This is a genomic window from Pseudobutyrivibrio sp. YE44 (assembly GCF_900104335.1).
Classification (GTDB): Bacteria; Bacillota; Clostridia; order Lachnospirales; family Lachnospiraceae; genus Pseudobutyrivibrio.
Genome location: NZ_FMXT01000015.1, coordinates 1 through 52,782 on the forward strand (window position 1 = coordinate 1; position 52,782 = coordinate 52,782).

Consider the following 52,782-nt stretch of genomic DNA (forward strand, 5'->3'; position numbering starts at 1 on the left):
AGAGGACTGAGCCGGGAGGGGCCGAGGCAGGGAATACTATAAACATGTAGTGGAGCAGGGGTGTCAGCCGCAAGTATCGATGGGGACAGGGAATCCGAAAGTGTGAAAAAGCTCCTAGGTGGCAGGAGTCCACGCTAGGAGCTTTTGTGTGTCGGTTTTGTTGTGTTTTATTGTACTTTATCGGCTTTACGAGTAAGTGTTACCTGAAGGGTCTCTTCCTCGTAGTTGTTGTCTGCGCGGGCAACTGTAATGTCTACAGTGGTTCCAGCAGGAATGTACTTCATGATGTTGTTAAGTGTGTTGACGTTTGTAACTTTACGTCCGTTGAAGCTTGTGATAACGTCCTCTACCTTGATACCGGCCTGGTCTGCACCTGAGCCTTCAACTACCTGTGCAACGTATACACCAACTGGCACGTTGTACTGCTCAGACATCTCTGCTGTGATATCCTTACCTGCAATACCAATGTATGATGCATCAAGCTCAGAAACTACATCGTTGTCGATCATCTGCTGGATGATAGACCATGCATAAGAGATAGGAATAGCATATCCCATACCTTCTGCTGTTGTATCAACAAGCTTTGCAGATACAACTCCGATAACCTCACCCTTTGCATTTAAAAGAGCACCACCTGAGTTACCAGGGTTAACTGCTGCATTTGTCTGAAGAAGTGAGTTTGTAACTACGTTGCCATCATCATCCTGAAGAGTAACCTCACGGTCCTTTGCAGAGATGATACCGTTTGTAACCGAGATACCATAACCCATTGCGTTTCCGATAACGATTGCTGGCTCACCAACAACTGTAGCATCTGAATCACCAAGTGTAGCTACCTTGATAGCTGACATTGTGTCTTCCTTGATATCCTTAACTGCTACGCTTACTACTGCAAGGTCACAAGAAGAGTCAGTTCCCTTGATTGTTCCCTCTACAGCTTCACCATCGTTAAAGGTAATTGTAAGAGTTTCTGCTCCGCTGACAACGTGGTTGTTAGTAGCGATGTAGATGAATTCCTCATCTTGTGAAACGATGATACCTGAACCTGCTGACTGTGTCTCCTGCTCCATTGTTCCAAAGAAGGTCTTGTATTCCTTGATACCTACATTTGAAACCTGTACCACTGCAGGAAGAACGCTGTCTGCAATTTCTGAAACGTCTGTTGTAATCTTTGTAGCTGTGGTGCTAACCTCAGCGTTTTCTGTCTTAGAAAGCTTGCCTTCCTCTTTTTCAGCATCCTTTTTAGTCTCAACTACAGCTGATGCTGTGTTTGAACCGATAAGGTGGTCTGAAACAATAACTACAGACTCAAATGCTAAGCCTGCAATCAAACCAAATACAAGTCCGATAATTGCAGCACGTCCAATCTTCTTTCCGAAAGATGGTTGCTTTTTCTGTCTTGCTCTATTGCCATCATCATAAGGTGACCACTGATAGTAAGACTCCCCTTGATTGATATCTTCCTTTTTGTACGAATAAGTACCGGCGTTCTGCTGGCCGGTAAAGTCTGAACCATTGCCATTATGATCGTTGTTGTAAAAATCACTCATAAAATCGCCTCCGTTAATTCATTGTGGCTATATAGTAAATCTGTTATGTGATGCCTAAGTGAAGATTTACTCAACAGTAACTGATTTTGCCAAATTTCTTGGATGATCTACGTCGAAGCCCTTGCCAACTGATACATAGTAACCAAACAACTGCAATGGAATAATTGCAAGTGAGTTGGTGAAGTATTTGTTGGTCTGTGGGATGTACATAACGTAGTCTGCCACTTCCTCGATGTCCTCGTGTCCAACTGTTGTAACTGCAAGGATAAATGCACCACGAGTCTTACACTCTACCACGTTTGAAACTGTCTTTGGATAGATGTTTTCCTGTGTTGCAACTGCTGCTACAAGTGTGCCCTCTTCAATAAGAGAGATTGTACCATGCTTAAGCTCGCCTGCTGCGTATGCCTCAGAGTGGATGTATGAAATCTCCTTAAGCTTAAGTGAACCTTCCATAGAAATAGCATAATCAATGCCACGTCCAATGAAGAATACATCCTTAGCTGCAACAAATCTGTTTGCAAACTTCTGGATACGCTCTTTGTTTCCAAGAAGCATTTCAATCTGCTCTGGAAGCTTCTTAAGGTCACAGATAAGTTCCTTCATCTCTTCAGCTGAAAGGTGTCCTCTAACATCTGCAAACTTCATAGCAAGAAGGTAAAGAGCAATAAGCTGAGCTGAGTATGCCTTTGTGGTGGCAACTGAAATCTCAGGACCTGCCCATGTGTACATAACCTTTTCTGCCTCACGAGCAATAGAAGAACCTACTACGTTTACGATAGCAAGTGTCATGTTGCCCATTGCGCGAGCCATACGAACCGCTTCCTTTGTATCTGCTGTCTCGCCAGACTGGCTGATAGCGATAACAAGCTCATTGTCCTGAAGGATAGGATTACGATATCTGAACTCAGATGCAATATCCACCTCAACTGGGATACGTGCCATCTCTTCGAAGACATACTTTGCTGTAACACCTGTGTGATATGCTGAACCACAAGCTACAATACGAATACGAGAAATGTTCTTGATTTCCTCGTCTGTCATACCAAGCTCTTCAATATCTACAGTGTCATTCTTGATACGAGGATTAAGAGTATCGCGAACAGTCTTTGGCTCCTCGTGAATTTCCTTAATCATGAAGTGGTCGTAGCCACCCTTTTCTGCTGCATCAACATCCCAATCGATTGTCTTTGATTCCTTCTCGATTGGCTGTCCATCAACATCGAAGAACTCGATGCTAGACTCTGTAAGCTTTGCAATTTCCTCGTTCTCAATGAAGTAAACCTGACGTGTGTACTTAAGAACTGCAGGAACATCTGAAGCAATAAGATTTCCGTCTTTGCCCATACCAACAATAAGTGGGCTGTCCTTACGAACTGAATATATCTCGTCTGGGAAATCTGCAAAAATAATACCAAGGGCATAAGCACCCTCAACACGGTGCATAACCTTTGTTACGCATGTAAGAGGATCATTTCCCTGCTTGTAGTAGTAATCAAGAAGATGCGCAACAACCTCTGTATCTGTCTCAGACTTAAAGTTGTAGCCACGCTTTGTAAGCTTATCCTTAAGCTTTGCATAGTTCTCAATAATACCATTGTGAACTACAGCGATTGTCTCTTCCTCATTAAGATGTGGATGAGCGTTTACCTCACTAGGCTCACCATGTGTAGCCCAGCGAGTATGACCGATACCGATTGTACCCTTCATGCTCTCTCCATCATGAGTCTTTTCAGAAAGAAGACGAAGACGTCCCTTTGCTTTTTCAAACTCAATTTTATTTCCATCATAAACAGCCATACCAGCTGAATCATAACCTCTGTATTCAAGTTTGCTAAGTCCATCAAGCAAAATAGGTGCTGCCTGTGACTTTCCTACATAACCAACTATTCCACACATAAAATTTAATCCTTTCAATAATCAATAAAAATTTATGCAAGCCATAGTATTTTACTACGAAATCAATAAAAAGTAAAACGAGGACTGACCTTATTGCCAATCCTCGTCGATTTTAACAATTTAATTATTTATCAATTAGTCTACTTCCTGATTTATCTCAGCACTTGATTCGCTCAAGCCTGTCTCAGACTGGATGTGCTCGCTGATAACATCAACGCCATCGTCTGTAGGATCATAATCATCCTGATCATATAAGAACTTGTGAAGCTTCACAACATTTGATGTAAGTGTACATGGTACAACTACACTACCTGTCTTCTTGCTAATTGTCTTTGTCTTAAGTGAGAATGGGAAACCAGATGACTCTGCCATGTTGTATTTTCCAACGTCCTTTGCCATTCCTAAGCACTGTGAAAGTGAAAGGCTTGTAGAAATCTTAGGGAATACATCATCAGCAATATCGTTCAACTGAGATACGTTTGCATGCTTTGCCTTTTCAACAATAAGCTTAACAACCATACGCTGATTTTCTGCACGACCATAGTCGTTGTTAACAGCATATCTGTTTCGACAGAAACCAACAACCTGTGCACCATTAAGGTGATATGTACCTGGCTTGTCGAAGTAGCAATCGCTCATCTTCCAGCCTTCCTTCTCCTTTGGATAGTAGTTGAGGACGTTTTCTACCTCAGCAATGTATCCTGCAAGAGCGTTCTGACCTGTCTCTGGATTGTTTGTATCAATCATCTTCTGTGTGATTTCAAGATCAAGACCACCAAGGTCATCTACGATTTTGGCAAGTGCGTAGAAGTCTACTGAAACATAGCCATCAATCTTAATATCTAAGTTGGTGTTAAGCATCTCAAGTGCCTGCTCTACACCACCGTGATTGTATGCGTAATTACACTTTCTATATACATCCTTTTCAACCTGAAGATAAGTATCACGCTGAACTGAAAGCATCTTTACATCGTTTGTGTCGTTGTTAATTGATACAAGGATAATTGCATCTGAGTTACCGCTATCAAGATTTCCGTTTGAACGGTTATCAACACCGAAAAGTGCGATAGTCTTGTAGTTGCTAAGTACCTCTTCTGTTGCCTCATCCAAATCGTTTGATGAAATCTCTTCCATCTTGATGTTGTCCCAATTAACCTTGCCAAACTTGCTCCAAAGGAAGAAACCGAAAAGTAAGACTAAGATTAATACAACCTCAACAACAATGATTGTTGTACGTGTCTTTTTCTTTTTAGCTGCCTTTGAAGGCTTGCCCTTGCGGCTAGGTGCTGGACGCTGCTGAGCAGGACGTCTGCCTGCATCGCGAGAATTGCGAGGTGCTGGACCTCTGCTGCTAGCACTTCTTGCACGATTAGGATTTCCCTCTGGACGTCTTCTTGGCTGTCCACCTGAAGGTCTAGCACCTGCTGGTCTACCACCTGCTGGTCTGCCGCCTGCTGGACGTCTTCCACCAGAAGGTCTGTAATCGTACATATCTACATCATCCTCTAAATCGTAATCAAAATTATATCTGTCATCTTCCTCGTAAAAATCTACATCTAACTCAGAACCACGACGACTTCTTTCATAACCATAACCATCATCTCGAACCGGTCTGCGGCCGTTAGAAGGTGCTCTTCTAGGCGCTCTGCGCTGACGGTCGAAATCGTAATCATCATAATTACTCATTGAAAATATGTCTCCATTCTTATAGTGTAACCATTCTGATTAAGTCTACTCTAAGCCAACTTCCATTGTCAAGAATGGAACAACATTTCTGTAATATTTTAATAAAATTTTAGATTTGTGATACAGGCTCAGATTCAGCTTCTTCAGACAAGGAATTCCCTGAAGTTTCTATTTTAGAAGGGATGTCTAAAGCTCCTGTTTCCATACCTGGAAGGATATAATTTTCCATCCCCATAGGAAGATTACTATTATAAAAACCATCTCCCTTGGCAAACAATTCACCATGCTTTTCTATGAGACGAAGCTGTGATGCTGTAGGCTCCTCGCCTGCAGAAACTATTCCGTAAGTTCTTTCTCCAGGTCGCTTGTATCTTCCGATACAATTTGGAATCACAACCGTTCTAAAGCCTCTGGCTCTAGCGCGAATACAAAAATCTGTAAGAGCATCCTGACCAGAAAGACTGGTATCAAAGCCCCTAAGCATTCTATAAACCTTTGCATCAATCATGAAGCAGCCACCATCCACGGTGAAAACATCTCGTGGCATGCTGCCCCATCCTTCATAGGTATCACCAAAAATTCTCTGACCATGGAAGGCAGGATAGGCCGTTCCATCCTGTGAAAGAATGTAGCCTGCATTGTCATAGGTAAAGCCCCTGCCCCAAAATCTTATACCAACCACAGCAACATCCGGCTGGCAAAGATAGCCATACATTTTCTTAGCATTGTTTCTTGTGAAGAGTGTTACCTTCTCTTCCTTAATAAATTTATAATCTCCACCAAAGCGTCTAAAGCTACTGTCGTCATAATCAATGTGCCATTTCTTTAAAGATGCATCCACTCGGCCATCGCACAGCACACCACTTTGTCTTAAATAGGAAAGGGCCAGTGCCAAATGCTCCTTGCAAGAATAGTTTGCCTGTGCTCTCTCTTCCTTATTAAGAGGCTTGTCTGTTGTTCGCTTGTGATATAAAAGACCTGGCACATGGGCAATCCTCTGATTCTTAAAGCAGGCTCTTAAAATATATTCATATATATAGGCACACTTTGCCTTTTCATTAAAGGACCCTAGCTTTTTATACAGTTCCTTTGAAATGCAAACAAACTCACCAATATAGTTTGTTTGCAAAAATATTTCCTTATTAAAATCAGGTTTAAAATGAGGATTTCGTCTATCCAGATTTATAAGCTCATCATGATCTGTGTAGATAAGATAGCTGTTGTCATTTAGAGTGTCCTTCATGGCGTTGACGATTCCATCCTCTTCGTGACCACAAAGCTCATCCACTTTTTCCTTTAGGCTGCTTAAGGTCTTACCGCTAAGGCGGTCGTGCTGCCCCACAAAAACAAGATGGTCGCCCTCTGCAAAATGGGCCCCCACATTGTAGGCATAGGCTCCCCCTGCTTTTTTCTTTAATCGTCGATAATGAACCTTGTCCACAATATCCGGGAAAAATTCTTTAATGACAATCTCTATGGCATTTGTAGGATTATCATCCAAAATATAAAGCTCGAATTCACGATAATCCTGTTCATCAATAGACTCTAGCATGTCCTTGAACTGGTCCATGTTAGTGTCGCTTGTCCATACAATCAGGGAAAAATAAGCACCCGCCATTACTTAGACCCCTTTCCGCCAAGTACAACAGCTACTGTTTTAAATAGAATTCTAATATCAAGTCCTAGTGACCAATTTGCAATATAGGTAGTATCCAAGGCAACAACGTCCTCGAAATCCTTAATATCACTTCTACCACTAACTTGCCACATGCCGGTTAATCCTGGCTTAATAGAAAGACGCGCCTTGTGGTGAAGAGCATAATTTTCATATTCATCCTCAAGAGGTGGTCTGGTGCCAACCAGGGACATATCTCCCTTTAGCACGTTCCAAAACTGTGGCAATTCGTCAATTGAAAACTTTCTCATAAAATGACCAACAGGAATAACCCGAGGGTCATTTTCCATCTTAAACATATTGCCCTGGATTTCGTTTTGCTCCATCAATTCCTTCTTCCGTTCCTCTGCATCTATGTACATGGTTCGGAATTTATAGAATTTAAACTTTCTTCCGTTCTTACCAATTCGAGTCTGGGTGAAGAACACAGGCCCCTTAGACTGAAGCTTGATGATTGGTGCAAAAATGATAAAGGCAAGCAAAGCAAACACTAAGCCAATAATTGAGCCGAGAATGTCCATCACTCTCTTCACAAAGGCCTGACGGTTGTTTGCAATATGCATACTTGTGGTAAGCACCACGTATCTGCCGTAGGTTTCCATTATTCTGTTTGGCATAAGATTGTCGGTGTGAATAAGGGACACATGAACTGTAAGCCCCTGCTCCACTAAACGTCCTGCCAAGGATTCCTCGCTGGTTCTTGTGTTGCCATCCAAGAAAACCTCATCCACTACGTTAGTTCTAAGATATTCAAACAAGGTGTCTGCCGTAGCCACCACTGGAACACCAAGGATTCGCTGACCTGTCATATCTTTATCTACAACAGCCACGCCCTTCACCTTGAATTCCATATATGGTCCTGTAATTTCAGCAAGACATGCTTCCACTGTGGAAGATTCAGCCACCACAATAAGGGATGTCTTGTTAACATCCAAAAGCATTCTGCGGCGGATAACTCGTTTCCATCCACATCTGAAAGAATAAGAAATAACAATCATGGCCAACCCAAAGATACCAAGGGCAAGTCGTGAATACAAAAATGAAATACGCATAGCGTACATGTACAGCAAAATCCCAAGGAAGTTTACAAGGGTATGCCAGATTGTTGCCATTAATTCCTGATATTTAGTTCGTCGTAAAATCCCCGTGTAGGTCTCAGTAAAAAGCACACATGTCAAATCGATAAGTGGCAGGATCATACCAAGATTCCTGTATAGTGGATAGTTTTCATATCGACTAATAAAAAGAATAGCACCGTCGTATCTAATGAAGACACCCACAAACAGAGCAAGCTCTGCAGCTAGCATATCAATTAAAATAAAATCAAGATGCTTGACCCACGAGCGTTTCTTTTTCTTGTACAAAAGAATTCTCCCCAATAATTACAAGATTACCAACCCCATTCTTTTGGTAATCTTTTTCTTTAATTATATATGAACTGCTACTTATTTTCTAGTTCACGTTCTGCAAGCTTAACACCGTCATAATCAAGCTTTCTGGTGTGATATTCAATATCCTCAAGAAGCTTTCTGTTCTTTGCCATAAGGTCGCCCATCATACCAATCATAATAGCAATAAAGCCCATCAAAAGAAGGGTGCAACCAAGGATAAGGGACTGAACATGTCCTGCCCCACCATCTGTAAAGAAATACACCAAGAATCTGATGATAACGCCAATTCCAACCACCGATGGAAGAATTGCAAAAAGACTAAAAGTCTTAAGTGGCTGATACATAAGATATGCTCTAAGGATTGTCACCATAGACTTCTTTACATAGCCCATCATGCTGTTGAAAAGTCGTGATGGTCTAAGCTCTCCGTTGGTGCGAATAGGCACTGAAGTCTGAGCAATTCTATTACGCCCTGCCTGAACGATTGTCTCAAGAGTGTAAGTGTAGTCGTTTGTAACATTAAGACGCATAGCAGCATCTCTAGAATATGCTCTAAAACCTGATGGTGCATCTGGGATTGTGGAATTGCTGGCCTTCTGAACCACCCAGCTACCAAAATGCTGAAGCTTTTTCTTAGTAGGAGAAAAATGCTCTGTCTTGTCGATTGGACGCTCTCCAATAACAATGTCAGACTTGCCCTCTAAAATAGGCTTCACCAAAAGCTCAATGTCATCTGCCACATACTGGTTATCTGCATCCGTATTTACGATAATGTCTGCACCGTTTCTAAGGCAGGCATCAAGACCTGCCATAAAGCCATATGCCAAGCCCTTGTTTCTGCGGAAGTTTACCACATAGTTGACGCCCCACTTGCGAGCCACCTCAACAGTGTTGTCGCTACTTCCATCATTTATAATCAAATATTCTATTTCATCAATTCCATCAATGTGCTTTGGCAAATCATTGAGAGCAATCTCAAGTGTATCAGCCTCGTTAAAGCATGGGATTTGGATAATTAATTTCATTTTATTCCTCTCTACCAAATGAATAATCAAATTTTGTAAGGGAAAGGTTTGGATTGTAATAAGGATCCCCTTTTTCGTATACATCCTTCCACTTACTCATAAAGTATTCTGTCTCTGAATCCATGCGAGCCTTTTTCTCAGGGTCCTGATGGTCTAAGCCACGGCTAACAGATTCAAGATGATACCACTCTGAAAATGGAGTATAAACACAAAGCTTATTCTTTACTCTAAGCTTCAAACAATAATCCACATCGTTGAAGGCAACAGCAAGCTTTTCATCAAAGCCCCCTACCTCCTGCCAAAGGCTCTTCTTTGTAAGAAGACATGCCCCTGTCACTGCAGATAAATCCTGAACGCAGGTGCTTCTGTAGAAATATCCCACCTGCTCTCTGCCACTCATCAAGAACTGAGAGTTGGCAACTCCGCCAAGCCCAAGGATAAGTCCTGCGTGCTGAACAGTGTTGTTTCCATAATATAGTCTTGCACCAACAACGCCAACATCCTCACGTCTAATGAAGCCCATCATTTCCTTGATAGCATCTTCATTAATCATACGAGTGTCGTTGTTAAGAAGGAGGATATATTCTCCACTTGCATGTTCCACACCAAAGTTTACTAGCTTTGAAAAATTAAACTGGCCCTTTGTCTCTGGATGAGCTGCTGTGTAATCCACCACCTTTGCGTTAAGCGGACCGCTAAGCTCCACCTCATGATAATACTCCTTGAGTCTGGCCTCTGTAGAGTTGTTCTCCACAATGATAAACTCAATATTTTTATAAGTATTTCGACCTGCAATGCTGTCGATACAATCCTGCAAATCCTTGCAGTGATTCATGTTTGGAATCACAATTGAAAGAAGTGGAGTGTCTGGCCAATCATAAACTGTGCGATAGTATCCCAGATGAGTATCAAGCTCCACATGAGCTGGCACACCAATTCTCTTGTAGTGCTCCTCCACTGCCCTGCGACCATTTTCATAGGCATACATCTTTGCCTCTGGATGATCTGCAGTTGATGCAGGATGTGTACGCCAGTGATAAAGCACTCTTGGGATATGATAAATATTGGTGCACTTCTCAAGGATTCGAAGATCAAAATCGTGATCCTGGGCACCATCAAACTCAGACTTGATTCCGCCGCTTTCCTTTACCAAATCTGCTCTTGCCACAAAAAGATGTGTAATGTAATTGTGTGAACAAAGCAAATCGATATTGAAATCTGACTTGAAGTGAGGCAGGAAATATTCCTTGGAATCCATATCGATTTTATCCTCATCAGAATAAATCGCCTCAATGGTAGGATCTTCATTTATAGCCTTTGCAATATAAAACATTGCATCAGCTGTAATTAAATCATCATGATCGGTAAAGCCAATAAAATCACCTGTAGCAAGCTCCATTGCAGCATTTGTGTTTCCTGCAATACCTGTGTTGCCCTCCAGCTTCTTGTAAACAATTCGCTCATCCCACTGGCCACCTGTTGCCTTTAAAATAATATCCTTCAAGCCTTCCTTTGGGCTGCCGTCACCAAGACAAAGCTGCCAATGAGGATAGGTCTGAGCTGTAAAGGATTGAATCAGCTCCACCAAAAATCTCTCTGGTGTGTTGTATAAAGGAATTACGATACTGATAACTGGATTATTCGTAAATACGGTATGCCTTTGCTTATCAAGCTCAGCCTCCGTAGTAGGATGTTCCTTAAGAAACTGTCGATAGCTATAGTGCTCCTGGTCGTGGCCCATAGCCTTTCTGATGGTCTTTGTCAAAGTCTTCTTAACGCCATAATGCTGAAGATACAAAAGACCTTTCTCGATTTTATTTGTAGGTTCTTTATATTGCTTTATTTCGCTCATATTCGTCCTATTCTAATTTTTTAGTTGCGATAACCTTCTGTGATTTTTTGAATTTTACACAGTTAGTTACATCCTATTATAATTTCTTTGCACATTAGTAGCAACCCTACAGTTACCTGTAAATGTTTTGTTTTCTATTGTGCCTGGGCTGTGCCTCATCCTTGCACTGAATATATTTATAATTTAAAATATGAAATTGTAGATTTCTGTTTTTAGTAAATTGAATGTTTCTATATTATTTTAGGAAGCTGCTGCTTTCTTAACTGACAGCAGAAAGTCACCAAATCTTATTTCTGAAAGGATTATATATGAGCTTAAAAGCTACTATCGCCATCATTTTGATGCTTTTATATCTCGCCCTAATGAGATTTTCTTTTGTTGCAGCAATTCACAAGCGAGGTCGTAAGATTTTCATCGCAGGTCTGTATATTCTTGGATTTCTTTATATAGCAGGTCAAGGAATCTTTTATGCCACCGACCTTCCTGATTCATCCCCTGATGAAGTTGCCCACATAAGCTACATTTATTATGTGGATACCACAAATGAATTAATTCCTCACTTCGAAGATATGCATCTTTTCAACACTGCTCCAATCAACGGTCTGGGTGAAGGAATCGACGACTATTACATCTACAATTATGGAATGATTAACTATCTTTGCCACCCATCCCTTTACTATCAAATCATGCGTGCGGCTGGCGGCTTCAACGACATCGAGCAATATGTAGTTGAAGTAGATAAAATGCGACTTAGATATTTCAGCTTTGGCATTTCACTTTTGGGCGTTGCCATGCTATTATATATTGGCTGGTCTCGCATTAATAAATCCAAGCCTTGGCTTCATTTGATTTATATCACTTCAGCCACCTGTATTCCTATTATGTGCTTGGAAATGTGCGCCGTCACAAACGATTCCCTTGCCCTTCTCACCACCAGCCTTTGTGCTCTTGGTCTAATTCGTTTTTGCGAAGAGAAGAGAAACTTTGCTACCTATCTTATGATAAGCGGCGGCATCACCTTCAGCTTTTTAAATAAGATGACTGCAGCAATGCTTTGCGTTGTAATGTCCCTCATTGTTTTGGTTGTTACAATAATAAAAGAAAAGAGTTTTGCCAAATCTCTCAAAAAAGAGTTTTGGTTTACCACTCCTCTTTTCATCTTACCTATTATATATATCATCGTAATTTACCAAAGATACGGAGTGCTTCAGCCAACACTGAAGGTCATCGCTCCACAGGGCTACTTCGAGCATTCCTTCTTCTTTGTTCCAGAAGAAGATCGCCCACCTGCAACCTTGTTAGGATACATTCTTGTTTATTTCAACAATTTCTTCCTTTCATGGGCAGGACTTGTTACCCAGGATTTAGCACTTAGGAAGACCTCTCCTTTTGCTATTTCAACCTTACCTATGGAATTGCTTTGGATTGCCCCTGCCTTCGCTTTCACAAAGAAGTTTAAAAAGGCAGCAGGCGCCCTTACTCTTCCAATTATTGCAGGCTGGTTTTCAATTCTTATCACCTTCCTGCTTCAGTTGAAAAAGGCCTACGGCAACTTCATAAACAACGGCTACACCGGCGGCTCCCAGGCCCGCTACTACGTGCCACTTATTTTCTGCCTGGCACTGGCTGTTGTATTTGTTTTTGAAAGTCTCATAAAAGACAATGGCTTCGATCCTCAAACCGAAACCACCACTGTTTCAAGCATCAAGGATTTTGGAATTAGAACCATCCTAAACCAATCCACCTACTTAGTCGGATTGATTTACAGCTTACTGCTGTTCTATGGAAATCTTCCATTTTTCTTGCTACACAACTAGTTTTTGAAACTCCTAGGACCTTCTCTGCATGTAGATTCTTCTGCTGAGAGTTGTTTCTCTGGAGGATGCTTCTCTTGAGAATCTCTTTTACTGAGGGTTTTTCTCTCTGGAATTTCTTATTTTGAGAATCCTTTCTACTGGGAGAGCTATTCTACTTAGAATTTCCTCTCTTGAGGAGCTTTTATCTTGGAGATTTATCGCGGCTGGATGGAAGTATGCGGGTTTGCATGGTTGTCATTGATAAAATATCACTAAATTGGGTTACTTTTTATCGCGGCTAAACGAAAACATGAGAGTTTGCAGAGGTACCATTGATAAAAAGCTGAAGTTTTTTCCATTTTTTTATCAATAGAAAGCCATTATATGCGGCCTGGCAGGTGGTACCGCGATAAAATTAAGAGAAAAATAAGGCTTTTTTATCAACCAGTCAATGAAAAATAAGGCCTCCCGAGATTTGCCGCGATAAAAATAATATATTTGATTACAGCTAAGGAGATACTAGAAATGATTAATATTAATTGGATTACAATTTTATGGACACTTGGAAATCTTGCACTTTGGGCACTTATTATTGTGATGATTATAAAGTTGATTAAAAGAGGAAAATAGATTTCCGAAGGAATGTTATGAAAAAAATTAAGTTTAAACTACTCCCACTTTTCCTATTAACAGTAGCACTGGCGACTTGTGGACATCACAATAAGGATGCATCTAATTCAGCTGTCAAACAGCATGAAAGCACACAACAAAAACCGAAAAATCCAATGGATAAAAACCAGAAAAATTCTTCTTCAATAGAACATGATATTTCTATTTCATCAAACAATCATAGTTCTAATGAAACTTCAAGAGCTACTTCAAAATCAACCAGTAAGGGAAAAAAACACAAGAGGTATACTCAATCTAAAAAGAATGAGTCTCTCTCAAAAGAGAAAGAACCCCAGGAAGGGACAGATACTCAAGAGAAGCTAGATACTAAAGAAAAATCTAACCCACAGCAAGGCTCAAACACACAAGAAAAAGATACCACCCCTACAAAGGATAAAGTTATGACTACCACAAAGGTTAAAGACACAAAGAATTTCTACGGCATAGAATTCACAGAAGACAGTGAGATTTTTACAAAAATCAAAGGTAAATCCTATAAGGATAATTGCACCGTTCCAGTATCAGATTTAAGATACCTCCACGTGCTTCACACAGGTTTTGATGGACAGACCCACGAAGGTGAAATCATCTGCAACAAGTATATCGCAGAAGACTTACTGGAAATCTTCGAGGCCCTTTATGAAGCACAGTATCCTATAGAAAAGATTCGCCTTGTAGATGAATATAATGCAGAGGATGAAGCCTCTATGGCTGACAACAATTCCTCAAGCTTCAACTTTAGATTCATCAGCTATACAAAAAAGATTTCAAAACACGGCTATGGACTTGCTATGGACATTAACACTCTTTACAATCCATACGTCAAAACTGTAAATGGAAATCTTAGCATCGAGCCAGCCAACGCAGCAGACTACGTAGACCGAACCAAGGATTTTCCACATAAAATTGACGAAAACGACTTAGCCTACAAGCTTTTCACAGCCCACGGTTTTGAATGGGGAGGTGCTTGGAAAAACTCCAAGGACTATCAGCATTTTGAAGTACCAGACTCAGTTTTGAAAAAGCTCTATTAAAGTTTTCATATTAAACTTAAAAAAATCTCCTAGGAATTTCTTCTTAGGAGATTTTTTATTACCTATTTTATTTTTGAACTTATTTTATTCTTGAACTTCTTTATTTTTAAATACATGTCTCTTTCCAGTGACATAGTTTACTGCGATTACAAATACCGTCATAATTACCTTACCAATAAGCTCTGGCATCTTCACTATTTCCACCAAAAAGATAAGTCCGAAATAGTCTAACAGCATTGTGGCGCCACGCCAAAATACGAAGCGGGCAAATTCTTTTGTCAGCTCCCACAGATTGGCACAATGACTTTTAAAAACAAAGTTTTTATTACACAAGTAGGCTGTAAGCTTTACTGTAATAAGAGTGATTATGTTTGCGACTTTGTAAGCCATTCCAAGCTTAAGCAAGATGGCAAACATCGCTATATTTTGAAGGCTTGTAAGCACCCCAAAAATTGTATAAAGCATAGTCTCGCGATTAACAAGCTTCTTTAAAATCTTTTCTTTCATTAAATCTATTCCTATTTCAATTTTAATAATTGTTTTTCAAAACAATGCCAGCTAATGTATGCCAGTGGTAAAACGATGACAGTGGAGATGGCAAGGTTTACATATGGATCCATACGAAGATATGCATATCCATCTGGGCTTACACCAATCCACTCAATAACCAACTGCTGCACCAAAAATGACAGCACATAAACACCGTAGGATAAGTCTCCCACCTTGTCATACCAGCGGGAAATCTTCCAATCTGAAAATCCAATATACAATACAATATATGTACCAAAGATGGCAAATACGATTTCATAATCAAAGAAATAGCTTCCTGCTATCAAGCCAACAACAGCAATCAGGAAATATTTAAACTTCATTGGGATTTCGTTTCGATTGAGATAGAACAAAATTCCCATTTCAAACTGCATTGTAAGTCGACCAAGATTTACAAGAATAGAAGTTGGAAGCATGTAAAAGTGGTCTCCCACAAATACATAGGTGAAGTATAAGTATACTGCTGCGGAAGCGGCTAAAAAGACACCAACCAAATTCTTCTTTCTGCTAAATATAGGTAGGAAGAATAGCACCAGTAAATAGCAAATCACTTCGTATCGCAAGGTCCAAATGCTTCCGTTAACACTGAACTCAATATGGGTGAAGAACACCTCAGGTAATCTTGTATAAGAAGATGCAAACACAAGGTTTAAAAGATAATCCTTAAGGCCTGCTGCGAAGTATTCCTCTCTAGAAAGAGTGGTAAGCATGGGTCCAATAATAAAAGCTGTGGACAAAATAAACAGTGCCAAAAGAGGCCATATTCTAAGGAATCTCGCCTTTAAAAATTTCCAAATATTCCTACTCCTATCGTAGCTTTGATAAATCAAAAAGCCACTTATTATAAAGAAGATATCCACTGCAACCTGACCAGACAGCGCTTTGTGAAAGGTCAAGGTGTACATTATATCCTTTTGCTGGGCTGCAATAGACAGCGCCAGGGAATGCATGTACATAACCATAAAGGATGCAACCAATCTCACAAGATTTAAATTGTTATTTCTGCCTTGAGATAATGCCCCAAGGGTATATTTATCATTCATGCTTTATCGCCTTGTTAAAAATAGTAAAAACGCCGCAAAAATTAGTAGCGACTGACATATTTTAGCATATACTTGCAAACTCTACAAACCTACAACCTCTTAATTCTGAGGTAAAATCCCCATTTTTCCTATACGTAATAGACAAAAATCCCGCAAATACACTTCCGTTATTTTGTATAACAATTCTACTTGCATATATTATTTTCAGGCGTTATAATGTGTAACGAATTGGCAATATCATAATTCAGGAAAAGGCAGTACCACTAGTTTAATATGCACGTAATTTATCAAAGCCATTTACCAGGATTTTTGGGACAATGGCTTTTTTTATTTGACTTTTTACCGGCAGTTAAGGTAGGCGCCAATAGACAAATATAACTATTTTTTATACGAGGAGAGTAATGTAATGAAAAAGAAAATTGTTATCGCTTTGGCACTTACACTTGCTGTGTCTGCAGCAACTGCTGGTACAGTTTCATTTGTATCAAACGCATCAGCTTTCAGACAGGCAAGAACACCTGATGAAGTAAACTACGGTACACTTACAGATGAGCAGCTTGAGATCATCAACAAGAAATTTGATTATGGTTTCTATGCAGCAAAGTACGCTGATGTAAAGAAAGTTTTTGGAATGGATAAGGACATGCTCCTTCTTCACTTCGTAAAATGTGGTGTTTTCGAAGGAAGAATGGGATGGCCTACATACGATCCAGATGAGCTTGGTCTTGACCTTTCTTACATCGCAATGGTAGACGTAAACATCTTTGCAGCATCAAACCTTATGGATACTACAGATTACAACACTGTTGAGGCAGCTGTTGCATCTGCACAGGAAAACGGAGTTTCAATCATCAGCACACCATCAGGTGATTACATCGTTGCTACAGAGGAAAACCAGGAAGCTATCGAGAACGCATCAGTTGAGTACGAGAAGCTTACTGTTATCTCTAGAGACGGTGATCAAGAATGTGTTGTAATCGTATACAAGACAACAGAAGGCTTCGCTACAAAGGTTGAGACTGATATGCACAACGGTGCAAGAGACATCGAGGGTGTTATCGGATTCGTACCAGTAGTTGTTATGGGCGTTGAAGATGGAAATGCTCTTATCGACAGCGAAGAATACAAGATTGAGAAGTTCGAGACAGAAACAGGTATGATAATTGGTACTGAGGCTGTAACATACTCAGACACAAATGATATCATTTACTACGAGCCAGACAACTTCGAGACACCTCACAAGAGAATGATGACTAACTACGTTGGTACAGATTACAGCGAGTCTGGTTACATCGATAACGCACCAATCGGTATCGATGAGAACGGAACAGCTGATTCCAACTACGATGTTTCAGCAAAGGCTGAGGCTGACGAGAATGGTAACGCCGTAGTTACAACAGTTATCTCAAATGACGAGACAGGTTACGTTTACAAGGTTACTTACACCTTCGACGGCACAATTAAGTCTGAGAAGGCTGAGGCAGCTAGAAACGAAGAATCAAACTCTGAGTCTACAAACGAGGATGCTACAGAGTCTACAGAGTCTACAGACGCTGAGTAATTAAAACACAAAGGCCCTACACAAATGTGTAGGGCCTTTTTCTTACCTCCTATAAATACGAAAGAGACGCCAGCGGAGCGTCTCTTTCAAAAGGGAGAATAATGTTATGAAAAAATTGTATCTCTTTCGAGATGAGTATATATTAACTGATATTTATGTTCAAGTTGTGTGAAGATTGTGAAAAATTTATGAATTGTCTGAGTATTCAGAAAACGATTAAGTGTGGCTAATTCACTAACTTTCTCAAACCATCCCATAAAAACTTAGTTATTTTAATACTTCACAATTTCAATATCAAGCATGTGAGCCAATTTTTCCAATTCATTACCTATTCTCTTATAAATTACTACGTAGTGTGGTTCCCAACCATTTTTGATAGTATCTTCTACTACCTTATCTGCAGGATAATCTGTCTTAACCACAATGGATGTACCATTAAACTGCTTTGGTTTATCTAAAACCTCTCCCTCTGCAATCATAAATCTAAAGGTTCCATCTGGCTTGCGACCGATTCTAAAAATTGTAGCATCCTTGCAAGCTTCACAACCAAAGTCCATAACAGGACCAATCTTTCTGTTTGGATGAACTCCAACCTGAGCGCCTGTGTCACAGCGAGCCAAATCACATGATGCCATTCCACAATGCCAATAGGTTATTGTTCCTTCTTTTTCATCCATTGCTACCGGATCTCCAAAGAAGGTAGAGTGTCCTGTAAACTTTGAACCTACAAACATTGAAAGTGCTCCATATACATCAGCCTCACAACTTGCAGGAACATCCATAGAATTTAGAAGTGATAAAACCATGCACACTGGAGTTCCAAAGCTTACAAAGAAATCTGGCCAGCATCTAGATGAAACAGCACCAATGCCACCTTCTGTAATATAGGTTTTGTAGGCCTTATACAGTCTTGCAAAATCCTTTACATTTTTCTCTGGCATAGCCTCAAGACCGACAACTTTAGACTTTGCCTCTTCAAGGTCTGCCTGGCACTCTTCATCTGTGTATGCCTTTGCCTTATCAATTAGTTCTCTAGCTTCAATAGCCTCTAGAGTCACGCCAAACTTCTGTAAAATTTCTGCATCCAAAGCTCTGCCAAAACCAAAGCCCTGTGGAGTATGTCCAATAGCAGAAAGCTTTAAGGATTTCAAAGAAACCAAAACTGAGCATGCATCAATTGCTGCCTTAAGCTCTGTTACCACATGGTCCTCTTCTGGTGAGCCAAACATAAACTCAAAATTTCCTGCACCTCTAAAGGCTGCAATTGTGTTGGCTGCAGAATATGCTCCTGTAAGGGAGTTGCTGCGAAGTCTTCCTCCATCAATTACTGGCTCTCTAAGTGTCCAAAGCACGATTGGACACTTAAATCTTCTGAGAACCTCGCTGGCATAAGCCGCATTAGCAAAAGTGATATTTTGTAAAATCACAAGGTCTGGATTCTTTCCATCAAGATATTTTGCTACCTCATCAACTGTTAAAAGTACCTTTTCAGGAGTAACAACCTCTTCTGAAATTTTCTTTAACGTATTTACGGATCTGTTAAACAAATCCTCTGCTGTTTCCATATGATATGTTCCAACACCGATTGGAACGTAAACTACCTGTATTCCCATTTTTGTCATCCTTTATCTGTAATTTGTTATGCTCCCATTTCCATGCTGTCCACATTTTCTGCCTGATCAAGCTTCTCATGCTCAGCCTCAATAGCTTCAATATTTGCCTGATTGAGAGCTTCAATCTTCTTGTTCATCTTCATAAGAGACACGAGAAGAAGAATTGTAAGACCTAAAATTACAAGTGAAATAGGACGTCTAAAGAATATTGTGTAATCTCTGTCATAAGCCATAGATGCTGTGACAAAGTTTTTCTCCATGATGCTTTCAAGAATCATACCAAGCATCAATGGTGTGTTATCAATATCAAGTATTGTAAGTAAGTAACTGAAGATCAAAATTGCTGCACAGATAACAAGCTCTTTTGTATTTCCTGTTGCTGCAAATGAACCAGCAAAACAGAACATGATAATAAGTGGAGCAAGATATGTGTATCTAACCTGTACAATCTTAGCAACTGTTCTTGTCATACCAAGACCAATTGGGAAAAGAAGAATGTTTGCAATAAGACAACCAAGGATGATTGTGTATGCCATCACGCCCTGCTTTGTAAACATTGTTGGGCCAGGGGTAATTCCATGAAGGACAAAAGCACCAAGAAGAAGTGCTGTTACACCATCACCAGGAATACCAAGTGTCAAAAGTGGAATCATGGCAGAACCAACTACTGCATTGTTAGAAGACTCTGCTGCTGCAATACCTTCAAGAGAACCCTTACCAAAATTCTCAGGGTGCTTTGAGGTACGTCTTGCCTCTGAATAGCAAAGGAACTGTGCAACACCACCACCTACACCAGGCATAGCGCCAAGGATAGATGCAACTGCAGATGATCTAAGTACTGCAGGAATAATTCCTTTTCTTTCAGTTCTTGTAAGACCTTCACGGTCAATCTTGTTTGCATCGTCAAGTTTTCCACCAGAAAGCTTGAAATCTCTAAGCTTCTGCACAACCTGTGTAAGAGCAATAAGTGCAATACATGCAGGAAGTAAATCGATACCGTACTTTAAAGTGCTTGTACCAAGAGAGAATCTTGTTACACCAGTAACTGCGTCCATACCGATACAAGCCATAAACAAACCAAGCATACCTGAGATAATACTCTTTGGAAGTGAGTTTCCAGATACACCAGCAATAAGTGAAATACCAAGGATACCCATTGAGAAGTACTCAACAGATGTAAAGTTAGCTACAAGCTTTGTGATAAATGAAGCACATACCAAAAGCAATACTGCTGAGAATAATCCACCAAATACAGAAGAGAAAAGTGAAGTATCAAGAGCCTTCTTAACCTTACCTTTTCTAGCAAGTGGATATCCATCAAAGGTTGTAGCAATAGCTGAGTTTGTACCAGGTGTATTCAAAGTGATAGCACTGATAGAGCCACCGTACATACCGCCAACGTATACTGCCAAAAGAAGAATGATAGCTGTTGCTGGATCTTCAATTGTGTAAGTGATTGGCAACATAAGAATGATACCAAGCATTACGCTAAGTCCAGGTATACAACCTACAATCATTCCTATCACAAGACCAACTAAAATCATAAGCATATTGGTTGGTGTAAACACCTGACCAGTAGCCTGTAAAATCATTTGTAAATCTCCCATAATTCAGTCCCTCTCTAGAAAAATATTCCTGTAGGCAGTGATACGTTAAATACCTTCATAAACAGGAAGTAAATTCCTATTGATGCTGCCAAAATAAAAATATAGATAAACGGTTTTCTTTCACCGCAATAAGCCAAAATAAGTGCAAATGTTACAGCTGACGCTGGAATAAATCCAATTAATAAAATAAGTGCCACATAGAGGCAAAGCAGTCCGATAAGCAAAATTGCTGGTTTCTCCTTCTGCCAATCAAACTCCACAATCTTTTCTTTTTTTAGCACAAGGCTTTGAATTATAAGAACTATTGAAAAAATAAGCATGATAACCAGGCAAATACCTGGAATGATTCTTGGGCTTGGTGCACCTGAATCAAAAGCTGGAACTCTAACCTGATATGGCATAAGAAGCAACAGAATCAGGCTTAATCCCCCCATTATTATTCCTGACCATAGATTGGTTTTAATTTTAAATTTCATGTCGGTTTCCTTCTCTTTTTAATATGAGTGGAGCATTTTATTGCTCCACTCAATTTTTTCTAATTATTATTTGCTAAGATTTCCATATGCCTTGATTGCCTTTGAGCAAGCATCGTCCATAAACTTCTGAGCGTCATCGCCATATACCTGGAAGTTGTTAAGCATAACTGACTCAATCCATCCATAGTAATCTTCTGACTCCCAAACCTTCTTCATGATATCTGTCATATCATTGTAGAACTTCTCATCTGCACCAGCGTGAACTGCAAGTGTTCCACCTGCTGGAAGGATGCAGCTTGAGAAATCGATAGAAGCATCAAGCTCTTTAGCCTTTGCATCACCAACGATTGTAGGAACTGTGATAGCACCGTCTGGAGTTGTGAAACCTTCGAATGCCTTGTCTGAGAATGCAAGGATTGGAATAAGTGTACCAGCTTCAACCTCATCCTTAGCTGCCTGTGTTGTTCCAACAAATACATCAACTTCGCCATTTACAAGGCCCTGCTTCTGCTCAGCGCCTCCGTCATAACCAGAAACAACAGTAAGCTTTCCGCCCTCAAGAGCTATAAGAGAACCTAACTCTAAGTGACAGTCTGAAAGTGGATTTCCACCTGACATCTTGATACCTTCTGACTTTGCCTTTGCAAGAATAGATTCAAGTGTCTGATCTGGTGTTGTGTAAAGAATCCAAGTTCTGTCATCAACTGTTCCGATAGGCTTCATAGCAGTTCTGTCGAAATCAACTTCCTCTGTTCCATACTGCTTACCAAGGTCATGTCTGTAGCAAAGACCATAACCAAATACTAAAAGGTCCTTTGTGTTTGCATCTTCATCAGCAAAGAAGGTTGCTGCTGCAAATCCGTCACCGCCAGTCATGTTTTCAACTACAAAGTTGTAATCACTCTGAAGACCATTTGCTGTCTTAGCATATGTACGTGCTACAAGGTCAGCTGTTCCACCAGCACCATAGCCGCAGATAATCTTTACGGTTTCACCACCGTTAGATACCTCTTCCTCTGCGCCAGCCTCGATGGTATCAGCCCCCTCTGATACTGCTGACTCTGTGCCGCCACATCCTACTAACATGGATGCAGACATAATTGTTGCAAGTGCTAAGCTTAAAAATCTTTTCTTCATTTAAAAACCCTCCCATTGTGTTTTTAATTATTTTTAAAAAATTTTCATTTTTTAATTTCCATAAGTACTTCTTACTTCTTCAAAAAGCTTACTTACTTCTGAATTTTTCTTGTAGAAGACTGGTGTATCCCCAAACTTTGCTTCTACTGTGCAGATGCCCTTCTTATATTCTTTTCCTGTCCAAAGATGAATGAAGCCATCCTCAGGTAGGAATACCTCTCGCTCTGTAACTCCTCCTTCGTATACAGGAGCGACAAGTACATCTGGGCCAAGTAAGTATTCAAATTGTTCTGTAAAGCATCTATCATCCCCTTGATAGTGCATGAACAATGGTCGCTGTACCGGTGTACCCTTATCAGCATTTTCCTTAACAAGCTTTTTCATAAGTGGCGAAATCATTGTATAAATATCAGTAAGTCTTGCTACCTGCTTCATACAATCCTCATCGTCGTAATACTGGAAGCTTGTATCTGGTCTATTTCCTTCGTGGGTTCTCATAACAGGTGTAAAAGCTGCCATTTCTGCCCATCTAAGGAACACTTCCTTTGTTCTACAATTGTCATACAAGGATGTGTATCCACCAATATCACTGTGTGTAATACCAACACCACTCATACCTGCGCTAAGTGCCGCGCAGATTACAGTACAAAGACCATCATGTCTGGTAAAATCTACTGACTGGTCACCAGCCCAAAGCAAAGTGCAATACTTCTGTGAACCGATTCCTCCAGCTCTCATAAAGTAAACTACATCCCCAAGCTTGCCACTTTCTTTGACAGCATCGTAGTTACATTTAGCCCAAAGTGCTGGCCAATGATTGTGCTCAATCATTGCAGGCTTTCCACTGTGAAGCACAATATCATCTGTTGGAAGATATTCTCCAAAGTCTGCCATCCAGCCATCGATTCCTATATCGATTGAATACTTTTTGATTACCTCATCCTTAAACCACTCATAAGCCTCTGGCTTTGTAAGGTCTATCACTCCGCAATCAAATTCACCGAAATCTACAAGATACACAGAGCCATCACTTTTCTTTGCGAAAACATCCTTTTCAAGACCTTCCTTAAAAAGCATTCCGTCTTTTACCAAATATGGATTAATATATCCAAGATATTTAATTCCTCTCTTGTGAAGGTCTTTTATTTTCTCTGGAAGATTTGGATACATCTCCTGATGGAAATGCCAATCCCACTGAAGTCTCTTTCCAAAGCTTGTGACTCTCTTACCACACCAATCCTGGCACCAAAGACCAGCTACCTTGATTCCACTTTCAAGGGAACGCTCTAATATATCAAAGGATCTTTCGTTTCCGCCCTGAGCACCGATAATCAAACCGTTGTAAATCCAATCTGGAAGTTCAATCTGTCGTCCCAGGAAAGCCGTTTCCTTTTCAAGCAGTGATACATAATCCTCTGCAGCTTCCACTCTGATATATTCCGGAACCTCCCAAAGCTGAAGCTCGTGGAAGTTGTCATTTCTAAAATCAAAGTCTGCATAAGCTGTACTTTGAACGTGCATGTAATATTTTCTGCTGGATACAAAAGTTGTCTGTGGGAAATTGGTGTTGTAATAATCGCCACCGCTCATTCCATCCACATCACCCTTCCAAGTAATATAGGTAGTTTTATCTCTTCCTACCCCAGGCTCCCCTGTCCAAAGAGGGAAGTGTCGTCCCTTCATATCGAAGTAGGACATCTGCTCTCCGCAGCCATATACATGCTCATTGGCGTTAGATTTTACTCTAATCCAAAATCTGTTAATCTTATCACTCTTTTCGCTAAATCTTATTGTTGCAAGATCCCCATCAACAGCGATGTTAACTGTTAGGTCTTCACCAAACTCCAGCATCACACCATCATCTCTTTTCTTTGCAGCTGTCACGAAAAGAGGTCTTCGTTCTATTACATAGTCTTCAATTTTAAAATTTCCCCTATACATCAGGACGTCTTCCTTGCCCTGTCCAACGTATATCATGGGATGAGTTTGGCTGCTTTCAAAAATGGTTTCTTTGCCATTCTTTAATTTGAAATCAAGCCCTGATAAACATATCTCCATAGCAACTACCAACCTTTTCCTAATAGTGAAGTTCTTTGTTCTCTCCTAGAAGCCCAGGAAAGGCCCCCTGCTTAATCAGGGGCTCTCTCTCTGGATGGGCTATCACCCATTTGTTTCTTTGAAGAAGAAGTCTTTCCTCTCCACTCTCAGCCTTTGGCTTCCTATCAAGTGGAGTATTGGTAGCTCTTGGTAATATTACAATCCCTTTGAATCCTTCATCATTAACTCTCACCGGTGAAAGATGTAGGGTTGTTTGAAACATTTCAATTGCCGTTCCCTTTGGTACAAAGAAAACCTTGGCATCTTCAACCTTGTAGGTATTATCCTCAGCTATTTCCCAAGTATGACCTAGCACCAACATAAAGTCTGTGATTGCTACGTTTATTTCACTGCCCTTGTGATACTCAAAGCCATTGTAGGTTGTGTTTCTTCCATTACAATAGCCAACCTGAATCGGCATATCTCCATAGAAGATTTCCTTTATGTCCTTTACCACTGGATACTTTTCCATTTCTGAATCAGAAGCCACATAAACATTTCCATTCTCAGGAATATCTGTGTGCTCTTCCATATAATGAATCAGCTCTGAAAAATCCTTATCTTTTATTACATTTCCATAGGTCTTAAAGGAATCATCAAACACTGAAGTAATAGCCACATCGTTTACTGCATTTAGTCTTTCTAACATGTCGGCCACCTACTTCTTATCTGTCTCTTACAACCTTGATTGTGGCTCTGAAATCTTCCTTTGCCATACCTCTATCAAGCGCTGTCTGATATACATTAAGTGCATTTTCCTCTCCTGGCATCTGAACCCCACACTCATTTGCAAGGTTCACACATATTTTTACATCCTTAGCCATATTCTCAATTGAAAATGCTGTTGTGTAGTCCTCTGCCTCAAGCTTCTTTGCCTGACCGTCTAAGTACCAGTTTGAAGCTCCGCCATATGAAACTGCTGTTGAAAAATCTGGAATTGTGATTCCGTTTGCCTTAGCAAGAGTGATTGTCTCGTTTACACCGTTCTGAATCTGTGAAACAAGAGCGTTGTGACAAATCTTCATAACCAAACCTTTTCCATTGTCACCCATTCTGATAACGTTGCATCCCATATACAATAGGATAGGTTTCATTAATTCGAAGATTTTCTCATCGCCACCAACGTATATACCAAGTGTTCCGTCAATTGCTGCTGGCTTTGACTTTACAACTGGCGCATCAATAAACTGTGCACCTGTCTTTTTAACCATTTCAGAAATCTCCACTGAAACGCTTGGATCAATTGTGCTCATGTCGATACAGATCTTTGAAGAATCAAGCACTCCCACAATTGACTGATAAACTGACTTTGAATGTTCACTCTTTGGAACCATAGAAATGATAACGTCAGATTTCTGTGCCAACTCTACTGAATCCTTGCAAGGTACTGCACCCTTTGAGGCAAGCAAATCAACCTTTTCCTTTATAAAGTCGAAACAGTAAACTGTGTCATCATGTTTTTTTACGATATTCTCACACATGGACTCACCCATGATGCCGAGTCCGATAAATCCTATTTTCATTGTATCCCCCCTGATAATCAATGTTTTATTAACTCATCTACTGTGCTGTGTTGTCCCATGCTTCACAGAAGGTTTTAAGTCCCTGTGTTGTGTATGCATGCTTCATGCAATCCTGATATACTGCAAGTCCACAAGTAACAATGTCTGCACCTGCTACTGCACAATCAGCAATCTGCTTTGGTGTACGAAGTGCTGCACAGATAATTTGTGTCTTTCCGTGATATCCATAGTTCTTATAAATCTCTACGATATTCTTAATGTATTCCTTGCAATCCTCTCCGTTCTGCTCTTTCCATCCAATGAATGGTGAAACGAAAAGTGAACCATTCTTTGCTGGAAGAATTGCCTGAGCTGGCGAAAAGATAAGAGTTACGTTTGTTCTGATACCTTCCTTTTCAAGAATTCTAGCTGCTGCAATACCTGACTCGATTGCAGGAATCTTAATAACGAAGTTTGGACTAAGCTTAGCAACCTCTCTTGCCATCTTTATCATATCTTCTGTGTTATCAAAGTGTGGATTAATCTCTACTGATACTGGGAACTTATCAACCCCCTCAAGTCCCTCTTCTTTAATCCAGTTAGCAATATCTGTGATTGCTGTCATAAAAGGTTTTTCGCTCAGCATTATATGTCTTGGATTGGTAGTAACACCATCAATACCAAAAGTGTTGTATGCGAGTTTAATTTCATCTAATTTTGCACTGTCTAAAAAGAACTTCATTTGTGTGCCTCCTCCTTTAATTAAATCTCTTAATTAATTATCATTATCATCATCTACTTGGTCTATGTCAATCATTTTGATACCATTTTCAAGTTTTCGTAAATTTTAATTAAATCTTTTAATTATTTTTTATAAAACTTTACTAATTGATTCTGACTTATCCTATAAAACCCCAAATCCTGACCAAATAAGCATTGTCAGGTAGCCTACTGCCACTGCTGCAACCATTCTTGCACCGCAAACAACTAGGCCATTCTTTAATAATTTTTCTGGATCCAATCCATATCCCACTGAAATAGCTCTGACACTAACTGGTAGTAACGATTCGAAATTCATGCCCATAGCTGTAGTGAAAATATATGGTATTGGATTCAACCCCATTTGTGTTGTAACCCCTATCACTATAGGTAGTGTAACAGCTGCAGACACTGTACTGTTTGTCATTTCGGAGATAAAACATGCAAAAACGGTGAAAATGAAAATTGTGCCTAAACCACCGCTTAAATTGGCCTTTGAAATAAGTGTTGCAATAGATTCATTAGCCCCTGAACCAACAAGAATTTGCCCTAATGCAAGGCCTCCTGCGAAGAGTAGAAGCATGCCCCACATAACTTCTTTTTGAGCCTTATCCCAGGTAAGAAGCATCTCTTTTTTCTCAGCAGAAACAATAACGAAATTTAAAAATCCTAGAATCAAAAACAAATATGCTGGAACAAGTCCTGGAAGAAGCTCTGCATATAAAGGTCTGATAAAAGAACCTAACATTGCTGCAATAAACAATACAAGACTAATCTTTTCATCCTTTTTCATTGGGCCTAGCTCTTCATAGCACTTTTCAAAATACTCCTTGGTGCCTGATAAAGAGTTAGTTTCCAGTGGCTTCAAAAGCATCACTACAAGCACCACTGCAGTGGCAATAATTGTATATGGCAACATTCTGGTAATCCAGTCCACGTACATAAACTCTTTTCCTGTATAGTCCTCTATGAAAGAAATTGCAGTTATGTTCATGGCTCCACCTAAAGGTGTTCCTGCTCCTCCCACCTGAGAGCCCCAGGCAATGGCACAAAGAATTGGTGTAGCCACCTCACATTTTTTAATATCCTTATATCCTGCTGCTGCAAGCATCGATACCGCAATAGGAGTAAAAATAGCTACCACTACAACGTTTGGCATCATGTTAGACATTACTACTGCTGCCAAAAGCCATACGGTTATTTGAGACTTCATGGATGGGCCTATAAGAGAAAGTGCCTTTAAGGATATTCTCTTATCCAATCCTATCTCCGACCAAGGTGCTGTAAGTAAGCATGATCCAAAAATCAGTATGATACTTCCAGAAGCATATTGGGAAATCACACTATCCATTGGCACCATATTAAAGAGTGCATTTAAGGCTACTGGTAGCAATGCTGTAACCGTAATGTCCACCGGTCTTGTGACCCACCAATATATCATCCAGGTGCCTACACCTATTCCCTTTGCAGCATTAAGTTCGGTGACGCCAGAACTTCCCAAGGCAAAAACAATCAACGCAAATAGCCCCGGCCCCATTAATAAATTAATAATTCTTTTCTTGTTGTCCATGATAAAAACCTTCCCCTTTGATTAAGACTTTTAATTAATTATTCCGAAAAAATAGGAGAGATTTACTTCTCCCCTACTATTCCTTCAGGTATTAATTCTATGCATAAAACCATTCGTTAAGCGCTGTAGCTAAAGGCTCAATGTGATTCTCACGAATGCTGTTTTCCGACTTGATAAACACACCTTCCTTCAGGCTACTGTCATATTCTTTATATTTCTGTATGAATCTCTTATAGATGCCTTCTACATCAAACATGTACCCCATCAGTATGACCTTTCCTGGATCTAACAGGGTTCTATAATTCCTCATAGAGAAAGCTAACATCTCTATTTTAGAATCAAAGATATCCAGAATCTTTTCGTCTGATATCTCCGCCCACTCATCAACGTTTTTGTAGGTCATTTCGTTGCCTTCATTAAACCACTGTTCCAGGCCTGGCATCTTCTTTGGAGCCTTTTCATACTCCGCCTGAATGTCGTCCATAATTGCATGGGTGGAAATCTCTGTCTCAAGGCAACCCTTCATTCCGCAGTTGCATGGCTTTCCATCTTTATTAACAGAAACATGTCCGATTTCTGCTGACATGCCATTGGCACCACCATAGATACAATGGTCTGTAATAATGGCAGAGCCAACACCCGGGCCCCATTTCAAAATAATGAAGTTGGCATCCTCTTTTCCGTCTCCAAAAAGAATCTCGTTTTCAGCAGATGTCTTAAGGTTGTTTTCCACAACAACTCTAATGCCAAGCTTTTCTGACAAAATCTTGCCCACAGGAACTGGCTTGGTCCAGATACTAAAGGAATTTACACTGATACCTTTTTCCCTGTCCACAAGACCTGGAACAGATACTGCTGCACCTAAAACATCATTCTTTGATATGCCCTTTCCCCACATTATCTTGGCACTTTCTACCGCGATTTTTTCTAGGAAGATTTCAGGCTTTCCTTTCTTTTCAGTTAAGATTGTGATGCTGTCTAGAACCAATCCCTTCAGGTTGGTTATAGAAATGTACGTCTCATCCGTTTCAATGCAAATGCACAAAATATATTTGTACAACGGGTTGATATCCACAAGAATCTTCTTGCGCCCGGCTCGTTTTTCCTCTACAGCCTCTCCAAGCTCGTTAATTATGCCCTCATCAATTAACTCATTGCAGATAAGTGTTACGCTGGCTGCAGTTAACCCAGCTTTTTTCGCTATATCCTTTCTGGACATAGCCCCCTCATTATTTAGGATGTGAAGTATCGCAGATCTGTTATTATTTTTTACATTTTCCAGATTAATTCCTTGATATTTCATATTCCCCTCTCTGATATTTATTTAAAGCTTTTAATTAATTACTATTATGGTGTCTACAATCCCTGATGTCAACAATATTTTTAATTATTTCTGATTAACTTTTAATTCATTATATAAAAAAAACGCCTCTCTTTCGAGAGGCATTTTATTATGTCATATTCTATTACTGAATAGTCTCAACCTTGATTGTGTTTGTGTTACCAACGTTACCGTCGATAGGACCACCTGTAAGAACAACCATGTCGCCCTGCTTTAAGTTAAACATCTGCTGAACACGGTTTGTTGCATGGTAGAACATAACATCAAGAGACTTGAATCTGTCTACGAGAACTGGTGTAACACCCCAGCTAAGAGCAAGTCTTCTCCAAACCTTCTTGTCTGTAGTCATAGCTACAACATCTACTGGGCAACGGAAACGGCTAACACGCTTTGCTGTGTAACCAGACATTGTGCAAGCAACGATTGCCTTTGCTTCAACATCGATAGCCATTGAACATGTTGAATGGCAAACAGCATCTGCTGTGTTGATAACAGCGATATCTTCCTTGTGGAAACGACCTTCGTAGTTGATGTCGTTCTCTGTAGTCTCAGCGATTTCTGCCATTGTTGCAACAGCCTGAACTGGGTATTTACCCTGAGCTGACTCGCCTGAAAGCATGATAGCTGATGTACCATCATAAACAGCGTTAGCAACGTCAGAAATCTCAGCACGTGTAGGACGTGGATTTGTAATCATAGACTCAAGCATTTCTGTTGCTGTAACAACGCTCTTACCAAGAGCACGAGCCTTTGCGATAAGCTCCTTCTGAACAGCTGGAAGCTTAACGAATGGAATCTCAACACCAAGATCACCACGGGCTACCATGATACCATTTGCAATCTCAAGGATTTCCTCAACATTGTCAACACCTGGCTGATTCTCAATCTTTGCGATAACGACGATATCCTTACCACCGTTTTCATCAAGGAAAGTTCTAAGCTCTTCCATATCCTTCTTTGTAGAAACGAAAGAAGCTGCAACGAAATCAACTTCGTTCTCGATACCGAAAAGGATATCCTTCTTGTCCTGCTCTGAAAGATAAGGACCAGACATAACCTTGTTAGGGAAGCTCATAGACTTCTTGTTTGACATTGTTCCGCCTGTTGTACACTTTGTGATAACGTCATGTCCCTGGATGTCTGTAACCTCGAAGAACACGATACCATTACATACTGAAAGTGTGTCACCAACTGCAAGATCCTTGTGAAGGTTCTTGTGTGTAACTGAAACACGTGTCTCATCACCTTCAACATCATCTGTTGTGAAGATGAATGTGTCGCCTTCTTTAACAGTAACTGAACCGTCTTTGAAGGTCTTAATACGATACTCTGGGCCCTTTGTATCAAGCAAAATAGCGATTGGAAGGTTAAGCTTCTTGCGAACCTTTTTAACCAAATCCATCTTCATGCCCTGCTCCTCATGATCTCCATGGGAGAAGTTCATTCTTGCTACGTTCATACCGGCTTTTGCCATCTCTGTAAGAGTTTCCTCATTCATGCTGGCTGGACCGATTGTACAAATAATTTTTGTTTTTCTCATTCAAAAAACCTCTCTATCTTTATCTTTAAACAACACACGTTTAAAAAATCGAAATCCGTTCTATGATAACACCAAATGGCATTTCAGTAAACAACAGATTTCTATTATTTGTCCGTAAAGCCCCCTAATATCTCCCAACATTATTACTTTTCTATTTTATCATAAAGAATAACATATGTCCTTGTACGAAGTGTGAAAATAACGGTTCATTTTTGTACTATTTGCCAACTACAAAACATCGTTACGTCTTACATAGGCAGGAGTAACTGATTCAGACACAATCTTCTTCACATTCTTCACCTTTACCCACTTATCAATAACGGCATTTTCAATATAAGTTCCGTCAGAAATATCTGTGTATGATAGAATTATTGAATTCTTTATGATTGCTCCCTTTCCAATGTGCACATTACGTCCGATGATTGAATTCTCAACAGTTCCTTCGATAAGAGCCGCGTTACAAACCATAGAGTTGGTAACCTTTGCTCCCTGGAAGTACTGAGTTGGACAGGCATCAGTGGTCTTTGTGTAGAATGGCCAATCCTGCTTAAAGAAATCCATGGCAGTTTCATAATCAAGAAGTTCCATATTTGCTCTGTAGAAATCATCCAAACTGGTGATTGCTGCAAAAAATCCCTTGTGCTGATAGCCTCTTACATCAAGTGTTTCGCAAGAAAGACCAATCATATCTGCCAAAGAATATGCGCTTGATTCTCTTCTAGCCTTTCTAATCAAATCTACAAAAAGCTTCTTAGACATAACATAGGTGTCCATGCTGATGTTCTTCTCCTTGGCAGTACCCATGTTTCTCTCTAGACTTTGAACACCCTTTTGCTTGTTGAGATTTACCACGTTACAAGCTCTGTAATATTCCTTTGCCTGATCCACCTTGTGATAAAGGACAGTAATATCATTTCCTGCCTCTACATGAGCATCCAAAAGTTCCTGATAGTCCTGCTTGTATACCATGTAGCTAGGAGCAATAATAACGTAATCCTGAGGCATACGCTCTATCTGCTCGCAATTCTCTATATATGCGTTTATATCTGTGTTATAGATAGAATTTGCGCCATTCTGCTGAGTAAACAACAACTGAAGGTTACCACGCTTTGAGTTGATGTTGTAATGACGGCCAGATCCAATATGCTCCACCAAGGAACGAGGACGGCTGTTAAGATAAACGTGAATTCTGTTAATGCCACTGTTACTCATATTTGAAAGGGCAAAGTCTATGACTCTGAATCTTCCAAGGAAAGAAAAGGCTCCAATAGGTCTGTAGTCGTGAAGACCTTCAACTCTAATATAGTTTGCTGCGGAATTAATCACGCCAAAAGCTTTATTTGCCATAGTTTAATCCTCCCCCTTTACATTTTTTGCCACGAGAAGGATTTCCTCGCTTTTCTTTTCGCCAACCTTTGCATTTTTGCCAATGCGGACATTCTCGGCCACCAGGGCACGGGTAACCACTGCACCCTCTTCAACAATAGCACCTGGCATAAGCACTGAATCAATAACCTTTGCTCCCGGAGCAATCTTGCAGTTTGTGAATATTACTGAGCGGGTTACAGCACCTCCTACTGCTGCACCCTGATTAATATATGCACCATCAATCTTTGCTGAGGCTGCTATATACTGAGGAACGATTCCTGAATCCTCGGTGTAAATCTTCCAAGAAGTATCATCCAAGTTAAGCTCGTTGTCGCTATCTAAAAGATCCATGTTTGCTTCCCAAAGAGAATCGATGGTTCCAACATCCTTCCAATAGCCTGAGAACTCGTAGGCACAAAGCTTCTTATCATCATTAAGCATCACTGGAATTATGTCATTTCCAAAGTCATGGCTAGAATCAGGATTTTTCATATCCTCAATCAAAAGCTTTCTAAGAGTCTTCCATGTGAAGATGTAGATTCCCATAGATGCCAGATTGCTCTTTGGCTTAGCTGGCTTTTCTTCAAACTCAACGATTCTGCCATCGCCATCAGTGTTCATGATTCCGAAGCGGCTAGCCTCTCTCATAGGCACACTTCTAACTGCAATAGTCGCGTCAGCCTTTTGTTCCTTGTGGAATCTAAGCATCTTGTCATAATTCATTTTGTAAATGTGGTCCCCAGAAAGCACCAACAAATATTCTGGATCATACGCATCGATGAAATCGATATTCTGAGAAATAGCATCAGCTGTGCCCCTGTAAACATCAAGACCTGAATCAGCCTTTTCACGAGGTGTTAAAACAAACACACCACTATCCTTGGTATCAAGTCCCCATCTACCGCCAGCGGCAACATAGCTATTAAGCAATACTGATTCGTACTGGGTAAGAACACCCACGATATCAATACCCGAGTTTGCACAGTTACTAAGAGGAAAATCGATGATACGATATTTACCTCCATAAGAAACTGCCGGCTTTGCAACCTTGTTAGTCAAATCATGCAGACGACTTCCACGTCCACCAGCTAAAATCATAGCCAGCATATTGGTTTGAGCCATATAATTACCTCCCTTTCAAAAATACTTCCCTTCAATAATCCTTCAAATTTAATCTCTCTCCGCCCAATTAAATCTGATATATACTTTTATTCTAATGGTTTTGCACAAATATCGCAATTAATTCCGGGATTTATTGTATATTTTCTATAAAGAATTGCATCAAAAAAGCACTTCAAACTTTTTCCAAGTTTTAAAGTGCTTTTTCTTAATATAATCCTGTTTTAAAATCTCATATAAACAAAAAAGCATCGCGAGCTACGCGATGCTTTTTAGCAGTTCCTAGCGGAATCGAACCGCTGTTTTCGCCGTGAGAGGGCGACGTCTTAACCGCTTGACCAAGGAACCATATGTCCTAACGACAAGAAGTATATTACTATGGATTCTTCCATACGTCAATAGAAAAATCACTATTTTTTAATATTCAGAATTATTCAAACATTCTGACAGTAATAAACAATATCTTTCAGTGGTCTTTTACCAGTAAATCCTTATAAAAAGAGCTAACCTGCCACCATGACAAGTCAGCTCTAAAATCTTACTCTTCTTTTAATCTGTACCATCCATCCAGGATTGAAAGATTTGGATTGTAATATGGGTCGCCTGTTTCTAAGATATCAGGCCAAAGCTTTTCAAGCTTCTCCACCTCTGAATTAAATCGGGCAACCTTTTCGCCTGTATCTTCATAGCCACGAGACTTTGACTCGTAATGATAAAGCTCCGCGTGTGGATTGTAAACCACAAGATATCCCTTGTCGCGAACCTTCATACAGAAGTCTACATCGTTAAAGGCAACGGCCAAATCCTCTGTAAGACCATTAACCTCTTCAAATACATCCTTTCTAACCATAAGGCAGGCAGCTGTAACGGCAGAAAGATCCTGAGTGGTAACTGCACGGAACATGTAACCTGGCTCACTGCGCTCAAGGCCAACAAAGGTGTGGCCAGCAATACCGCCAATTCCCATTACAACACCTGCGTGCTGCACAGTGTTGTCAGGATAGTAAAGAAGGGCTCCGCAGATACCTACATCTGGACGAAGGCAAACGTCAACAAGCTCCTTGATACAGGTCTCATTGATAATCTCTGTATCGTTGTTGAGAAGCAGGAACATATCTCCAGTGGCATGCTTTGCTCCCAAGTTGTTGATTGCTGAGAAGTTGAAGCCAGGAGTCTCGTAGTGAACGATTTTTACATCCTCACGTCCTTCGATAGACTTGTAATATTCGAAGGTCTCAGGCTCTGTGGAATTGTTCTCCACAATAACGTACTCAATATTCTTATAAGAAGACTTTGCATCAATAGACTTGATACACTTGTCTAAATCGTCTGTGTGATCCTTGTTAGGAATGATGATGGAAACCTTTGGCTCCTTGTCCCAGTTGTAAATGGTGCGGTAGCAGCCATAGAAGGTATCCTGCTCAACAGTGGCAGGAATGCCAAGTCTGTCATAGTGAGCCTGAACTGCACGAGCACCAGCATCGAAAGCGTAAAGCTTGCTTTCTGCTGACATAGCTGTGGAAGCAGCATGGCTTCTCCAGTGATAGAGAGCCTTTGGCACATGATGAATCTTTTCAGCCACCTCACAGTATCTAAGAATCAAATCGTGATCCTGAGCGCCATCATATTCCTTATTGAAACCACCAACCTTTTCATATAAATCGCGACGGAAAATGAAAAGATGGCAGATATAATTTACTGAACAAAGTAAGTCTAAGTTGAAATCTGGCTTAAACACTGGCTCAAAATATTCCTTGGAATCCATGGAAATCTTGTCCTCGTCAGTGTAGATAACATCAATGGTTCTGTCTGCATTTATAGCAGACACACACTCGTACATTGCGTTTGGAGCAAGAGTATCGTCGTGGTCTGAAAGCACGATGAAGTCACCTGTAGCAAGAGCGATGGCAGCATTTGTGTTGTCGGAAATGCCAAGGTTTGCCTCAAGGTGAGTGTATTTAACACGGCTGTCTGAGCCATATTTCTTTTCAATGAATTTGCCAAGACTGTCATCTGGGCTGCCATCTGCAAGGCAAAGCTCCCAGTTTGTGTAAGTCTGAGCAACAATGGAATCAACAAGCTCCACAAGGAACTTCTCTGGAGTCTGATACATAGGAATAACAATACTCATAAGAGGATTGTATTCAAACTTTGTATCACGCTGACGCTGAAGCTCCACCTCTGTAGGGCCAAAGCTTGTAAGGAAATCCATGTAGGTATACTTTGGTGCCTCTGAATCCTTAAGCTTGTCAAAGGCATGCTTGATAGTAGCACTGATACCATTATCCTGACGGTAAAGCTCAATACGCTCCCAAAGTGACTTCTTCGGAAGAAGATTTCCGCCAGTAAGTACATGCTCTGTATCTACCTTGCAATCGTAAACCTGTCCATTTGCAGTGATTGTAAGGCGAAGCTTTTTATAGTTGCCCTTATCGAAGACGATTTCCAAGCCGGAATCGCACTTTTCTGTAAGCTCTGGATAAACTCCGTAAACATCCTTACGGAACATTCTCTTAACTGAGATCGGAATCTCTGTGTTTCCATCATAAAGATGGAATTCCTCTGGCACATTTCCAATGGCCCAGCCAAGAATCTGAATCTTGTCCTCTGTGACAGCTGCACGCTCAAGGTTGTATTCATATTCCTTCTTAAGCTTCTGAAGGTCCTTGCCCTTTGCCTTGTAAACAACTTCACAAACCTGATTCTTGCTTCCGTTTTCACCTAAAACGCAAATAAGCTTTAGGCTCTTTACTGTAGATAAATCTGTTGGAAGCTGAATCTCGCCAACATATTCCTTAGAAACGCTTTTGTGAGCTGCAATGTAGCGACGACGAACCTCGTTGCCTTCGTTGATGGTGATGTCCATCTTGTAAGGCTGTCCGTTCATCTCTGCCACAAGCTCGTAACCCTTTGGATTGTCAAAAGGGTAAAAGCCCTGGAATAATAATGTATTTTTCTTTGTAAGATGGTATCTGATAAATACCACGTTAAATGTATCTCTCATATTTTAGTAACACCTCATCAGTCACCTTTGGTGACAGCTTCCCCTCAAGGGGAAGTCAATTATATTCAACCACCCAGGTGCCGGTTTTTACGTCGAACTTTTGAACACCGTCGTTGCAGTAGCTATCCTCCACCTGAAGGGCGGTTGCAATTCTTTCGGTTAAAGTACCAGCTGCTATTATATCATGGAATAAATCTTCTACAACTGTTGGATTGCAAAGTTCTGTATCCTCAAGTGGAAGCTGCTTGCAAACAGAGCCGTACTGGCTTACAAATGCAAGAATACCGCTCTGGAGGCGCTTAACATCCTCGCTGAGGTAGTCGTCATCCTTGAAATGAGGCTGTGGCTTTCCATTTTCCATAGTGAAATGTGTAAGCTGACCAAATGGCGCAGCAAGGGCATTCTCCAAGAAGAGCTGGTATCTAAGAACCTTGCTCTTTTCAATCATAAGTGGGTCTGTGATTTCATAAATAGCATCTGCTCTTCCGCCAATGCGCTGAGGCTTATTAGAGTGAAGGGCAAGATAATGACCGCCGATATCTCTGCCAGTAAGCTTCATAAGGAAAAACTGGATGGTACCAGAGAAACCAACATCCACAACTGCCACATCTGAAGCACCTGCCATAGCCTCACGAACGTATACAAGATATGCGTTCTTTTCTGCCTTGGCATGCTCTAAAATCTCGTCTCTATAGGAAGCAAGCTTTTCCATGACTTCATCTGGAAGCTCTGTATATTCAAGATGAACATCCTCATCCTCTGGATGAAGCTCAACACCGAAGCGCTCCTTAAGGAAGGTGCTGAAGGTTCCCTTGTATTTCTGAGAGGCAAGTTCTCTAATATCCTCATCGTTTTCAAGGGCTGCCACAGAAACGGCACGTCTCGAAGTGAGGAAGTAGGTCATATCTGGCTCGCCAATTCCTCGGCTGCCGCAATATGCCTTAATAAGTCTCTCAAGCATGTAACCCTCGCGAGAAAGCAAGAGAAGACGCTGATGATTCTTTTTATTTTCAGTTACAATCCACTCTACGAATCTGGCGAGAAGTGGACCGATAACTGTGTAACCAAAGTCATAAATATCCTTAAAGTTTACAGTTCCATCCTCTGCAAAAGCAAATGGAGAATTGAAAAGTGCTCCAGAAAGCGACTGTCCTACCATAAGTGAGTTTGCAAGATTTTCCTTGGCGATAGCCTTGAAATAAGGGAAATCTGAAAGCTCTAACAAGGTGTTGGCATTGAAAATAATGTGGTTTGGAATGCATTTTTCCATAGGAATCTGTGAATCGCTACGGAAATTATCACCCACATGGATAAAGGTCTTTGGATCGTAGTTTTGCATAAGCATATCCCACATCGAACCGTCATCCTTGCGGAACCCAACCTCGCAAGAAATCAAAAGCTCGTCATAGTAGCTTATGCCGCACTTGTGTAGCAAGCCAACAATCTGCACACGGTTAAGGTACATATCGCTAACAAGGATAACTCGCTTGCCCATAGCCTTGAGCTGGTTGTAAACCTCTACCATATCCTTACGAGGAATGCAAAGAGCTGTCTCTAAATCTACCTCAAGCTTTTTGATATCCATGGCAAAGTTGCCCAAAGCCTTGTCCTTTGCCACCTCAACATAAATCTTGTCGATGGTGGTAAGGGCTCCATACTTAGCATTGGCTGTAGCCTCAGCTTCCTTACGAAGCTTTAAGAAATCTACATCAACATTATATTTAGATTTAATAATCTGACCAAGCATGACAAATACATCGTCAGGATTATAAATAGTACGAGCAATCAAGGTATCGAAGATATCGAAGGAAACCACCTGATAGGTGCCAAGCTTCATAATAAGAAGCTCCTTGTCCAGCTTGATACTGTCCATGTATGGACGAAGACTCTTGTTCTTGAAGGTCTCACCGCCGTCAGCATTCAAGATGTATGAATCATAGCCCTGCTTAGCTGTGATAAATGGAACTACGCGCTCCAAAGCGTGAGCAAGTGTACCGTCTGTCTGGCCTGCCTCCTGAGGGAAATCCTCATAAGTGTAGCCGTGCTCTAAAAGTGGGCGAAGGGAATCTGTAGAAGCCCAGAAGAAGGAACCTGCTGGATAATTGAATACAACAGGCATATCCCCAAGATCGTACTCCTCAAAAAGCTTCTTACCAAGCTCCACATTTGCAAGCCATGAATAAGCAATCTCTGGAATCTCTGTATAAATATCTGGATAAATCAATCCAGCGTTGTCATTCTTAAATAAATCAAGGATGTAGTTGATCTGCTCTGGTGAACCTAAAAGAAGATTCAGGCAGTACTGACGCCATCCCATTTTCTCTGAACCTGAGTAAAGAGACTTCTTAGAATGAACATGTAAAAAATAATCGTGTTTTAATATTTCAGATGCAAACACTCCATAAAGAGGTGCCAGGTCACGCCCTCTATTAGGAAGCTTTCTAACATCTGCAACACCAACATTCTTAAGCTCTTTTAACTTAGTCTTTACAGCATTAACATCCCCATCCTCTTTAAGAGAAATATATAAATCGAACTTGTAAGGAATGTTTGCCAAGTAAGAACAAAACTCTGGCAAAAGATCCTCATAGAAAAGATGGATATGAACAGCAAGACTTGGAAGCTTTTCAGCCTGTCCCTGCTTCTTTTGCTTTGCCTCAAGGCGCTTGCGCTTCTCCTCTTCCTTGCGGGCACGCTTTGCCTGACGAGCTGGTGTATCCTCTCGCTTAAGGAAAGCTTTGAAGGCACGGAAGTTTTCTACCGCTTTATAGCCCTTTGAGCCGACAATCTCATCATATTTAGCCTGAAGAATAGTGTTTCCGGCCTCAATATTGCGAATATGAACATCCTTTGCAGCAATAAGTTCCTGAAGCTGCTTAATCTGAAAATCACGACTGGCGATTGTAAAGTCTGCAGCTGTCTTGGTTTGTGATGCCACATGCATTTTCAACTCGCTAAGGTTCTTAACATCCTTAAAGCAGTATTCGCTTTGGAAGTGCTCTTCCATCTTCTGATAGATTGGCTTTTCTGCATCAGGAATCTGAACGAAGCTTGGTGTAAGACCACCAAAAATCATACCTCTGTAAAGAAGGTAGTTGATTGGAATTGGGAAATCGAAGGTCCACTCATAATCGATGATTTCCCAGCCTTTATCTGTAACGATGATATTGTCAAAAATTAAATCTATATCTAAGTATTTAGTTGCAAGCACTCCCTGTGGAAGCTCTACCTTTCCAAATACTTCTTCGAACTCTGGAGTACATTTAAACTCCTCAGCGTGAGGAAGATAAGCCTTGCGGATAGCCTCAACAAAGTCTGCTGTATCCTTTGACTGAAGACGCTTGCCCTCAATAAACTGACACTCGACATTTTCCCCAACTAGTTTTGTTTCATTTACGCAAAAATCAGAGCCCTGCAAGGTTTCCTGCAAGCCTCTGTAGCAATCGTACATTTTAAGAATGTGTGCTTTGGAGTCCTGATTGTATGGTCGCTTGATGACCACCTTCTGGCCGTCACGTTCCACAATATCAGTAATAATATTGAAGCGCGGATTGCGCTCATTAGAAAGCTTTTCGTATAATAATTTATCCATTATTCTCTCGCAATAAGCAGGTAATCTCCTGCACCTCCTCCTATATAATCCTCGGCGTATATCTCTGTGGTATACATGTAATCCGGATGGAGTCTAAAGGTTTTGATATCACCAAATCCCGCTTCCTTAAGAAGCTTTTTGGTGAAAGCTGAAAGTCTATCTTTTTCTGCCAAGGCATATACTAGGCAACCACCTTCCTGAAGAAGATCCTTTAAAGTAGCTGGGGTCTCCGCAAGACTTCCAATATTGAAAATTATGTTAAATTTATCTTTAATTTCTGTAAGTAATTTCTTTTCTATTTCCTCTGGAATAAGTCTGGCAACATCTTCCATGTCTAGGCCGTAGTCATTTGTCATACCAACGATGGTGTTGTCAGCCTTTTCCTTCATCCACTCTACCAGCGATACGCTGTCTGGATTGATCACCAGCACCTGGTCCGAGGACATAATATTCACAGGAGATAGAGCGTTGCTTCTAAGATGGGAATACAACTGAATCGCTTCATCTGTTCCTTCATCGAAAATACGTCTGTTGTACTTTTCCTGAATCATACAAACCTCCATAATTAATTCTAGTTATAATTATTTCACCTGTTCAACGGTTACTTGTGAGTTCATATCATAAAAGCCAACTGTATTTTTTGAGCTAACTACAGTGATGTTTAAAATATCATAAAGCCTGTTGTAGGCTACAAAATCTACACCATCAAAGCCTGTACAGCTGATGGACATAAGGTATTCGCCACCCTGCATATCCATGCGCTGAGTGAAGGTTGCAACATATTCGCTGCCCTCCTTGCAAAGGCCCACGTCACACTTTTCGTACATGGTGTTGGTGCCTGTAACATCGATACCCTTGATAGTCTTGAAGGTAAGGGTAAAGATAGGATTTTCAATATCTGTATTGAAGTGCACCTTTGACTTTACAGTGAAAGTGCTGCCCTTCATGATGGCGTTTGTATAGGTGCCATTTTCATCAATAACAGCAAAATCAACAATCTTTGCTCTGCCGTCACCGTATTCATTAACATTAGGGTTCAGCTGGTAGTTTGACTTCCAATTAGTGTCCCCTGAGTTGTCGGCGATAACTGCACTGTCCGCCTGGCTTGCATTAGCCTCTGCCTCAATAGCTTCTGCCTCGTCAACCTTGCTGCGAAGCACTGGCTCCTGGCCTACCAATATCTTTTTATAGATATCAATCATATCCTTTGGTGTGCCCTCTGCCACCTTGTCACCCTTATTAATAAGGATGGCTCTGTCGCAGTATTTGCTGATGGCCCCTAAATCGTGGGATACGAAAAGGATTGTCTTTCCTGCTTCTTTGAATTCCTCGAACTTCTTGTAGCACTTTGCCTGGAAGAAAACATCACCTACAGAAAGGGCCTCGTCTACAATGAGGATTTCAGGATCAATATTTATAGCAACAGCAAAGGCCAAACGGACAAACATACCTGAAGAGTATGTCTTTACTGGCTGGAAAACGAATTCCCCAATATCTGCAAAGGAAAGGATATCATCAAGCTTCTCGTCGATTTCTTCCTTGCTATAGCCAAGCATGGTGCCGTTTAAGTAAATATTTTCAATACCGGTGTATTCCTGGTTAAAACCTGCGCCAAGCTCAAGGAGGGCTGAGATTCTGCCATCTACGTAAACATCTCCATTGGTAGGAGAAAGAACGCCAGTAATAATCTTTAAAATTGTGGATTTTCCAGAACCATTGGTACCAATAAGACCGACACATTCGCCCTTTTTAACTTCAAAATTCATATCCTTTAAGGCGAAGTGCTCTTTATAGTTCTTTTTTCTTGTGAGGCCAAGGGTGTCAGCCACTCTGGCTTTATTGCTATCAAAAAGCTTGTAGACCTTGTCCACATGCTTAACTTCTATAACATTGTCGCTCATATATGCTCCTAGTGTTTATTTGTTACTATTCACACCCCCCATATTCATAATGGAAGTCTTTCAGACTTCTTTCTCAGTGCTAAAGCACTTAACATTATTCATATGGGGGGAGTCACTGATTCCAGTTTATAAATATTCAAAGATTATTCTTTTACAAGCAAGCTTGACAAGAACTAATCCTTGAATATTTATTACTGTGAATAGTAACAATTGTTTCATTATTTTACCACATTTGTAGACATAGTAAAAGGCACCGGTGCTCCGGTGCCTTTTACGGCTTTAGGCAACCCCATACCTAAAGCTGGGTGAAATATGTTCTAACGCCCCAATACGCGCGCGAACTAACTATTGATAGACTACGTTATCAGTAATCACACCATCCACGCCAAGACGCTGCAGAGAAAGCATCTGGCCCTTTGTCTCCGGTGTGTAACAATATACCTTAGCTCCTGCCTCATGAATAGCGGCCACAGTTCTTGGAGTCAAGGTCTTCATGTTGATTCCGTAGTACTCAGCAGGATATTTTTCTGGGAGATTTGATTTTCCGAAAGATGCCAGCTTCATAATAGGCTGGTCTGGATTAATCTCCTTAATATCCTCAAGATAGTCATATTTGAAGGATAAAAAAATCACCTTATCCAACATGTCATATTTTACAAAAGTATCATAAACCTGAGCTGCAAACTCCTGATCCTCACCAATATCTTTTAACTCGCAAAATATTCGCATATTGGTAGATTGCAACAGGCTCAGGGTCTGATCCAAGGTAGGAATTCTCTCTAATCTGAATTCCCTGTCATACCACTCTCCTGCATCATACTGGAGAAGCTCCTCATATGTATGATCAGCAATTGTTGTCTCGTCTTCTTCACCGTTTATCTTTTGAAGTGTCTCGTCATGGTAAATAACTAGCTGACCGTCCTTTGTCTTTCTAACATCAAACTCAACCGTCTTGGCACCACAGGCGTAGGCCCCTGCGAAAGCACTTAAGGTGTTTTCTGGATAAGCCCCAGAATACCCCCTGTGAGCCACCAATTGTACAACCATATCTTCATCAGCATTTGCCGGTAAATAGTAGAAGGCATTCAAGAATGTAACAGAGCAAAGCAAGGCAACCATGCTGACTGCGACGGTTCTCCCTACTTTAGAAAAATACTTACCCCTCATACGCAAGCCCCCTTTTTCTAGCTAAGTCTATTCTAGCACAAAAAGGAGGCAATAAGGACTACCAAGTCCCCGAAAAAATGCCCTAAATCTCACGTCTATTTTCGTATAATTGTTCTTATGTTCATTTTATTTGATTGGTTTTAGTTCATAGCCATAATAATACAGTTCATCGTTATAGCCCATTTTATGCCTTTTTTCATCCAGCATTTTATCTGCTTCATCAGCCGAAATAGCTTCTATGCCTTCTTCAGCAAGAGCATTAATTGCCAATCTATATGGGTCTTGTGAATCAGATTTATCCTCCAAAATATCAAGGTTTTCTTTATCAACAATATAAACCACATAAAACGGTTCAGTATAATCTCTATTAAGAGAGCATTTCTGAATATACATTCCAATACCTTTGCCAATTAGCTGTTCGTTATATACTAAGTCTCCATCTTGAGCTATGTTATAACCCTCTTCAGAAGAAAGCACAAGTAAGTGATACTTACCGTCGGCATCAATAAAACCTTTTTCATAATCATGTGTTAAATAACTATGCATAAAAGAGAAAAATACATTTCCAGAATATTGTACATCAGTATAGGTTATATCAGTTGCGTCTCCAGAAAAACAGATAATTAGCTCTCCATCTACATTCTTTACTACAAGAGTAAGGTTCAACATCGCCCCTATATCTAGTTTCAATTCATATGTGGAATCTAACCCTAAATCAATATAGCTTTCTTTTACATTGTTTTCGTAAAACCAGTTTTCACCATACTCAGAATTCTCGCTAAGAGTTTGCTCTATATCAATCAATGAATAGCTTTGCCCATCAACAAGAACTTCTGACAATCGAAGGTGTCGAGTAATGTCTCCATCAGCATCAAATACAGCTTTAGTTTTCCCCTCTATGAAGCTTTTATATAATGATTCTGATTCTTCATCTAATTCAATCTGCTCTTTAGGCTTTGAAGAAACATATTCGCGATACACTTCCCATTGGTGATCGTATCTTTCTGTATCATTATCTTCTTGATTATTATTATATGAATTTAGGTCATATGAAGCTTTGCCTAAATCTTCAGTTTCACTAAGTTGCTCTTTTGGCCCAGTTATGTCACTTTTAGTACAGCCCGTCATAGTTATAACCAAAAGCAATGACCACAATACAGCTTTTTTCAAATACATATTCGACCTCATATCATTTAGCTTTAAAAGATTTTACGCTATACCCATCAAAACAACTATATGGATTTTTAACCAATACTATCCCTGCAGCTTCCTCACTGCCATCCGACAGCTCAAACAGTGCATTAAGGACGATTTCATTACCCTTTGATTCGCTTTCATAGGACTTAATATTTGCATATAAAAATCCACTAGAGGGATTATCAACATCAATCTTATCATCTCCTAATATTTCAAACTTCTTGTACACGCCTGAAAATGAATAATAAATATATTCAACCTGTTGCGAAGTAATATATCCTCCATTGGCATCTGCAGCATCATATAGGTAATCGAATCCAAACCAAGAATTCTGGCAAAAACACCATATAAATGCATTCTCAGCTTCTTCGTCCAGTTCATCATCTGAATTAAAATCCTTATAATAGACTGCCATATTTTCTAGTAAGTTTTTTAAATCACCTTCAAGTATAAATTTTGATGAGTAATCACATTTTATTATGCCAAGAGCATCAACCAATTGTTCTCCGTTTATTACTTCTTGTTTGTCAGTTGTAGGATCTAAAGTGTTGTTTTTATCAACAATATCTGTTGATTTTTTGCTATTACTTTTGTTTACAGCATTGCCAACTTCAACATTAGAATTATTTCCACATCCAGCAACCATACAACTAATTATAATTGCTATTATTATTCTTTTGATATAAACCATCTCACCATCAGCTCCTAGTTTACAAAATCTTTCCCATTCTATACTGATATTTTTCTTAATCCAACACTTTGGCAAGTTTAGCTTAATTCTGGCAAATAAAAAAGCTTCCAAAACAATACGAATAGTAATTGTTTTGGAAGCTTTAATTGATTATCTAATATGTGTTACAAAATAATTCTAGTTTACAGTACATCCGCAAATTGACTCTGAAGCTTTTTGAAAACATGTGTGCCAAGTGCGAAAACTACTAGGGCCAGGGCCCAGAAGTAGGCTGTAAGGACTGGGCGAGTCCAGAAGCCGATGTGGTTGATGATACTGTCACGGTAACCGCTGGTGATGTAATACATTGGGTTTAGCTCAAGGATGTAGGCGAGCCAGTTAGGGATGCGGCCGTCTGCGCGCATTCCGTCAAAATTCCACATGATTGGTGTAGCCCATACGCCCACCTGAAGGAAAATATTTACAAGCTGTGCCATATCTCTAAAGAAAACACATAGAGCGCTGGCAAGATATATGATTCCAATAGCAAGCGCCAACATAGCAACTGAATAGTAAATCACCTGGAATATATAAGGACTAAAGCCATAGCCATATAGGAAATATACCAGCAAAGTAAAGAGCACGAAAAATCCATGTACAAACAAGGATGATACCGCCTTTACAATTGGAAGCACATTGATTGGGAACACCACTTTTTTAACCAAGTAGTTGTATTCCAGCAATACGATTGTGCCGGCTGATAAAACCTCACTAAAATAAAACCAAGGAACGATACCTGCTGAAAGCCAAAGTACGAATGGAGCCTCTATTCCTGCCTTTGTACCCTGTGTACCAGCATTTAATGCCTTATCAAAAACAATCCAATAAACAAGCACAGTTACAACAGGCTGTACGAAGGCCCAAATTACGCCTAAGGTGGAGCCTGCGAACTTCTGCTTAAAGTCGTTTCGTGCAAGCTTTGCTATTAACTTTTTGTTAGCTATTATGTCCTTAATCATTTCAAATCCTTTATCTATTTATATTTGTATATTGTAATATCATCGTTTACAAAAACCAGCTGGAGCTCTGAGCTTGTGGCTTTGTAGTCTGGATGAATCAATTTTGAAACTACCAAATAATTGATTTGCTTTTCATCCATAGCAGCCTCTGCCTCAGCAGGATCACCACTGTAAAACTTCTCGTTGGTGTCCAGCATTTCTTCCACACGCTTTTCTGTCACATCTGAATAGTCATAGCCCTCCAAATAGCACTGGCGCTCAGAAATGGCACTGGCATAGAAATAAATACTTCTGTAATCCAATTCCTCTGAAAGTCTGTCTACAGCAATCTTTGTGTCCTCAGGAGTGTTGTCCTTTAGCCAGTAGTAAGCATTAACTGTGTCTGCTGAAACAAAATCTGCCCTATCCTCTGATGGACTATTAAACACCTGAAGCTGCTTGTAATCGCCGTAGCAGAAGTTTGCAATATCCGCTAGCAAAATCAGCGCTCCGATTGCAAACATCACATGCATAAGTCTATAAATAATATCCTTACCGCTGATGGTCATGTATTTCATAGAACAGTAGAAAATCAAACCTGCAGTGGTAAGCACAAAATATCCCTGGGATAAACCTGGCACACTAACAGCGCAGAATCCGATTACACCCATAAGAATCATCCCAATAGAAAACCAATCGAAAATATCTCCGATGGTACCTTCCTTTACCAGTGTCTTGAACTTTCCAATGGTAAAAGCTGTAAAAGGCAAGATACATGGACCGAGGATAAATATCACTGTAAAGATAATACCTATAACCACCCAAGGAAAGGCCATATAGTCAAAGCCAAGCTTTGTAATAATCTGACCAACTCGCCCTGCCTCTAAGGTGCCAGCAGCAGTGGCCTTCATTGCTCTGTTGTTGGCTCCTGAAGGATGTAAACCAACTGTCACCAAAAGGTATGTGATTACAAACCCTAAAGTTAAAGCAAGATTATATAAAAGCTGTTGAAGATGAAACTTTTTCATAATGCACATCTCAACAACAAATACTACCCAAGCTATAGCAACTAACATTATTCCTGTAGTACCTTTGAAGCCTGTAGCGGCGCAGGATAAAATGTAAATCGCGATTATATTTCTGGCATCTATTGCATCATACCAAAGCTCTGCCACTATATCCAAAACCAATACTGTAAGGGATACTGCAAGGCCAATGGCGTTCGCATTGCTAAAAAGATGATTATCTAGCCAAGACAATGGGAAGCGTCCACCAGCTACATTAAGAGGTAACAATGCGATACAAGAGACTAACAAACCTGAGCAAAAGAAGAAATACTTAAAGGCAGTGTATTCCTTGATTCCTCGAATTCGCTCACCAATGGTGATCAACGCCATTGTAAGTGGAAAGGCACAAACGATAGCGTTGCCGTTTAAATAAACCAATAATGCATCCACCTTGAAAAGGTGCTTGCACAAGGCAAAAATCAGCTCATAAAAATAATGATAATAAAAGGTTAAGCCATCGATTCTCAAGTCTGGAGCAGGAAAAGAACGGCTTAACGCTGCAATGTTTCCTGTGTGGAACAAAAAGTCATGATATATCTGAGTGGTCTGGCCTGAAAAAGCAAACAGGTACTTGGCCTGGAAATTCAAGGCGGATACCACATAAATAAAAGCAAAGATAATCACGTAGGTCCACCTAAAACGCTCGGTAGCATTAAATACAGATGGGCGGCCTTTTTTTGCATAAACTGAGGCTGCAAGCAAAGAAAGAATTGGGCCTGCCGCTAGCAAAAGGTATTTCACACCTGTAAGGCTTTCTAGGTAATAAACAGCTGCCATAACCATAAAACCCATGAAAAATCCTGCCAAAAGTCTAGTCGAAAACTTTAGGCGTCTAGGCAACAAAATATGACAAAATAGCATACCTGGGACCTCAAGCCACACGATACAATATGCGAAAAATATTAAACTAGTTGAAATACTAAGAGTCATTTATATCCTCCGCCAGTCTTTTCTTATTTTTCTCAGCTAGTTACAGCCACAAGCCTTAGTGTTTCTCTGTTCAGCTAACACGCTTCACTGAGAAACCTAAGAGCTTGTTACTTACTAGCTAATTTATGCTATGAAAGACTGGCTAGCTTTAAAATACCAGCTCAATTAATTATTCTTCAGGCTTTAACTGCCCTAATTTGTAATGTTTACGACATAACGCAACATAGGAATCGTTTGCACCCAGCATAACCTGTGGGCCAGAACGAACTACTCCGTTTTCGTTGTAACGGGTGTTACAGGTTGCCTTACGACCACACCAGCACACAGTCTTAACCTCATGTATAACATCAGCAATGGCGATTAATCGCTTAGATCCAGGGAATAACTCATTCTTAAAATCTGCTCTAAGACCGTAAGCCACTACTGGCACATCCATAAAATCCACAATATCTGAGAGATAATCTATCTGCTCTGGAGTTGCAAACTGCACCTCGTCCACGATAATACAGTCGTATTTCTTTATTTCCTCCTCTGGCATCTCCACCAAATCCTCAAGGAAGATACACTCATTCTCCAAACCAATACGAGAATGAACAACGCGATCTCCATCACGTGTATCTATGGCCGGCTTTACCAAAAGGGCATTCTGTCCAACCTCCTGATAATTGAAATGAGTCATCAGAGCATTGGCTGTCTTTGATGAGCCCATTGCACCGTAATAGAAATATAGCTTTGCCATAAGGAAATACCCCCACACATAAATTGACAGAAGACTTTGTAGCCTTCTGTCTATACTTTGAACCATATTATAATTCTTTAGTGGTACCTATGTCAAAAAATCTTGCGCCATTCCTTGGTTTCAAGGTCATTTCTGCCATTGATAAGTCTTGCATTTGCCTTGCCATGCTCCTTCACAAAATAAAGGGCATAATCTGCAGAATTCAAGAAATCCCAGGCACGGTTTGCAGACTGTGGAACGTGATTTACAATACCTTGAGACACACTGAGCTTATCAATATTAAGCTCTACACGAACCTCTTCCACAATATCTCTAATTCTCTTAACTATCTCGATAATCTCCTCGTCAGTCATATCAAAATAATAAAGAATAAATTCGTCACCGCCATAGCGGGCGATAAAAATCTTGTCACTAACCATCTCACGAAGACGACGTCCAATTGCTGCCAGCAAGCTATCTCCCTTGGCATGGCCAAGATTGTCGTTTACCTGCTTGAAAAAATCCAAATCCATCATCTCAACACCCAGATTCTTACCGTTGTTTAGCGCCTCTAAGAACAGCTCATCAATAACGTTGTTAAGCTTTGCTCTATTAGCAAGACCAGTAAGAGTATCGGTCTCAGCTGCAGCTGATAAGAATAAATTCTTTGTCCTTTGCTGAATCAACTCGTTCTTTAAGCGCAAAGTGGTTGTAAAGGATTTCTTGCTATCCAAAGAGCGCTTCTCATGATACTGATAATAACGATATGAGCAAAGATCACGCTTTGCCTCTTCCCCTGTACACTCGTACATTCTTATCTTCCAGCGCTCCAAATGAAGACGAAGATTAAAGAGCTCATAATCCCCAAGCTTCTCATCTATATCTTTAAACACTTCCTCCATAATAGAGTAATCCTTGCGTTCCAAAAGAAGCTGAAGAAGAATCTCAATCTCATCAAAATAAACCATCACATCATAGCATTGTTTAAAGGCATTGATAGAATCAGCTTTATACTTTTCTACTGCCTCTATGTCGCCAGAGCGACTGTAATACAGCCAGTTTGCAATAGCCACATCAAAATCATTATCTGGATCAGGAACCTCTTCGTTCAAACGATTCATCTCATCCAAATGTTTCTTTGCATCCTCCAGGCCACCAAGAACGATATAAGCAATGGCAAGCTGAGAATACTCTCCAACTAGGAAAGGCGTTCTTATAGAAGCCTCCTCAATAAACTGGCTACACTCCAGGGAACGATAGTGATATTCCAAGCATTCCTGCATGGCACCCATTTCCTCGCAAAGTGCCGCAAAATTACCACATGCAATGGCCTCCTGTAAATACATCTGGTTAATTCTAGCAACATCGATGCTATTGAGGAAATTCTCCTCAGAAGTAATGAAATGGCCCTCATTACGCATAATGATTCCCATCTCGTTGTAACATCTGCAAATAAGCTTGTATTCATCGGTTTTCTGCAAGCCCTGCAAACCTGCTGTAAGATAATAAACAGCCTCTGAAAACCTGTTATTTTGCCACAATGCATCACCAAGAGAACAGCTTGAGTAGTCTCTCAGATCTTCATTTCCACTTTCTTGGGCCATATCAAACAAATCGCAAGCCATATCCAGGTATTTCTCATTCTCTACCTTTCTTAGCTTTTCCATTTCCTCGATTAGCGCCACTACTCCAGGTGATTTTTTTGTGAGAAAAGTATTATTCAAATCTTTCACCCCCGCAGTAATAATCGGCAGTCTTGTCTCTGCCCTCTGCTTAACTCCCCATTGAATTAAGGAACTGCTTTTAGTTTTCCAAATAAATTGCAGCTGTGAGAATGCCGTTGTTTGCAGTCTCGTAAACTACAATATTTTTGTCGTATCTATTAACAAACTTAAGATCTAAGGCATTTCCAGATATTGTTGCATCCCAGCCTGCTGGAAGATATGCCACTGGAAGAGAATGTGGATGTCTCTCTGATGCGGTGATTCCTGCTGTCTTCATAGCAGCGTAGATTGTAGATGAAACCTGACAAACGCCGCCACCAATGCCTCTAGCGTGTTCCTTGTTGATGAAAACAGGTGCCTCTACAAAACCATTTGCTGTGGTACGAGGACCAATAGCCTTGTTGGCTGAGAAAGTCTTTCCTGGTGCAACAATTGTGCCATTTACATGGTCTGCAGCAATCTTGATGTTAGTAGCTCTATCCTGGGTTGAAACATACTCGGTAGAATAAATACCAAGAAGAGTATAGCTTGCAGGAACTGCTATCTCTGAACCAGCTACAGGTGTGGCATCTCTGCCCTCTGCCTTACCAGCATTTGCATAATGGAAAACATAACCAATCATGTTGTCCCCATACACCGCCTTTAAATCTGGATTCTTGTTCATATAATCTGTGGCGTTGAAGGTTGCACTTGCGTTTCTTCCCTCATAAACACCGAAATAAACGTAATGATTTAAAAGTGCCAACTGACTGCCATTTACTGATGCAGCAACATCAGGATAAAGAGTAGCGTAATAAGCACCATCAAATATCTTTGAAGCAGCTATTAGCTCGTCATTGGATGCTGCCTGAGCATCCACAGAAGGAGCTAAAGTGATGGCTGCCATCATTGCTAAAACAGAACATAGAGTCCTTCTCATGTTGAATCTCATTTTCTTCATAAACCCTCCAAAAATTTTCCGCATACTCTGCTGAATTTTAAGAATATTCTAACACTTTTGGAGCAAATATAAAAGAGCACCAGGCCTGGTGCTCTTTAAAAAATCTGTGAAATATTAATTATTTATTCTTTTCAGCTTCAAGTTCCTTACGCTTGTTTAATGCCCAAGCTCTAAGCCCCTTTTTCTTCTTTGTGTCAACCTTTGCATTGCCACCGCGAAGTCCCTTTACCTTTGTGATGTAAAGACCAGAAACAGTAGCCTTAACCTCTTTCTTAACAGGGATTTCATCGAAAATCTCTGCATCGCAGATAAGAGTCATCATCTGTGGACCAACCTTCGCCTTAACAACTGGCACCTTAACACCCTTCTGATACCAAGGTACTGAGCTAATAACAGCCTCTGGGAGACCAGATTCCTTCATCTTAAGCTTTTTCTTATCAATGATAAGCATTGAAACCTGCTGTGCAACTGCATCCATCTGTGCGCGCTGCTCGTCCTGACGAGCCTGTGCCTTCTTACCCATGAAGTAAAGAGCCACAAATGCTGCAATCATTACCACCAAAATTACAAGTAAAACAATCATTGGTGTGTTCATAAAATATCCTCCAACTTCTAAGCTCTCTACGAGCCACAACTATCGTATATCTTAACATGTCAAGCACCTAAAATCAATACAACAAGCAACGATTCACCGTCTACAACCCACACAGGCGCCCCTTATACATTTCCTGGGACGCTTGTTTTGATTAAGCACCATATTTACTGCTGTCACAGGCCCCCTCTCCCTACTTCCTGACATTGTCACAGAATCTTTCTTTTCTAACTGCTACATGCAGCTTTTCTTATGGTGGGTGTCTTTTCAATTCATTGCACTTTGTGCGCTACAGTATGTATCACGCAGACACACATTATTTATAGTTAATTCTCTATCAGACTATATACAGAATTAAGTGTCTGATTTTGGAATGAACCTAGTGGAATAGAAAATGAGTTTTGAAATGTATAGGCATGTGC

Annotated in this window: 38 protein-coding genes and 1 tRNA gene; 3 read left to right on the forward strand and 36 right to left on the reverse strand. The window is 40.4% G+C overall.

Annotated elements, in window-relative coordinates; genetic code table 11:
• Window positions 1-167: 167 nt before the first annotated feature.
• From BLR54_RS13480 to BLR54_RS13510, 7 genes are all read right to left on the reverse strand, one after another.
• Entirely contained in the window at window positions 168-1,550 is a 1,383-nt protein-coding gene (locus tag BLR54_RS13480) for a S1C family serine protease (protein WP_090421949.1), read from the reverse strand.
• Between the two features lie 66 nt (window positions 1,551-1,616).
• Entirely contained in the window at window positions 1,617-3,449 is a 1,833-nt protein-coding gene (gene glmS / locus BLR54_RS13485) for a glutamine--fructose-6-phosphate transaminase (isomerizing) (RefSeq protein ID WP_090421952.1), read from the reverse strand.
• Between the two features lie 135 nt (window positions 3,450-3,584).
• A complete protein-coding gene (locus BLR54_RS13490; RefSeq protein ID WP_090421954.1) occupies window positions 3,585-5,135 on the reverse strand; it encodes an LCP family protein in 1,551 nt (516 codons plus the stop codon).
• A gap of 109 nt (window positions 5,136-5,244) precedes the next feature.
• Window positions 5,245-6,753 carry a glycosyltransferase family 2 protein gene (locus tag BLR54_RS13495; protein WP_090421956.1) on the reverse strand — a complete coding sequence of 503 codons (1,509 nt, stop codon included), beginning with the start codon at window positions 6,751-6,753 and terminating at the stop codon, window positions 5,245-5,247.
• Window positions 6,753-8,174: a sugar transferase gene (locus BLR54_RS13500; protein WP_090421958.1), complete on the reverse strand. Its 1,422-nt coding sequence runs from the start codon at window positions 8,172-8,174 to the stop codon at window positions 6,753-6,755. The genes BLR54_RS13495 and BLR54_RS13500 overlap by 1 nt, the downstream gene beginning before the upstream one ends.
• 77 nt (window positions 8,175-8,251) lie before the next feature.
• Window positions 8,252-9,226, reverse strand: a complete 975-nt coding sequence (locus tag BLR54_RS13505) for a glycosyltransferase family 2 protein (protein ID WP_090421960.1) — start codon at window positions 9,224-9,226, stop codon at window positions 8,252-8,254.
• A gap of 1 nt (window position 9,227) precedes the next feature.
• Window positions 9,228-11,078, reverse strand: coding sequence for a glycosyltransferase family 2 protein (locus BLR54_RS13510; RefSeq protein ID WP_090421962.1), 1,851 nt, complete (start codon window positions 11,076-11,078; stop codon window positions 9,228-9,230).
• A gap of 308 nt (window positions 11,079-11,386) precedes the next feature.
• On the opposite strand from BLR54_RS13510, the gene BLR54_RS13515 reads away from it, so the two are divergent.
• Window positions 11,387-12,895, forward strand: a complete 1,509-nt coding sequence (locus BLR54_RS13515) for a hypothetical protein (protein WP_090421964.1) — start codon at window positions 11,387-11,389, stop codon at window positions 12,893-12,895.
• A gap of 626 nt (window positions 12,896-13,521) precedes the next feature.
• Window positions 13,522-14,577: a M15 family metallopeptidase gene (locus tag BLR54_RS15125; protein ID WP_242871257.1), complete on the forward strand. Its 1,056-nt coding sequence runs from the start codon at window positions 13,522-13,524 to the stop codon at window positions 14,575-14,577.
• 84 nt (window positions 14,578-14,661) lie between these two features.
• On the opposite strand, the gene BLR54_RS13525 is transcribed toward BLR54_RS15125, so the two are convergent.
• On the reverse strand, window positions 14,662-15,084 hold the full coding sequence (locus BLR54_RS13525) for a GtrA family protein (RefSeq protein ID WP_090421966.1): 423 nt from the start codon (window positions 15,082-15,084) through the stop codon (window positions 14,662-14,664).
• A gap of 11 nt (window positions 15,085-15,095) precedes the next feature.
• On the reverse strand, window positions 15,096-16,169 hold the full coding sequence (locus BLR54_RS13530; protein WP_090421968.1) for an acyltransferase family protein: 1,074 nt from the start codon (window positions 16,167-16,169) through the stop codon (window positions 15,096-15,098).
• A gap of 406 nt (window positions 16,170-16,575) precedes the next feature.
• Between BLR54_RS13530 and BLR54_RS13535 the strand changes: the two genes are divergently transcribed.
• Entirely contained in the window at window positions 16,576-17,730 is a 1,155-nt protein-coding gene (locus BLR54_RS13535) for a hypothetical protein (RefSeq protein ID WP_090421970.1), read from the forward strand.
• Between the two features lie 272 nt (window positions 17,731-18,002).
• Here the strand turns inward: BLR54_RS13535 and BLR54_RS13540 are convergent, their stop codons facing one another.
• The 27 genes from BLR54_RS13540 to BLR54_RS13670 form a co-directional block, all read right to left on the reverse strand.
• Window positions 18,003-19,343: a fucose isomerase gene (locus BLR54_RS13540; RefSeq protein WP_090421972.1), complete on the reverse strand. Its 1,341-nt coding sequence runs from the start codon at window positions 19,341-19,343 to the stop codon at window positions 18,003-18,005.
• A 26-nt stretch (window positions 19,344-19,369) separates the two neighbouring features.
• A complete protein-coding gene (locus tag BLR54_RS13545) occupies window positions 19,370-20,950 on the reverse strand; it encodes a tripartite tricarboxylate transporter permease (protein ID WP_090421974.1) in 1,581 nt (526 codons plus the stop codon).
• Between the two features lie 14 nt (window positions 20,951-20,964).
• Entirely contained in the window at window positions 20,965-21,426 is a 462-nt protein-coding gene (locus tag BLR54_RS13550) for a tripartite tricarboxylate transporter TctB family protein (RefSeq protein ID WP_090421976.1), read from the reverse strand.
• Between the two features lie 66 nt (window positions 21,427-21,492).
• Complete coding sequence (locus BLR54_RS13555; RefSeq protein ID WP_090421977.1) at window positions 21,493-22,563, reverse strand: type 2 periplasmic-binding domain-containing protein; 1,071 nt, start codon at window positions 22,561-22,563, stop codon at window positions 21,493-21,495.
• A gap of 51 nt (window positions 22,564-22,614) precedes the next feature.
• The gene (locus tag BLR54_RS13560; protein ID WP_090422020.1) at window positions 22,615-24,621 is read right to left on the reverse strand and encodes an alpha-glucosidase; all 2,007 of its coding nucleotides are present in this window, start codon (window positions 24,619-24,621) and stop codon (window positions 22,615-22,617) included.
• A gap of 19 nt (window positions 24,622-24,640) precedes the next feature.
• Window positions 24,641-25,309 (reverse strand): DUF4867 family protein, encoded by a 669-nt coding sequence (locus BLR54_RS13565; RefSeq protein WP_090421979.1) that lies wholly within the window; start codon window positions 25,307-25,309, stop codon window positions 24,641-24,643.
• Window positions 25,310-25,325: 16 nt separating this feature from the next.
• On the reverse strand, window positions 25,326-26,183 hold the full coding sequence (locus tag BLR54_RS13570; protein WP_090421981.1) for an NAD(P)-dependent oxidoreductase: 858 nt from the start codon (window positions 26,181-26,183) through the stop codon (window positions 25,326-25,328).
• Window positions 26,184-26,220: 37 nt separating this feature from the next.
• On the reverse strand, window positions 26,221-26,904 hold the full coding sequence (locus BLR54_RS13575; RefSeq protein ID WP_090421983.1) for a transaldolase family protein: 684 nt from the start codon (window positions 26,902-26,904) through the stop codon (window positions 26,221-26,223).
• A 162-nt stretch (window positions 26,905-27,066) separates the two neighbouring features.
• Window positions 27,067-28,491, reverse strand: a complete 1,425-nt coding sequence (locus BLR54_RS13580) for an SLC13 family permease (protein WP_090421985.1) — start codon at window positions 28,489-28,491, stop codon at window positions 27,067-27,069.
• A 97-nt stretch (window positions 28,492-28,588) separates the two neighbouring features.
• Complete coding sequence (locus tag BLR54_RS13585; RefSeq protein ID WP_090421987.1) at window positions 28,589-29,794, reverse strand: ROK family transcriptional regulator; 1,206 nt, start codon at window positions 29,792-29,794, stop codon at window positions 28,589-28,591.
• Between the two features lie 163 nt (window positions 29,795-29,957).
• Window positions 29,958-31,373, reverse strand: a complete 1,416-nt coding sequence (pyk, locus tag BLR54_RS13590; protein ID WP_090421988.1) for a pyruvate kinase — start codon at window positions 31,371-31,373, stop codon at window positions 29,958-29,960.
• A gap of 228 nt (window positions 31,374-31,601) precedes the next feature.
• Complete coding sequence (gene glgD / locus BLR54_RS13595; RefSeq protein WP_090421990.1) at window positions 31,602-32,720, reverse strand: glucose-1-phosphate adenylyltransferase subunit GlgD; 1,119 nt, start codon at window positions 32,718-32,720, stop codon at window positions 31,602-31,604.
• Between the two features lie 3 nt (window positions 32,721-32,723).
• On the reverse strand, window positions 32,724-33,863 hold the full coding sequence (locus tag BLR54_RS13600; protein WP_090421992.1) for a glucose-1-phosphate adenylyltransferase: 1,140 nt from the start codon (window positions 33,861-33,863) through the stop codon (window positions 32,724-32,726).
• Between the two features lie 273 nt (window positions 33,864-34,136).
• Window positions 34,137-34,208, reverse strand: a tRNA-Glu gene (locus BLR54_RS13605).
• Window positions 34,209-34,398: 190 nt separating this feature from the next.
• On the reverse strand, window positions 34,399-36,864 hold the full coding sequence (locus BLR54_RS13610; RefSeq protein ID WP_242871258.1) for a glycosyltransferase family 2 protein: 2,466 nt from the start codon (window positions 36,862-36,864) through the stop codon (window positions 34,399-34,401).
• A 55-nt stretch (window positions 36,865-36,919) separates the two neighbouring features.
• Window positions 36,920-40,456 carry a rhamnan synthesis F family protein gene (locus BLR54_RS13615; RefSeq protein ID WP_090421994.1) on the reverse strand — a complete coding sequence of 1,179 codons (3,537 nt, stop codon included), beginning with the start codon at window positions 40,454-40,456 and terminating at the stop codon, window positions 36,920-36,922.
• Window positions 40,456-41,007 carry a hypothetical protein gene (locus BLR54_RS13620; protein ID WP_090421996.1) on the reverse strand — a complete coding sequence of 184 codons (552 nt, stop codon included), beginning with the start codon at window positions 41,005-41,007 and terminating at the stop codon, window positions 40,456-40,458. Before BLR54_RS13620 ends, BLR54_RS13615 begins: the two co-directional genes overlap by 1 nt.
• A gap of 30 nt (window positions 41,008-41,037) precedes the next feature.
• Window positions 41,038-42,357, reverse strand: coding sequence for an ABC transporter ATP-binding protein (locus BLR54_RS13625; protein WP_090421998.1), 1,320 nt, complete (start codon window positions 42,355-42,357; stop codon window positions 41,038-41,040).
• 345 nt (window positions 42,358-42,702) lie between these two features.
• Window positions 42,703-43,524, reverse strand: coding sequence for a glycerophosphodiester phosphodiesterase (locus BLR54_RS13630; RefSeq protein WP_090422000.1), 822 nt, complete (start codon window positions 43,522-43,524; stop codon window positions 42,703-42,705).
• A 126-nt stretch (window positions 43,525-43,650) separates the two neighbouring features.
• A complete protein-coding gene (locus BLR54_RS13635; protein ID WP_090422002.1) occupies window positions 43,651-44,700 on the reverse strand; it encodes a hypothetical protein in 1,050 nt (349 codons plus the stop codon).
• A gap of 13 nt (window positions 44,701-44,713) precedes the next feature.
• Complete coding sequence (locus tag BLR54_RS13640; protein ID WP_143008453.1) at window positions 44,714-45,523, reverse strand: hypothetical protein; 810 nt, start codon at window positions 45,521-45,523, stop codon at window positions 44,714-44,716.
• A 71-nt stretch (window positions 45,524-45,594) separates the two neighbouring features.
• Entirely contained in the window at window positions 45,595-46,410 is an 816-nt protein-coding gene (locus tag BLR54_RS13645) for an ABC transporter permease (protein WP_090422006.1), read from the reverse strand.
• Window positions 46,411-46,424: 14 nt separating this feature from the next.
• Complete coding sequence (locus tag BLR54_RS13650) at window positions 46,425-48,248, reverse strand: hypothetical protein (protein WP_090422008.1); 1,824 nt, start codon at window positions 48,246-48,248, stop codon at window positions 46,425-46,427.
• Between the two features lie 307 nt (window positions 48,249-48,555).
• The gene (locus tag BLR54_RS13655) at window positions 48,556-49,125 is read right to left on the reverse strand and encodes a thymidine kinase (RefSeq protein WP_090422010.1); all 570 of its coding nucleotides are present in this window, start codon (window positions 49,123-49,125) and stop codon (window positions 48,556-48,558) included.
• A gap of 92 nt (window positions 49,126-49,217) precedes the next feature.
• Window positions 49,218-50,771 (reverse strand): GGDEF domain-containing protein, encoded by a 1,554-nt coding sequence (locus tag BLR54_RS13660; protein WP_176761955.1) that lies wholly within the window; start codon window positions 50,769-50,771, stop codon window positions 49,218-49,220.
• 136 nt (window positions 50,772-50,907) lie between these two features.
• Window positions 50,908-51,768, reverse strand: a complete 861-nt coding sequence (locus tag BLR54_RS13665) for a VanW family protein (RefSeq protein ID WP_176761956.1) — start codon at window positions 51,766-51,768, stop codon at window positions 50,908-50,910.
• 118 nt (window positions 51,769-51,886) lie between these two features.
• On the reverse strand, window positions 51,887-52,363 hold the full coding sequence (locus BLR54_RS13670) for a hypothetical protein (protein ID WP_090422016.1): 477 nt from the start codon (window positions 52,361-52,363) through the stop codon (window positions 51,887-51,889).
• Window positions 52,364-52,782: the final 419 nt, after the last annotated feature.

What these genes read in the sequence shown, in the direction of transcription:
- BLR54_RS13480 (WP_090421949.1), bottom strand. Translation starts at nt 1,550, where the DNA reads ATGAGTGATTTTTACAACAACGATCATAATGGCAATGGTTCAGACTTT.
- glmS (WP_090421952.1), bottom strand. Translation starts at nt 3,449, where the DNA reads ATGTGTGGAATAGTTGGTTATGTAGGAAAGTCACAGGCAGCACCTATT.
- BLR54_RS13490 (WP_090421954.1), bottom strand. Translation starts at nt 5,135, where the DNA reads ATGAGTAATTATGATGATTACGATTTCGACCGTCAGCGCAGAGCGCCT.
- BLR54_RS13495 (WP_090421956.1), bottom strand. Translation starts at nt 6,753, where the DNA reads ATGGCGGGTGCTTATTTTTCCCTGATTGTATGGACAAGCGACACTAAC.
- BLR54_RS13505 (WP_090421960.1), bottom strand. Translation starts at nt 9,226, where the DNA reads ATGAAATTAATTATCCAAATCCCATGCTTTAACGAGGCTGATACACTT.
- BLR54_RS13510 (WP_090421962.1), bottom strand. Translation starts at nt 11,078, where the DNA reads ATGAGCGAAATAAAGCAATATAAAGAACCTACAAATAAAATCGAGAAA.
- BLR54_RS13515 (WP_090421964.1), top strand. Translation starts at nt 11,387, where the DNA reads ATGAGCTTAAAAGCTACTATCGCCATCATTTTGATGCTTTTATATCTC.
- BLR54_RS15125 (WP_242871257.1), top strand. Translation starts at nt 13,522, where the DNA reads ATGAAAAAAATTAAGTTTAAACTACTCCCACTTTTCCTATTAACAGTA.
- BLR54_RS13525 (WP_090421966.1), bottom strand. Translation starts at nt 15,084, where the DNA reads ATGAAAGAAAAGATTTTAAAGAAGCTTGTTAATCGCGAGACTATGCTT.
- BLR54_RS13530 (WP_090421968.1), bottom strand. Translation starts at nt 16,169, where the DNA reads ATGAATGATAAATATACCCTTGGGGCATTATCTCAAGGCAGAAATAAC.
- BLR54_RS13535 (WP_090421970.1), top strand. Translation starts at nt 16,576, where the DNA reads ATGAAAAAGAAAATTGTTATCGCTTTGGCACTTACACTTGCTGTGTCT.
- BLR54_RS13540 (WP_090421972.1), bottom strand. Translation starts at nt 19,343, where the DNA reads ATGGGAATACAGGTAGTTTACGTTCCAATCGGTGTTGGAACATATCAT.
- BLR54_RS13545 (WP_090421974.1), bottom strand. Translation starts at nt 20,950, where the DNA reads ATGGGAGATTTACAAATGATTTTACAGGCTACTGGTCAGGTGTTTACA.
- BLR54_RS13550 (WP_090421976.1), bottom strand. Translation starts at nt 21,426, where the DNA reads ATGAAATTTAAAATTAAAACCAATCTATGGTCAGGAATAATAATGGGG.
- BLR54_RS13555 (WP_090421977.1), bottom strand. Translation starts at nt 22,563, where the DNA reads ATGAAGAAAAGATTTTTAAGCTTAGCACTTGCAACAATTATGTCTGCA.
- BLR54_RS13560 (WP_090422020.1), bottom strand. Translation starts at nt 24,621, where the DNA reads ATGGAGATATGTTTATCAGGGCTTGATTTCAAATTAAAGAATGGCAAA.
- BLR54_RS13565 (WP_090421979.1), bottom strand. Translation starts at nt 25,309, where the DNA reads ATGTTAGAAAGACTAAATGCAGTAAACGATGTGGCTATTACTTCAGTG.
- BLR54_RS13570 (WP_090421981.1), bottom strand. Translation starts at nt 26,183, where the DNA reads ATGAAAATAGGATTTATCGGACTCGGCATCATGGGTGAGTCCATGTGT.
- BLR54_RS13575 (WP_090421983.1), bottom strand. Translation starts at nt 26,904, where the DNA reads ATGAAGTTCTTTTTAGACAGTGCAAAATTAGATGAAATTAAACTCGCA.
- BLR54_RS13580 (WP_090421985.1), bottom strand. Translation starts at nt 28,491, where the DNA reads ATGGACAACAAGAAAAGAATTATTAATTTATTAATGGGGCCGGGGCTA.
- BLR54_RS13585 (WP_090421987.1), bottom strand. Translation starts at nt 29,794, where the DNA reads ATGAAATATCAAGGAATTAATCTGGAAAATGTAAAAAATAATAACAGA.
- pyk (WP_090421988.1), bottom strand. Translation starts at nt 31,373, where the DNA reads ATGAGAAAAACAAAAATTATTTGTACAATCGGTCCAGCCAGCATGAAT.
- glgD (WP_090421990.1), bottom strand. Translation starts at nt 32,720, where the DNA reads ATGGCAAATAAAGCTTTTGGCGTGATTAATTCCGCAGCAAACTATATT.
- BLR54_RS13600 (WP_090421992.1), bottom strand. Translation starts at nt 33,863, where the DNA reads ATGGCTCAAACCAATATGCTGGCTATGATTTTAGCTGGTGGACGTGGA.
- BLR54_RS13610 (WP_242871258.1), bottom strand. Translation starts at nt 36,864, where the DNA reads ATGAGAGATACATTTAACGTGGTATTTATCAGATACCATCTTACAAAG.
- BLR54_RS13615 (WP_090421994.1), bottom strand. Translation starts at nt 40,456, where the DNA reads ATGGATAAATTATTATACGAAAAGCTTTCTAATGAGCGCAATCCGCGC.
- BLR54_RS13620 (WP_090421996.1), bottom strand. Translation starts at nt 41,007, where the DNA reads ATGATTCAGGAAAAGTACAACAGACGTATTTTCGATGAAGGAACAGAT.
- BLR54_RS13625 (WP_090421998.1), bottom strand. Translation starts at nt 42,357, where the DNA reads ATGAGCGACAATGTTATAGAAGTTAAGCATGTGGACAAGGTCTACAAG.
- BLR54_RS13630 (WP_090422000.1), bottom strand. Translation starts at nt 43,524, where the DNA reads ATGAGGGGTAAGTATTTTTCTAAAGTAGGGAGAACCGTCGCAGTCAGC.
- BLR54_RS13635 (WP_090422002.1), bottom strand. Translation starts at nt 44,700, where the DNA reads ATGTATTTGAAAAAAGCTGTATTGTGGTCATTGCTTTTGGTTATAACT.
- BLR54_RS13645 (WP_090422006.1), bottom strand. Translation starts at nt 46,410, where the DNA reads ATGATTAAGGACATAATAGCTAACAAAAAGTTAATAGCAAAGCTTGCA.
- BLR54_RS13650 (WP_090422008.1), bottom strand. Translation starts at nt 48,248, where the DNA reads ATGGGTTTTATGGTTATGGCAGCTGTTTATTACCTAGAAAGCCTTACA.
- BLR54_RS13655 (WP_090422010.1), bottom strand. Translation starts at nt 49,125, where the DNA reads ATGGCAAAGCTATATTTCTATTACGGTGCAATGGGCTCATCAAAGACA.
- BLR54_RS13660 (WP_176761955.1), bottom strand. Translation starts at nt 50,771, where the DNA reads ATGGAAAAGCTAAGAAAGGTAGAGAATGAGAAATACCTGGATATGGCT.
- BLR54_RS13665 (WP_176761956.1), bottom strand. Translation starts at nt 51,768, where the DNA reads ATGAAGAAAATGAGATTCAACATGAGAAGGACTCTATGTTCTGTTTTA.
- BLR54_RS13670 (WP_090422016.1), bottom strand. Translation starts at nt 52,363, where the DNA reads ATGAACACACCAATGATTGTTTTACTTGTAATTTTGGTGGTAATGATT.